Below are 50,447 nucleotides of genomic sequence, written 5' to 3' on the forward strand. Positions count from 1 at the left end.
GTTCGGTCTCGGGTAGCTGGGCCAGCGCCAGATCGACCGCCTCGATGTGGTCGCGGGCGTTCCAGGGGGAGGCGTTGCCCGGCCGCAACTGGGCGAGCAGGGTCTCCCCGGTGCCGTGCTCGCCGTGATCGACGAACGCGCACATCGGCGCGAACCCGAAACCCCGTTTGTGGGTGCCGGTGGCGTGTTGTTTGTCCGAGTGCGCGGTCACCAGTGTCGCGTCGATGTCCACGATCACCAGTCCGCCGTCACGGGTCCCAGCTCGCCCGGCCAGTGGCCGCCGCCGCGCCCATACCGCCGCCCGTGCCTGGGCACGAGCGGCGCGGATCGCCGCCAGCGACGCGCCGATGTCGGCGGCGAGTGTGCTGACCAGCCGTGACACCGTCGGGTCGCTGGCCACAGGGCCGAACAGCCCCGGCTGGGCGCGCACGAGGGCGAGATCGGCCAGGCAGTCTCCGCCCAGCGCGACCGCGATCGCGACATCGCAGAGGATCTTGCCCGGATCATGCGTGGCACGCCGGCCCCGCCACGGCGTCAGCGCGCCCGATAACGCCCGCTGCGCCCCGGACAGCCGCAGGGTCTGCCGCAGCAACACCGCGCCCGCCGACGACACCAACGACTCACGAGCCGGATCAAGAACCAGACACGGACCTGCGCTACGCTTCACCTGCGGAGTGCCTTCCTGTTCGGTGTATCTGATGTCTTCGCAAACACCAGTTTTCCTTACAGGACAGGCACTTCCGCGCATTCAGAGGCGTGTCACCTCAGATCAGGTGAAATCCCGAGGCTAGGCCACGGTGCGGGTGGCCGTCCAGTACTCATCGCTGGGGAAGGTGTCCTCGGGCGTCCCCGCGATCCACGGCACCCCGGTCGCGATGCCGCCGCGGCGCTCCGACGCGATGTGGGACACCAGGTGCCGGGCGTCGTCCGCGACGCCACAGAACCGGCCAGAGCCCCAGGTGTGCTGCCAGGGCAGTCCGATGAAGTAGAGCCCAGGGCAGCTGGTGACACCGCGCTCGTGCGTGGGGTAACCGCGCCCGTCGAAGACGGGGACGTCGATCCAGCGGTGGTCGCGGCCGAAACCCGTGCTCCACACCACCGAGGTGATCCCGGACAGGTCCAGTTCGGACGGTTGGGTGTCCGGCGTCCACACCGGCTCGTACCTGGCCTCGGCGGGCGCGTCGACACCGCGGGCGAGGACGTGGGCGTCGATCGAGTCCTTGATCCCCTCCGACACCGCGTCGGCGTGGTCGAGGTTCTTGATCAGGTCTGGCGCGAACCTCGCGAGGCCGTCGCGGATGTCGGTGAGCCTGCCGTAGAGCCGCATCCCGTCACGGGCGAACGCCCGCAGATCGATGTCGCGGCCACCATCGCGACCGGTGACGTAGTGGTTCGCCCGCAACCGCACCGCGTCGGCGTCCTCGAACTCGTCGATGCCACGCCGGTAGTACCCCATGTCCTCCAGCCACGCCACCACGTCGCGCCCCCGGTAGGACCGCGCGACCCGCGGTGCGCTGCCCACCGCCAGATGCACCTGCCGGCCGGCCAGGTGCAGGTCCTCGGCGATCTGGCAGCCGGACTGCCCCGTACCGACGACGAGCACCTCACCCGGTGGCAACGCCTCGGGATTGCGGTACTCGGAGGAGTGCAGCTGCACCACGTCCGCGGGCACGCGCTCGGCGATCCTCGGCTTGAGCGGCACCTGGTACGGCCCGGTGGCCAGCACGACGTGATCAGCGGTGAGCTCGCCGTGCGTCGTGGACACCCGGAAGCCGCCGCCTTCACGGCGCCGGAGCCGGACCGCCGTCACGCCTTCGACGAGCGGGCAGTCGAAGGACGTCACGTAGTCCTCGAGGTAGCGCACGATCTCGTCGCGGACCATGAACCCGTCGGGATCGCTTCCCCGGTAAGGAAAACCGGGCAACTGGCACTGCCAGTTCGGGGTCACCAGGCAGAAGGAGTCCCACCGCCGGTTCCGCCACTCGCCACCGGGACGATCGCGCTCCAGCACGACGTGGTCGATACCCGCGAGGTTCAGGCAGTAGCTGGTGGACAGCCCGGCCTGCCCTCCGCCCACGACGACCACCGTGCGGTGAACCCCGTCCAGGTCGGTGCTCATCGCTCGAACCCCTCGACCACGATCCTGGCCTGCTGGTCGGCGAACTCGGCCGCCTTCAGCTCGATGTCGACCAGCTGCGCCTCCGCCTGGGCACACCCGAACCCGTGGATCTCGCGCACCCGTTCCGATGCCTCCGTCAGCGCTTTCCTGCTCAACGCGACGAATTCCACCAAAGGATAGGAGCCGCCCGCACGGAAGTACTCCTCGACAACGGTCGAAGGCGAATAGCATCTGTTAACCGAGTCGTCCGGCCAGCGCACGCGGAACAGAACTTCAGGCACGGTTGCCTCCCCGCAGTCCGTTGATGACACGGACAAGTTCAACCGTGAATCATTTCCGTTCCGTTTCATCCGGAACATCGCCGGGTTACGCGTCCTGGGCTTTGTTACAGATGCCTATGTGCGTTGGGCGCAGCTCGATCGTGAGGTTCCGCGATTTTTCCCTGACTCAACAAAGAGGCAAGTCGTTGACACAACCGATACAGGAACATGACGCCGACGACACAGAAGATGGTTAACTGAAATCTGTTTCCCCGATGGTCAGATCTTTTCGAAAACGCCCGCCAGGGCCTGTCCGCCACCGATGCACATGGTCTCCAGCCCGTAGCGGACGTCGCGGCGCACCACCTCCCTGGCGAGCGTGGCCGGCACGCGCGCACCGGCCGGCGGTCGATCTGGATGCCGGACGCGGTGGCGGGAAGTCCGGTGTCCAGCGCGGCCACCCGGCCGATCGCGGGTGCGCGTCTCACCCGCGCGAAACCCGGCGCCGGTTCCCACCTCTGACGATCATCGCTACGGCCTTGTGCGTGCCGAAAGCGCATCCATGCAGGTCAAGCGACACAGCGATACTCGGGGACGACTCCGCCGGGACGGCGACGCCATCGGACACACGAACCGCCCACAATGGACTTTTGGGGCAGTCCGCCCCGCCGGCGCCGAAAGTTTGGGCGCCTCTGAAGCGGTCCACATCGAACCGATCTCATGGGCGTCCCGTAATCCCGGGGGTGAGCAGAACAGTGGCGGCCGCAACTCTTGTCGTGGTCGCGTGTTTGTCTGCGTGTTCCGAATCGGCGGCGCCTCAGGACTCGTTCGGCGACTCCGAGGAGATCCGGACGGTCACGCCGACCTGGATCAGCGATCTGCGGATCGTCGGCGACAGCAGCGACGACGAGTCCTGCTCGTGGTCCGCGAGCTATCCCGCGGTTCCGGGCGCCGACGCCCTCACGGCCACCCTGCGCTCAGCCGTGGAAACCCGCCTGCCCGTCTTCGGGCGCAGTGAGAACAGAGGCTGTTCGGGCGAGACCGCGAATCTGGACGTCGACATCGACTTCGAGTTCCTCGCCGCCGCGGGCGACGTCATCGGGGTCCAGCTCACCACCTTCGACTACAGCGGCGCGGGTGACGGCATCAGCTCCGCCTCGTACTGGTTCGACGGCCGCACTCGCCAGTCGGTCCCCTCGACCGCGCTCATCGCCGAGGACGCGACCGACCGGTTGGTCACGGCGTTCGCGAAGGCGTTGTCCGGCAAGGCAGGCGTGCAGGGCGACGGCCTGAAGGACGCTCTCGGGTCTGAGTTCCGCGCTGGGAAACTGAACGACCTGTCCTTCACCACGGGCGGCGCGCTGGTGGCCGACCTCGACCGAGGCACCGCCGCCGTGCCACCCGCGGGCCGGGTGCGGGCGGTGATCCCCGCGGCGGAGGCGACGGCGTTGCTCTCCGACCTCGGCCGCCGCGCCCAGGAGCAGGCCGTCAGGCCGACGAACCGGCTGACCATCGGGGACACGCCCGCGCCACCACCACCTCCTGCGCCTACCAGCCCGGTCACCCCTCCGCCCGCGGCCGAGGTGAACTGCCAGGAGGTCAAGTGCGTCGCGCTGACGTTCGACGACGGCCCAGGCCCGTTCACCGCGCAACTCCTCGACACGCTGGCCCAGCACGACGCTCGCGCCACGTTCTTCGTCGTCGGGCAGAACGCCACCTACAACGCCGCCCTGGTGCGCAGAGTGGCCGAAGCCGGGCACGAGATCGGCAACCACAGCTGGTCGCACCCCGACCTGACCAAGCAGACCGAGGAGCAGATCCGCGAGCAGCTGTCGCGCACCGAACAGGCCGTGAAGACCGCGACCGGCCACGCCCCGACGCTCGTCCGGCCGCCCTACGGAGCCATGAACGACAAGGTGCGTGCCAACGCCGGCAAGCCGCTCGTCCTGTGGAGTGTGGACACCGAGGACTGGAAGTTCCACGACAGCGCCAAAGTCGCCCAGACCGTCATCAGCACCGTCAAGCCCGGCGACATCGTCCTGATCCACGACATCCACCAGACGTCAGTGGCCGCCGTGCCCGCGATCCTCAACGCCCTGAAGGAACGCGACTACCACTTCGTGACGACCAGCCAGCTCTTCGGCACGACGCCGCTGGCCGCGGGCACCACCTACAGCTCGAACCCGGCCGCGGCCGACCGCTCCTGAAAGGTCGTCATTCGCGCCCTCGGACGATCGTCGGTTCGCCATCGGCGTCGAGGTCCGGCACCACCGGATCGCCGGGGCAGGCTCCGCGACCGGTTGGCGACCCTCGACACGTCCGCGCGGGCGCTGCTGCTCAGCCGGCGAGTTCCGCTCGCGATCCACGCTCGGCGGACACACCGCTCATCGAGCTCACGTGCTTCGGACGCGCAAGCCGTCGAACGCCACGGTGGCCACGGTTTCGGCGAGGTCGGCACTGGTGAGGCCGCCCTGGGGCCGGTACCACTCGATGATCGAGTTGACCATGCCGAACAGGAGGCGGGTGATCATGGCCGGGTGGACGTCGGCCCGCAGGTCGCCTTCCGCCGCGGCCTGCGCGACGAGGTCGGTGACGACGTGGTCGAACTCGCGGCGGCGGGCGAGGGCGTTGCGCTCGGTTTCGGTGTTGCCGCGGACCCGCAGGAGGAGCGTGACGAAGGGCAGTTCGTCGATCAGGACGGTGATGCTGCCGCGGACCAGGTGTTCGAGGCGGTCGATGGCGCGGCCGCCTACCGGTTCGAGTTTGGTCACCTCGGCGAACAGGCCGTCGAGTGCGCGGTCGACAGCAAGGCTGAGCAGGGCTTCCTTGCTGGGCACGTGGTGGTAGATCGCGGACTTGGCGACGCCCAGGCGGGTGGCGAGGTCCTGGATGCTGGTGCCGTCGTAGCCGCGCTCGTAGAACAGCTCGGCGGCCGCCTTCAGCAGGGTTTCCAGGTCGTAGCCCGGTCGTCCGCGGCGGCGCGCCTTGCCGTTCTCCGTGGTGGTCATGCCGTGCAGTGTCCCAAACGGCGTCAGCCCCGCCCGCGTGCTGTCACCATTGGTAGAAGCCCTTCCCCGACTTGCGGCCCAGCTGCCCGGCTCTGACCTTGTCCCGCAGCAACCGCGGTGGGGCGAAGCGGGGCCCGAGCTCACGTTCGAGGTGCTCCGCGATGGCGAGCCGCACGTCCAGGCCGACGAGGTCGGTGGTGCGCAGCGGTCCGATCGGGTGCCGGTAGCCGAGGGTCATCGCGCGGTCGATGTCCTCGGCGGACGCGACGCCCTCCTCCAGCATGCGCATCGCTTCCAGGGCGATCGCGACGCCGAGGCGGCTGCTGGCGAAGCCCGGCGAGTCCCGCACGGTGATCGCGCGCTTGCCGAGGCAGCGCACCCACTCCCGGGCCTGCCCGACCAGTCCCGGCGCGGTGCGAGCGCCGACCACTACCTCGACCAGGTCGCTCGCCGGGACCGGGTTGAAGAAGTGAAGGCCGACGAGAACGGACGGGTTCGGGAGCGCGGAGGCGAGGTCGTCGATCGACAACGAGCTGGTGTTGGTGCCGATGACGGCCGCGGGGGCGAACCGGGCGATCGTGGCGAGCACCCGGTACTTCAGGTCGGCGAGCTCGGGCACGGCCTCGACCACGAGCGACGCCGAGGCGAGCGAGGACGGGTCCGTGGTGACCGAGATGCCACCGGCGACCTCGATGCCCTTCTCGGCTGCCTTGGCCAGGGTCTTCTCGACGCGCACACGCGCGTCGGAAGCGGCCGCTCGGGTCTCGACGATGGTGACGGTGCTACCGGCCACGGCGAACGCGTGCGCGATGCCGGCACCCATGCGGCCGCCACCGTAAACACCGACGGAAACGGGGAAGGTCGTCACGGGCGCTCCAGCAGCAATGCCGAGCCCTGGCCGACGCCGACGCACATCGTGGCCAGGCCACGCCGGTCACCTGCCCGCTCCAGCCTGCCCAGCAGCGTGATGACGATCCGCGTGCCCGAGCAGCCGAGCGGGTGACCCAGCGCGATCGCACCACCGTCGGAGTTCACGATCCCGGGGTCCAGGCCGAGGTCGCGGATGCAGGCGAGCGACTGGGAGGCGAAGGCCTCGTTCAGCTCGACGGCGTCCACATCGGACAACGACCACCCCGCCCGGTCGAGCACCTTCCGCGTCGCGGGAACAGGTCCGATGCCCATGATCTCGGGAGCGACGCCGACACTCGCCCCCGCGACGATCCGGGCTCGCGGCTGCAGTCCGTGTGCCGCCGCATACCGTTCACTCACCACGATGACAGCGGCCGCGCCGTCGTTGAGCGGGCTGGAGTTGCCCGCGGTGATCACGCCACCGGGGCCGTGGACCGGCCGCAGACCGGCGAGCTTGGCCAGGCTGGTGTCGGCGCGCGGTCCCTCGTCCTCCGCCACCTCGCCGACCGGCACGATCTCGGCGGCGAACCGGCCGTTCTTCTGCGCGTCGACGGCGCGCTGGTGCGACAGCAGCGCGAACTCGTCGAGCTCCTCACGGGTCAGCTTCCACTGCTGGGCGACGCGTTCGCCGGTCTGCGGCATCGACGCCGTGGTGTCCGCGTCGAACGCCGGGTTGGTGAAGCGCCAGCCGATCGAGGTGTCGAAGGACGCGCCGGGACGGGCGAACGCCTTGCTCGGCTTCTCGGTCACCCACGGCGCGCGCGTCATCGACTCGACGCCGCCGGCGATCACCACGTCCGCGTCACCGGCGGCGATCATCTGCCTGGCGGTCGCGAGCGCGGTCATCCCGGAGGCGCACAGGCGGTTGACGGTGAAGCCCGGCACGGTGTCCGGCAGCCCGGCGAGCAGGCCCGCCATGCGGGCCACGTTGCGGTTATCCTCCCCCGCCTGGTTCGCCGCGCCGAAGACGATCTCGTCCACGTCCGCCGGGTCGATGCCCGTGCGTTCGACGGCCGTGCGCACGACGAGCGCGGCGAGGTCGTCCGGACGGGACTTGGCGAGGGCGCCGCCGTAGCGGCCGATCGGCGTGCGCACGCCGTCGAGGACGAATGCCTCGTGCATGGAACTCCTCAAGTCTCAGGCGTCGAAGTCGACGATCACGGTGTCGCTGATGGGGAAGGTCTGGCAGGTCAGCACGAAGTCGCGAGCGACCTCGTCGGGTTCGAGCGCGTAGTTGCGGACCATGTCGGCCTTGCCGTCGCGGATCCGCGCCCGGCAGGTGCCGCACACACCGCCCTTGCAGGCGAACGGCACATCGCCGCGCACCTGCTGGGCGGAGTCGAGGATCGTGCGGTCGCGACGCATCGACGTGGTGGTCGTCCGGCCGTCCAGCACGACGGTGACCTCGCTGGTGTCGCCCTCGACGGCGTTCTCGACGTGCCGCAACCGAGGCGGCGGCAGGTCCACGTAGAAGAGTTCGAAGTGGACTTTCTCCGGCGGAACTCCCAGCGAGGCAAGCACTTCGCGGGCTCCGGTGAGCATCTCGAACGGCCCGCACAGCCACACGTGGTCCATCTCCGCGACGGGCACGAGCCGGGTGAGCAGTTGCCGCAACCGGTCGGCGTCGAGCCTGCCGGAGAACAGCTCGACGTCCCGTGGCTCGCGCGACAACACGTGCACGAGGTCGAACCGGGTGTTGTGCGCGTTCTTCAGGTCTGCGAGCTCTTCCGCGAACATCACCGTGTTCGTGGTCCGGTTGCCGTAGAGCAACGTCACGCGCGCGTCCGGGTTGTCCAGAACGGTCGAAGCGATCGAGAGCATCGGCGTGATGCCCGAGCCCGCCGCGATGCACAGGTGACGACCGCCCTCGGCCGGGTCGGCGCGGAAGCTGCCGGACGGCGCCTGCACCTCCACGGAGTCTCCTGGCCGGACGTCGCGCACCAGCCAGCTGGAGAACAGACCGCCGGGGATCTCCCGCACGCCGATCCGCGGCGGCGAGCCGACCGGCGCGCAGATCGAGTAGGTCCTGCGGTGCTCGACGCCGTCCACGACCCGGCGCACCGTGAGCGACTGCCCGGCCGCGAACGAGAACACCTCGCGGAGGTCGTCCGGCACGGCGAAGGTGATCGCCGCGGCGTCGTCGGTGACCCGGTCGACCGCCGACACGGCCAGCGGGCGGAAAGCCATGTCAGATCTCCTTCACGTGGTCGAAGGGCTCGAGGCACGCGCGGCACCGGTACAGGGCCTTGCACGCGGTCGAACCGAACTCCGAGGTGAGCTCGACGTCCTCGGAATCGCAACGGGGACAACGATTCGCGCGCCTGACCGGCCCCAGCGAGAGCAGCACCGGACCATCGCGCCGCGGTGCGGGCCCTGGCGGTGAGATGCCGGCGTCGGCGAGGGCCGTCCTCCCCGCGGGGGTGATCCAGTCGGTCGTCCAGGCAGGCTGCAGCGCGATCTTGACCTCGACGTCCGCGAAGCCCTCGGAGCGCAACGTCCGCACGAGGTCGTCGCGCATCGTCGCCATCGCCGGGCAGCCGGAGTAGGTGGGCGTGATCGACACGACGACCCCGCCCAGCGCTGACACTTCGACGTCGCGCAGCACACCGAGATCCGCCAGCGTCAGCATCGGCAGTTCCGGATCGACCACCGTGGCGGCCACGGCACGGGCACGTTCCAGCACGGTCACCACAGCCCCCTCGGGTGTGCCCTGGCGACGCTCTGCATCTCCGCCAGGAGGTCCGTCAACGCCTCGGTGTGCACGCACTCGCGACCGAGACCACGAGCCGGTGCGACTTCGGGCCTGGACACGTCAGCGGCCGCGAACACCTGGTCCAGCACGACTTCCACGCCGGCGGGCGCATCGAGCTCCGGCCAGAACGCCCACAGCCCGTCGAGGGCGTCGAGCACCCGCCGGCGGGACTCGGCGGTGCCGCGGGCGAGCGTGACGAACCAGCGGGCCGCGAAGTCGCGGTGGTACGCGAGTTCCTTGCGGCCCTTCGCGGCGACGGCGGCGAGCACCGCGTCCGGGTGCGCCGCCATCGACTCGAACTCCGCCAGCCGACAGGTGCTCAGCAGCAGCAACCGGGTGATCGCCTCCGCGAAGTCGCCGTTGGGCAGCTCGGCCATGGTCACGTTGCGGAACTCCGCCGGAGAGCGGAAGAAGGCCAGTGCGTCCTCCGCGGGCACCGGCGAGTCGTCCGGCAACGCCGGTACCACGGACGGGTCAGCGGCCGCGGCCCGCGCCAGGAGCAGCCGCGCCTGGCCGAGCAGGTCCAGCGCGACGTTCGCGAGCGCGATGTCCTCCTCGAGGTCTGGTGCGCGGCTGCACCACTCTGAAAGTCGTTGGGAGAGCACGAGAGCGTCGTCACCGAGCATCAGGCAGTACCGCGCGAGTGAAGCCGGGTCGACACCGTCCGGGACGGTCGTGTCCACGCCGGCCAGCGGGTCCTCGAAGTCGGTGCCGAACGCCCAGTGCGCGTCGTTCCCGAGCAGGTCGTCGCTGATCATCAGGCCTCACAGGTGGGGAACGTGCGCGGGGATGTCGTAGAACGTGGGGTGCCGGTAGACCTTGTCCCCGCTCGGCGCGAACATCGGGTCCTTCTCGTCGGGACTGGACGCGGTGATCTCGCACGCGCGCACGACCCAGATGGACACTCCTTCGTTGCGCCGGGTGTAAACGTCCCGTGCGTGCATCAGGGCGAACCTGTCGTCGGGTGCGTGCAGCGATCCGACGTGCACGTGGTTGAGGCCGCGCTTGCCGCGCAAGAACACCTCGTAGAGCGGCCATTCGCTCATCGCGCACCCTCCTCGGCGAACGCCACCGCCGCGTCCCGCACCCAGGCGCCGTCCTCGTGGGCCCTGCGCCGGCGATCGAGCCGCTCGGCGTTGCACGGGCCGTTCCCCTCGACCACGGCCCAGAACTCGTCCCAATCCGGCTCGCCGAAGTCGTGCGCCCGCCGCTCGGAGTTCCACCTCAGTTCCGGGTCGGGCAGCGTCACCCCGAGCGCACGGGCCTGCGGGACGGTCATGTCGACGAACTTCTGCCGCAGCTCGTCGTTGGTGTTGCGCTTGATGCCCCAGGCCATGGACTGCCCGGTGTGCGGCGAGGCGTCGTCGGGCGGGCCGAACATCATCAGCGCGGGCCACCAGAACCGGTCGACGGACTCCTGCACCATCGCCCGCTGCTCCTCCGTGCCGCGCATCATCGTCATCAGCAGCTCGTAACCCTGCCGCTGGTGGAACGACTCCTCCTTGCAGATGCGGATCATCGCCCGGCCGTAGGGACCGAAGGAGGTGCGGCACAACGGCACCTGGTTGCAGATCGCGGCACCGTCGACGAGCCAGCCGATCGTGCCGACGTCGGCGTAGGACGGCGTCGGGTAGTTGAAGATCGACGAGTACTTCTGCTTGCCGCTCAACAGCTTCTCGGTCAACTCGCGCCGCGCCGTGCCGAGCGTCTCGCACGCCGAGTACAGGTAGAGCCCGTGTCCCGCCTCGTCCTGCACCTTGGCGAGCAGGATCGCCTTGCGCCGCAACGAGGGCGCCCGCGAGATCCAGTTGCCCTCCGGTTGCATGCCGATGATCTCGGAATGCGCGTGCTGGGCGATCTGTCTGATCAGCGTCTTGCGGTAGGCCTCTGGCATCCAGTCTCGCGGCTCGATCCGGTCGCCCCGCGCGACGGTCGCCTCGAAGTGCTCCGCGAGCTCCGTTTCCGTGACGGTCATCGCGCCTCTCTCGATTTACTGACCGAACGTTCTGTATTACCGTGACACACGGAGCACGGCCTTCGCAAGGGAGAGGAATCTGTGACAGTGACTGCACTTCTGGAGAGTTACGCCTCGGGCCGATGGTTCCGCGCACACGCCGACGGTGAACCACTGCTCGACGCGGCGACCGGCGAGGAGGTCGCCCGCGTGTCCAGTCAAGGCCTGGACCTGAGCGCCATGGTCGAGCACGCCAAACGCGTTGGCGGCCCGGCGATCCGCGAGCTGACGTTCCACCAGCGCGCCGCGCTGATCAAGGAACTGGCCAAGCACCTCAGCGCGCACAAGGACGCCCTGTACGAACTGTCGTTCCGCACCGGCGCCACCAAACGCGACTCGCTCGTCGACGTCGACGGCGGGATCGGCACGCTGTTCAGCTTCGCGAGCAAGGGAGTGCGCGAGCTGCCGAACGACACCGTCGTGCTGGACGGCGGTCTCGAACGCCTCGGCCGCGAGGGCACGTTCCTCGGCCAGCACCTCTACACCTCGCGCCCCGGTGTCGCGGTGCAGATCAACGCCTTCAACTTCCCGGTGTGGGGCATGCTCGAGAAGCTCGCGCCGGCGTTCCTCGCCGGGTTGCCGAGCATCGTCAAGCCCGCCAGCCAGGGCGCCTACCTCGCCGAGGCCGTCGTGCGGCAGATCATCGAGTCCGGGATCCTGCCGGAAGGATCGCTGCAGTTGTTGTGCGGCAGCCCGCGCGGCCTGCTCGACGTGCTGGACGAGCAGGATTCCGTTGCCTTCACCGGATCCGCGCACACCGCGGGCATCCTGCGCAGCCACCCGAACGTGCAGCACGGCGGCGTTCGTCTTGGCGTGGAGGCCGACTCGCTCAACTGCTCGATCCTCGGGCCCGACGTGCGGGCAGGCGATCCCGAGTTCGACCTGTTCGTCAAGGGCGTCGTCACCGAGATGACGGTGAAGGCCGGTCAGAAGTGCACCGCGATCCGGCGGACGATCGTGCCGGAGTCCATTGCGGACAGTGTGGTGGACGCGATCTCCGCGCGCCTGGCCAGGATCACGGTGGGAAACCCGGCCGACGAGACCGTGCGGATGGGCGCGTTGGCGTCGCTCGACCAACGGCAGGAGGTGCGCAAGGCGATCGCGTCCCTGCGCAACTCCGCCGAGATCGTGTTCGGTGACCCGGACGACGTGCAGCTGGTGGACGCCGACGCCGACCGCGGCGCCTTCCTCTCCCCCGTGCTGCTGCGCGCCCGCGCCGGTGCCGCCGAACCGCACGACGTCGAGCCCTTCGGCCCGGTCAGCACCGTGCTCACCTATCGCACCACGACCGAGGCGATCGAGCTGGCGGCACGGGGCAAGGGCAGCCTCGTCGGCTCGCTCGTGACGCACGATCCCGGCGTCGCACGACAGGTGGTGCTGGGAGTGGCACCGTGGCACGGCCGGATCCTGGTGCTCGACCGCGACGACGCCGCCGAGTCGACCGGCCACGGGTCGCCGTTGCCGATGCTGGTGCACGGTGGACCCGGCCGCGCCGGTGGCGGCGAGGAGCTCGGCGGTGTGCGGGGCGTGCTGCACCACATGCAGCGCACCGCGGTGCAGGCGTCGCCGGACATGCTGACCGCGATCACCGGACGCTGGACCCCGGGGTCTCGTCGCGTGGTCGACGAGGTGCACCCGTTCCGCAAGTCGTTGGCGGAACTGAAGATCGGTGACACCGTCGAGTCGGCGAGCCGGCAGGTGACCCTCGCGGACATCGACCACTTCGCCGAGTTCACCGGTGACACGTTCTACGCGCACACCGATCCCGAAGCGGCGGCGGCGAATCCGTTGTTCGGCGGGATCGTGGCGCACGGCTATCTGGTGGTGTCGCTGGCGGCCGGGCTGTTCGTCGAGCCGAACCCCGGACCGGTGCTCGCCAACTTCGGCGTGGACCATCTGCGGTTCCTCACTCCGGTGAAGGCCGGCGACACGATCGCCGTGCGGCTGACGGTCAAGCAGATCACTCCGCGCACCAACGCCGAGTACGGCGAAGTGCGGTGGGACGCCGTGGTGACGAACCAGGACAACGACCCGGTCGCCACCTACGACGTGCTGACGCTGGTCGCCAAGCGATAGGGCACGGCCTGCTCGCCCGCCGGCTGATCACCCCCGTGGGACGATGAGCCGGTGAGCGAGCAGGCACCTCGGCGCGGGCGGTGGAAAGCGCCCTACAACCTCGAGCGGCTGCTGGAGGTCGCGGTGCGGGTGTTCACCGAACGCGGTTACGACGGCACCAGCCTCCAGCACCTCACGCAGGCGTCGGGGTTGTCGCGTTCCTCGATCTACCACCACGTCGAGAGCAAGGAACAACTCCTGCGGCTCGGCCTGGAACGCGCGCTGGAACCGTTGATGGCGAGCACGACCGAGGACGGTGCGACGTCAGGACGCGCGCTCGACCGGCTCACCTACCTGATCAAGCGCAACGTCGAGATTCTCGCGGCCGAACTGCCGTACGTCCGGTTGCTGCTGAGCGTGCACGGCAACACCGAGACCGAACGGTGGGCGCTGGAGCAGCGCCGCACGTTCGACAAGTTCGTCGCCGGTGTCGTGCAGGAGGCGATCGACGACGGCGACGTGCGCGGCGACCTCGACGCTCGCACCACCGCCCGGCTGATCTTCGGCACGATCAACTCGCTGGCCGAGTGGTACCGGCCGGCCCGCGGACGCGAGCCGGCCGGCCAGATCTGCTCGATGATCCTGCACGGCATCCAGACCTGAGCTACAGGTCCGCCATCGCCGACTTCGGCGCCTCGATGCAGTCGGCGACGAACCGGAGGAAGCCGCCCGCCGTGCCGCCGTCGCAGACGCGGTGGTCGAACACGAGCGAGAGCTGCACGATGTGCCGCACCGCGATCTCTCCTCCGACCACCCACGGCCGGGGCAGGATCCGCCCCATCCCGAGGATCGCGACCTCGGGGTGGTTGATGATCGCGGCACTGCCGTCGACCCCGAGCACCCCGTAGTTGTTCAGGGTGAACGAGCCCGAGCTGAGTTCGGCGGCGGTCGCGGTTCCTTCGCGCGCGGCGGCGGTGAGCCTGCGGATCTCGGCGTCGAGGCCGCGCATGCTCAGGCGGTGCGCGTCCTTGATCGCCGGGACCACGAGGCCGCGGTCGGTCTGCGCGGCGAGGCCGAGGTTGACGCCGTCGAGGTGGGTGATCTCGCCGCGTTCGGTGTCGACCCGGGAGTTCAGCTCCGGGAAGCGGGCGAGGCCCGCCACCACGAACCTGGCGACCATCGCGAGGATTCCCGGTGCCGCACCGGTTTCCTTCAGCTCGGCGCGGAGGTCGAGCAGTGCCGTCGCATCGACGTCCACCCACGTCGTCGCTTCCGGGATCTCGGTGCGGCTGCGGGTCAGGGTCGTCGTGACGGCCTTGCGCATGCCCGTCAGCGGCACTCGGGTGCGGATCGGCAGGCCGGTGCGCTGGTCCACGTCACTCACGACCGCCACTGGCTGCGGCACGGCGACAGGCTCGGGTGCGGCAGCTGCTTCGACGTCGCGGCGCATGATCAGACCGTCGGGCCCGGTGCCGGTCAGCGAGGTGAGGTCGACGCCCTTGTCACGGGCGAGGCGGCGCACGATCGGTGACTGCACGGCGGGTCGTTCCCCGTTCCGGGTCTGCCTCGTGGGCGCGGAACGGGGAACGGCCCTTCTCCGGCGGCGGCGAGACGCGTCCGCCCCCGAAGTTCCGTAGCCGATCAGGACGTTGCCCGAACCGGCACGTTCTTCCTCTACATAGGACTCCGCAGCGGAAGTCCCCGCCTCGACCGTGATCAACGGCGAGCCGACCTGGAGGGTGGCGCCTTCCTCGCCGTGCAGCTGTGCGATCACACCGCCGAACGGCGAGGGCACCTCGACCATCGCCTTGGCCGTCTCGACCTCGGCGACGGGCTCGTCCACCGCGACGGGGTCACCGGTCTTGACGAGCCACCGGATCAGCACGGCCTCGGTGAGGCCCTCGCCGAGGTCGGGCAGGTCGAACACCTGGGTGCTCATGCGACTTCGTCCTCCCACTGCAGCGTGTCGACGGCGTCGAGGATCCGGTCCACGCCGGGCAGGAAGTGGTGCTCCAGCTTCGGTGGCGGATAGGGCACGTCGAACCCGGTGACCCGGCGAACCGGCGCTTCGAGGTGGTGGAAGCAGCGTTCCCCCACCCGTGCCGCGATCTCCGAGGCGACCGAGGCGAATCCCGGTGCCTCGGCGACCACGACCGCCCTGCCGGTCCTGCGGACCTCGGCGCACACGGTCTCGTCGTCGAACGGGACGATGGAGCGCAGGTCGACCACGCCCAGGTCCCTGCCTTCGGTCGCGGCCTGCTCGGCGGCGGCCAGGGCGACCGGCACGGACGGGCCGTAGGCGATCAACGTGGCGTCCCTGCCCGGTCGCCGGACCACCGCCCGGCCGATCGGCGGCACGGGCACCGACACGTCGACTTCTTCCTTGGCGAAGTAGTGCTTCTTGGGTTCCAGGAAGACCACCGGGTCGGAGCCGGCGATCGCCGCGCGCAGCAGGCCGTAGGCGTCGGCGTTGGTGGCCGGTGCGACAACGGTCAGGCCCGGGGTGTGCGCGTAGTAGGCCTCGGACGAGTCGCAGTGGTGCTCCACGCCGCCGATCCCGCCGGCGTAGGGAATGCGGATCACGATCGGCAGCCGCACCTTGCCGCGCGTGCGGTTGCCCAGCTTCGCGACGTGGCTGACGATCTGCTCGAACGCGGGGTACGCGAAGGCGTCGAACTGCATCTCGACGACCGGGCGCATGCCGTTCATGGCCATGCCCACCGCCATGCCGACGATCCCGGACTCCGCGAGCGGGGTGTCGAACACCCGGCTCTCGCCGAACTCCTGGTGCAGCCCGTCGGTCACGCGGAACACCCCGCCGAGCTGGGCGACGTCCTCACCGAACACCACGACCGAGTCGTCCTCGGCGATGGCGTCGCGCAGTGCGGTGTTGATCGCCTGCGCCATGGTCATCTTCGGGGCGCTCATCAGGCTTCCTCGAGTTCGAGCTCGGCCCGCAGCGTCGCGCGCTGTTCCGCCAGCTGTGGGGTGGGTGTGGAGTACACGTGGGCGAACAGGTCCTCGGGATCGGCGACCGTCTCGGCGCCGACTCCGGCCCGGACCGCCGCCGCCATCTCCTCCGCGGCCGCGGCGATTTTCTTCTCGCGGTCGTCGTCGAGCGCACCGACCGCCGTCAGGTAGGTGCGAACGCGCAGCAGCGGATCACGCGGAAGCCACTCGGTGACCTCGTCGTCGGCCCGGTAGCGGGTGGCGTCGTCGGCGTTGGTGTGGGACTCGATGCGGTAGGTGTCCGCCTCGACCAACGTCGGCCCCTCCCCCGCGCGAGCCCGTGCGACGGCCTCGCCGAGCACCTTTTCCAACGCCGGCAGGTCGTTGCCGTCCACCCGGAAACCCGGCATGCCGTAGCCGATCGCCTTGACCGCGAGCGACGGCGCGACCGACTGACGGGCCAAAGGCACCGAGATCGCGTACTTGTTGTTCTGCACGAAGAACACCACCGGCGCACGGAACACGGCGGCGAAGTTGCAGGCCTCGTGGAAGTCGCCCTCGCTGGTCGCGCCGTCACCGCACAACGCCATGACCACCGTGTCCTCACCCTTGAGCCGAGCCGCGTGCGCGACGCCGACGGCGTGCAACAGCTGCGTGGCGAGCGGCGTGGCCTGAGGCGCGACCTTGTGCTCGTTCGGGTCGTATCCGCAGTGCCAGTCGCCGCGCAACAAGGTGAGCACCTCGACCGGGTCCACTCCCCGCGCGGCGATCGCGGCCGTGTCCCGGTAGGTCGGGAACAGCCAGTCGCCCTCCGCCAGCACTGACGCGCACGCGACCTGGCAGGCCTCCTGCCCGCGAGAGGACGGATACACGGCCAACCGGCCCTGACGGACCAGCGCCCCGCACTGCTCGTTCAGCCTGCGAGCGAACACGAGTTTGCGGTACCCCTCGGCCAGCGCCTCGGCGTCGGGCGCCGGCGCTCCCCTGACCAGGCGGCCGGTCTCGTCGAGCAACCGGGCCGGGGTGATGGCCGCCTTGAGCTGACCGGCACTCAATCCACACCTCCACGTGGCTTTACAGTTGTCACGAATATTGCCTAGATTGACGGTCATTCGGCCAGGTCCCAGAAGCGGTGCGAGACGATTGACTTGTCTGCACGATTCAGCAGATCCGATTGGCTCGATGCGCCGCACTTTTGACCCCGGGAGCGAGACACGTGGACACGGAACTGGACGAGATCGACCGCCGGATCCTGCGCGAACTGGAGTCGGACGGACGGTTGTCCGGCCGAGCCCTGGCCGAACGCGTGACGATCTCGCGCGCGAACGCCTACGCCCGGTTCGAGCGTCTCGTGGCGGACGGGGTGATCACCGGTTTCACCGCGCGGGTCGACCCGCTGAAGGTCGGGTTGACCACGTCGGCCTACGTGGCGATGACGGTGCGGCAGAACAACTGGCGCGATCTGCAGGCCGCGCTGCGGGCGATCCCGGAGGTGCGGCACATGGCGCTGGTGGGCGGCGAGTTCGACGTGATGCTGCTCGTCAGGTCGGAGGACAACAACGCGTTGCGCCGTGTCGTCCTCGAACAACTGCAGACCATTCCCGGAGTGCTGTCGACCAAGACGTTCCTGATCTTCGAAGACGCCGAGAACTGACCCTTGAACCCCCAACGATCGATCGGCTCCCCGAGCCGGACGGAGGATGTGGCGCATGACCGTGCGAACCCGTGCTGACCTGGCTTCCCTGCCCGCCTACGTGCCCGGCAGGACCATTCCCGGCGCCATCAAGCTCGCGAGCAACGAGGTGTCCGCCGGGCCGCTGCCCAGCGTCGTCAAGGCGATCGCCGAAGCAGCCACCGGTATCAACAGGTACCCCGACTCCGGCTGCGTCGAACTCACCGGCAGGCTCGCCGACAAGCTCGGCGTCCCCACAGACCACCTCGCGATCGGCTGCGGCTCGGTGACCCTGTGCCAGCAGCTCGTCCAGGCGACCTGCGCCGAGAACGACGAGGTGCTGTTCGCGTGGCGCTCGTTCGAGGCCTACCCGATCGTCGTGCACGTCGCGGGCGCCAAGCAGGTCCGCGTGCCACTGACGTCGGAGCACGGGCACGACCTGGACGCGATGGCCGCGGCGATCACGCCCAACACCCGCATGGTGTTCGTGTGCAACCCGAACAACCCCACGGGCACCGCGCTGCGCACCGAAGAGATCGAGGCGTTCATCGCCCGCGTGCCCTCCGACGTGCTCGTCGTGATCGACGAGGCCTACAAGGAATTCGTCGACGACACCCACATCCCCGACGGCGTCGAACTCGCCAAGCAGCAGTGGGCCGCCGGTCGGGACAACGTCGCGGTGCTGCGCACGTTCTCCAAGGCCTACGGCCTCGCCGGCCTGCGCATCGGCTACGCGGTCGCCCAGCCGCACGTCGCCGAGGCACTGCGCAAGGTCTACGTGCCGTTCTCCGTCAACGCCCTCGCCCAGGTCGCCGCCATGGCCTCACTGGACGCCGAGGACGAGCTGATGGTCCGCTGCCGCGCGATCGTCGCCGAACGCACCCGCGTCCGCGGTGAACTGCTCGCGATGGGCTACGACATCCCGCCGACCCAAGCCAACTTCGTGTGGCTGCCACTGGGCGAACGCACCACCGCGTTCAACGAACACTGCCTGGCACACAAGGTCGTCGTGCGCGCATTCGCAGGCGAAGGCGCCCGCGTGACCATCGGCGAGCCCGAGGAGAACGACGCCTTCCTCGCGGCAGCACGCGCGTTCACTTCATGAGCAGCTGAACGATGGCCGCGACCTACCGAGGTCGCGGCCTCTCCTTCGGATCAGCCGGCCGAGAGCGATCTCGAAGGGTGTGCGCCGGGTCAGCGGTAGCGCGGCGCCCTGGCGGCCTTGCGCCGGTCGAGCGTCTGCAGCAGCGGCATGGTGCGGAACGGGATGATCGCCGAGAGCACGACGATGCTGTCGGAACGGGAGACGAAGCGGGAGCGGCCGATCTCGATCAACGCCTCCTGCAACCCCTGGTGCGACTGGGCCGCGACCCGGCACAGGACGTCGCTGGTACCGGTGGTGGCGTACGCCTCGAGCACACCGGGGATCGCGGCCAGGTCCTCGGCCACCTTGTCGAGCTCGCCCTGGACGGTCTGCAGCTGGACGAAGCACTGCACCGCGAAGCCCGCGGCCGTCAGGTCGATGTGCGGCTGGTAGCCGGCGATCACGCCGGCCTCCTCGAGCTTGCGCAGCCTGGCCTGCACGGTCGCCCTCGCGACGTGGATGCGGCGTGCCGTCTCGAGCACACCGATCTGCGGATGCTCGGCGAGCGACTCCAGGAGGGCGAAGTCGATGTCGTCGAGCTGAGCGGCCTCGCTCATGGCGCCCCTTGCTAGACAATTTGCATAGTTGCGACGGGGTTCGTCTGTACGAGAGTAGCAGCATGAGCGTCGTTCTTTGACGATATTGCCCAGCTTCTCGCAGTCCCCGCATGCTCCGTGACCAGACCACACCGGCCCGCCGAGCACCTGCTGGAGGAAGCGACATGACCGTCGAAGACACCCTGACCGCGGAGGAGAAGCTCGCCGGCCTCGACGCCGAGCAGCTCAGGCAGCTGGTCGGCCTCGTCGACCACGACGAGACCCAGGACCAGTTCCCGGTCAGCGGCTGGGACTCCATCGTGTTCGTCGTCGGCAACGCCACTCAGGCCGCGAGCTACTACCAGGCGACCTGGGGCATGGAGCTGGTCGCCTACTCCGGCCCGGAGAACGGCAACCGCGACCACAAGGCGTTCGTGCTCAAGTCGGGCTCGATCCGCTTCGTTCTCAAGGGTGCTGTCCACCCGGACAGCCCGCTGGTCGCCCACCAGGCGAAGCACGGCGACGGCGTCGTCGACATCTCTCTCGAGGTGCCCGACGTGGACAAGTGCATCGCCCAGGCGAAGAAGGCCGGAGCCACTGTCCTCGAGGAGCCGCACGACCTGACCGACGAGCACGGCACCGTCCGCGTCGCCGCGATCGCGACGTACGGCGAGACTCGGCACACGCTCGTCCAGCGCGTCGTCGGCGGTGTCCGCTACGACGGCCCCCATCTCCCCGGCTACCAGCCGGCGTCGAGCACGTTCGTGAAGCGCGAGGGTGCGCCGAAGCGTCTCTTCCAGGCTCTCGACCACATCGTCGGCAACGTCGAGCTCGGGAAGATGGACGAGTGGGTGGGCTTCTACAACCGGGTCATGGGCTTCGTGAACATGGCGGAGTTCATCGGTGACGACATCGCCACCGACTACTCCGCACTGATGTCGAAGGTGGTCGCCAACGGCAACCACCGGGTGAAGTTCCCGCTCAACGAGCCGGCCGTCGCGAAGAAGAAGTCGCAGATCGACGAATACCTCGAGTTCCACCGCGGCCCCGGCGCCCAGCACCTGGCGCTCGCGACCAACGACATCCTGCGCACCGTCGACGAGCTGCGCAAAGCCGGCGTCGACTTCCTCGACACCCCCGACGCCTACTACGACGACCCCGAGCTGCGCGCCCGCATCGGTCACGTCCGGGTGCCGGTCGAGGAGCTGAAGAAGCGCGGCATCCTGGTCGACCGCGACGAGGACGGTTACCTGCTGCAGATCTTCACCAAGCCGCTCGGTGACCGGCCGACGGTCTTCTTCGAGCTGATCGAGCGCCACGGGTCGTTGGGCTTCGGCAAGGGCAACTTCAAGGCCCTCTTCGAGTCCATCGAGCGCGAGCAGGATCGCCGTGGCAACCTCTGACGAGCTGGTCCGCGCCCTGGTCGACGACGCAGGGCTGTTCCCGCCGGAGGAGCTCGGCATGGCCGCCGCCGTCGCCCGTCACCGGGCAGACCAGGCAACCGCGAGTCCGGTGCTGACGAACCGCTTCGTGTGCCCGGTCGTCCGGTTCGCCGAGCTGCGGGAGCACCTGACCGACCGGGACCGGATCGAGCTGATCGCCCTCGGACCGGCCACCTGGACGACCTGCCGGGAGATCGAGGCGGTGCTGGACGACCCGCGCCTGGTGCTGCGCGGGTTCGAGACCGCCCTGCCCGCCGGGGCGGCCGAACGCGAGGAGGCGCTCGCCGTGGCCGACGCGCTCGCCGCCGGGGTCCCGGGCCTCGAGGTCCACGTCGAGGTCGGCGTCCGCCCGGTGCACGGGGCCGACCTCGACCTGCTGGCCCTGCACGGCCACCGGGCGAAGGTCCGCTGTGGCGGCGTACGGCGTGAGATGTTCCCGTCCGCGGCCGAGCTGGCCGCGTTCCTCGTCGCCGCCGCCGAGCGGGGTCTTCCGTTCAAGGCCACCGCCGGGCTGCACCACGCGATCACCCACACCGACGGCACGACCGGTTTCGACCACTTCGGCTTTCTCGACCTGGTCGCGGGGACAGCCCTCGCGGTCACCGGCGCACCTGTCGCCGAGGTCGAGGCGACTCTGCTGGAGCGCGATCCCGCAGCGGTCGTCGAGGCCACCGCGGGCCTGCCCGCGGACACCGCCCGCGAGGTGCGGGACCTGTTCCGCTCCTTCGGCTCCTGCAGCACCAGCGAGCCCGTCGACGACCTGGCCGCGCTGGGTCTCGCCGTCACCGCCTTCCGGCACTGAACCTGAGGAACACGCGATGACTTCGTACCTGTCCGGCTTCGGCAACGGCTTCGAGACCGAGGCCCTTCCCGGTGCCCTCCCGGTCGGCCGCAACTCGCCGCAGCGATGCGCCTACGGGTTGTACGCCGAGCAGCTGAGCGGCTCGCCGTTCACCGCCCCTCGAGCCAGCAACGAGCGTTCCTGGCTCTACCGGATCCGTCCGAGCGTCGCCCACTGGGGTGAGTTCAGCCTCGTGCCGACCGAGGCGGGCAGCCCCACGGAGGCCGTGAAGCACTGGCGCTCGGCCCCGGACGACGCCCCCAAGGTGCCGATCGCGCAAATGCGCTGGGACCCGCACCCACTGCCGGACACCGTGCGGACCACGTTCATCACCGGCATCCGCACGATCACGACCGGCGGTGACGTCGAGGCGCAGACGGGCTTCGCGAACAGCGTCTACACGATCACCGACTCGATGGTCGACGAGTACTTCTACAACGGCGACGCCGAGATGCTCTTCGTCCTCGAGCACAACGCGGTCCGGTTCTGCACCGAGTTCGGCGTCATCGACGCGGAACCCGGAGAGATCGTGGTCGTCCCCCGCGGCGTGAAGCTGCGCGTCGAGGTGCCGGAAGGTCCCGCCCGCGGCTACCTCTGCGAGAACTACGGCGGCGCCTTCACGTTGCCCGAGCGCGGCCCGATCGGCGCGAACTGCCTGGCCAACCCGCGCGACTTCCTCACGCCCGTCGCGGCGTTCGAGGACCGCGAGGTGCCCTCGACGCTCTACGTGAAGTGGGGCGGTGACCTGTGGCGGACGACGCTCGGTCACTCACCGCTCGACGTGGTCGCCTGGCACGGCAACTACGCGCCGTACAAGTACGACGTGCGACGGTTCTCGCCGGTGGGCCCGCTGCTCTTCGACCACGCGGACCCCTCGATCTTCACCGTGCTCACCTCGCCGAGCGAGACGCCGGGCACCGCCAACATCGACTTCGTCTGCTTCCCCGAGCGCTGGATGGTGGCCGAGGACACCTTCCGCCCGCCGTGGTACCACATGAACATCATGAGCGAGTTCATGGGACTCGTGTACGGCGTCTACGACGCCAAGCCCGGCGGCGGGTTCGCACCGGGTGGCATCAGCCTCCACAACTGCATGATGCCGCACGGCCCGGATGCCAAGGCGTTCGAAGCCGGCAGCACGGAGGAGATGAAGCCGGTCAAGCAGGAGGGCACTCTCGCCTTCATGTTCGAGACCCGCTTCCCCCAGCGGGTCACGGCGTACGCGGCGGAGTCACCGCAGCGCCAGCACGACTACGCGAACTGCTGGAGCGGTCTGGTCAAGCGCTTCACCCCGGAGCAGCCGTGAGCGCCCCGGCCGACCTCGACGTGACGCACGACCCGAGCCTGCGCAGCTGGGTCGCGTCGGCGGGTGAGGAGAGCGACTTCCCGCTGCAGAACCTGCCGTTCGGTGTGGTCGCACCTCGCGCGGGCGGAGCACCGCGCGGTGTCGTGCGGATCGGCGACGACGTGCTCGACCTGTCCGGGCTCGCCGGCGCGGGCCTGCTCGAGGACGAGGCGCTGGCTGCCGCAGAGGCCGCGGGCGAGCAGTCCCTCAACGCTCTCTTCGCGCTGGGCGCCGGTCCGCGGCGAGCCCTGCGGACGGCACTGCACGCGCTGCTCGTCGAGGGGTCCCCGGCTCAGGAGCAGGTCGCGGCGCTGCTCACTCCGGTGGCCGACGTCGACGTCCTGCTGCCGAGCACGATCGGCGACTACACCGACTTCTACGTCGGCATCCAGCACGCGGTCAACGTCGGCTCGATCTTCCGGCCCGACAACCCGTTGCTGCCCAACTACAAGTGGGTGCCGATCGGCTACCACGGCCGGGCGTCCAGCATCGGCGTCAGCGGCGGCACCGTCGTGCGGCCGTTCGGCCAGACGAAGCGGCCCGACGCCGACGTGCCGGCGCTCGTCCCGACCCAGCGGCTCGACCTCGAGCTGGAGCTCGGGATCTGGATCGGCCGGGGCAACGAGCTCGGCGAGCCGGTCGCCCTCGACGACGCCGAGGACCACGTCGCCGGCTTCTGCCTGCTCAACGACTGGAGCGCGCGCGACGTCCAGGCCTGGGAGTACCAGCCGCTGGGCCCGTTCCTGGCGAAGAGCTTCGCCTCGACCGTCTCGGCCTGGGTGGTGACCCCCGAGGCACTGGCGCCGTACCGGACGGGGTGGGACCGTCCCGCCGCCGACCCCGCCCCACTGCCGCACCTCGACTCCGAGGCGCACCGCGCGAGCTGCGGCTTCGACATCGACCTCGAGGTCCACCTGGTCACCGCGCGGATGCGGGCGGCGGGCGAGGAGCCCGTGCTCGTCAGCTCCTCGTCGACACGGCACATGTACTGGTCGGTGGCGCAGATGATCACCCATCACACCAGCAACGGCTGCAACCTGCGGCCCGGCGACCTGTTCGGCAGCGGCACGATCTCCGGTCCGACGCCGGGGTCGGAGGGCAGCTTCCTCGAGCTCACCCGTGGCGGAACCGAGCCCTTCACCCTGCCCAACGGCGAGAAACGGACCTTCCTGCTCGACGGCGACGAGGTCGTCCTGCGCGCTCGCGCCCACCGCGAGGGCGCTGCCCCGATCGGCTTCGGCGAGTGCCGGGCCGCCATCTCTCCCGCTCCCGGAGGTGCGCGGTGATCGACAAGGTGCTCCACGACGCGGCCGCGGCGGTGGCGGACATCCCGTCCGGCGCGAGCATCGCGGTCGGCGGCTTCGGGCTGTGCGGCATCCCGTCCGCGCTCATCGAGGCCCTGCTGGACCACGGTGCCGCCGACCTCGAGGTGGTCTCCAACAACTGCGGCGTCGACGACTGGGGCCTCGGCCGGCTGCTGCAGGCCGGCCGGCTGCGGCGCGTGGTGTCGTCGTACGTCGGCGAGAACAAGGAGTTCGCCCGCCAGTACCTCGCCGGAGAACTCGAGGTGGAGCTCACGCCGCAGGGCACGCTCGCCGAACGGATGCGCGCGGGCGGCTCCGGCATCCCCGCGTTCTTCACCGCGACCGGCGCCGGCACGCAGGTGGCCGAGGGCGGCATCCCGTGGAAGTACGACGCCGAGGGCGAGGTGGCCGTGAGTTCCCCGGCCAAGGAGACCAGGCGGTTCACGGCCGACGGCCGCGAGCGCGAGTACGTCCTGGAACAGGCGATCATCGCCGACTTCGCCCTCGTCCGCGCCAGCAAGGGCGACCGTCACGGCAACCTCGTCTTCCGGCAGGCCGCGCGCAACTTCAACCCGCTCGCGGCGATGTGCGGACGCATCACGATCGCCGAGGTCGAGGAGCTCGTCGACCCCGGCGACCTCGACCCCGACCAGATTCACACCCCTGGCGTCTTCGTCCAGCGCGTCGTCGCGCTCTCGCCGGAGGCCGCCGCCGACAAGCGCATCGAGAAGAGGACGGTCCGTTGAGCTGGACCAGGGAGCAGATGGCCGCACGCGCCGCGGCCGAACTCGAGGACGGCGAGTACGTCAACCTCGGCATCGGGCTGCCGACCCTCGTGCCGAACCACGTACCGGAGGGCGTCGAGCTGGTCCTGCAGTCGGAGAACGGCATCCTCGGCGTCGGGCCCTACCCCGACGAGGAGCACGTCGACGCGGACCTCGTCAACGCCGGCAAGGAGACGGTCACGGTGCGTCCGGGCGCGAGCTTCTTCGACTCCGCCACGTCGTTCGGCATGATCCGCGGTGGCAAGATCGACAGCGCCGTCCTCGGCGCCATGCAGGTCTCGGCGACCGGCGACATCGCCAACTGGATGATCCCCGGCAAGATGGTCAAGGGCATGGGCGGCGCGATGGATCTGGTCCACGGCGCCCGCAAGATCATCGTCCTCATGGAGCACGTCGCCAGGGACGGGTCGTTCAAGATCGTGAACGAGTGCGGCCTCCCACTGACCGGCAGGGCCGTCGTCCAGCGGATCATCACCGACCTCTGCGTCCTGGACGTGACCGCCGACGGGCTGCGGCTGGTCGAGTTGGCACCAGGGGTCACCGAGGCCGAGGTCCACGCGAAGACGGAGCCCGCCCTGCGCTGACGGCCGCTGAACGACCGTGCCGTACCGCAGGGGGCCACGAAGCGGGCGCCTCAAGTCAGAACCGCGGTTCAGCGCATGAGCCAGGGTGGATCGCGCCCGCCCGCTCGCCACCAGAACCTCATCGGCGCGCTGGTGGGGGGAGTCAGCCCCAGCCGCACGGCGTGGCCGGCGGACCTGTCGTCAGGGCGACCCGAGGTAGAGCGGAGTGGGGCCGGCGAGCGCGTTCATCGCGGCGAGCGAGCGGGTGGCGCGTTCGACGACGATCTCCAGCGAGGCCCCGATGTGCTCGTGCAGCAGGCGGTGCGCGGTCTCCAGCTGGCCCTCTGCCACCCGTTCGGCGATCTCGATGTGCTCGTCGATCGAGGTTTCGATGCGGCCGGTGATCATGAAGTCGTACATGCGGACGCGCCGGATGCGGCGGGTCACGTCCGCCAGCACCGCGACGAGCTCGGCGTTGCCGGACGAGGCGAGCAGCGCGGTGTGGAAGCGTTCGTCCTCGAGCACGAACTCCGGTGACGGCTCGGGCGGGGCGGCCCTGAGCGCGTACCAGTGCTCCAGTTCGGCGCCCAGCGCGTCGACGTCGTGCCGCACCTGCGGGTTCTCGATGCTGCGGCTGATCCCGCGCAGCTCGACCGCGATGCGCACCTCGTAGATGTCGCGGACGCGGGCCATGCTCGGCACGACGACCGAGTAACCCCACTCCTCACGGGCGAGCAGGCCGTCGCCCACGAGCCGGGTCAGGGCGTCGCGCACCGGCGTGCGCGACACCCCGAACCGCTTGGACAGGCGTGGTTCGGTCAGCCGTTCGGTGGGACCGATCCGCCCAGCCAGCACCTCGTCGCGCAGCTCCAGGTACACGCGCTCGCGGAGCGAGGTCGGGGCATGGGCGTTGGTCTCGTTCATGGGCACTGTGTAGCTGTCTCAGATGGCCATCGCAGCGCGAACGTCGGTGAGCGCTGTCTCTCCACCGGAACCGGACGAGGTGACCCGGCCGGACGCGAGCACGTAGTACGAGTGCGCGGCCGACAACGCGAAGCCCACGTGCTGTTCCACCAGCAGCACGGACAGGTCTCCGCGCCTGGTCAGGCCGAGGATGATCTCCTCGATCTCGGCGACCACCGACGGCTGGATGCCCTCGGTGGGTTCGTCGAGGATCAGCACCCGCGGCTGGGCGACCAGCGCGCGGGCGATCGCGAGCTGCTGGCGTTGCCCGCCGGAGAGCAGGCCCGCGCGGCGGCCGAGCAGCCCCCGCAGCGCCGGGAAGAGGTCCAGGGCCTCGTCGATCAACGCCCCGCCGCGCGGGCGTCCGTCGGCGACCACGCGCAGGTTCTCCATCGCGGTCATCTGCCCGAACGACTGCTGTCCCTGCGGCACGTACCCCAGACCGCGCGCGACCCGCTTGTGCGGCGCGAGCGCGGTGACGTCCTCTCCGTCGAGGAGCACCCGCCCCGACCGTGCGGGCAGGGTGCCGACCGCCGCCCGCAACAGCGTGGTCTTGCCCGCGCCGTTGTGGCCCATGATCGCGGTGACACCACCGGCCGGTACCTCGACGGTGACGCCGTGCACCACGGAGGTCCGCCCGTAGGCGACCTCCACGTCGACGAGTTGCAGCATCTACGCCCCCTCCCCCAGCACGGCCTCGGCGACGGCCTTCGAGTGCTCGCCCGGACCGAGGTAGACCTCCTGCACCCGCGGATCGGCCTGCACCTGCGCGACCGACCCCTCCGCGAGCACCTTCCCGGCGTGCAGCACGGTCACGGACGTGGCGAAGGCCCGCATGAAGTCCATGTCGTGCTCGACCACGACGACGGTCAGATCGGCGGCGATGCGTTGCAGCAGCCGCCCCGTCTCATCCTTCTCCTCGGCGCTCATACCGGCCACCGGCTCGTCGAGCATGATCAGCCGGGCGTCCTGCACCAGCACCATGCCGATCTCCAGCCACTGCTTCTGACCGTGCGACAACGTGCCGGCGAGGGCGTCCGCGAGGTCGGTGAGCCCGATCGTGTCCATCGCCTTGACGACGACTTCCGGCAGACTCGTGCGGCGCCGGGCCAGCGTGAGCAGACCACGACGCGCGCCGGCCGCGATGTCGAGGTTCTGCGCCACCGTGAGTTCCTCGAACACGGTGGCGGTCTGGAACGTGCGGCCCACGCCGAGCCGGGCGATGCGGTGCACCTTGCGGCCGACGAGGTTCTCCCCCGCCCACCGCGCCGTGCCGGTGGCGGGCACCAGTCCGGACACCGCGTCGATCAGCGTGGTCTTGCCCGCACCGTTGGGACCGATGAGGAAGCGCAGGTCGCCCGGCAGCACCGACATGTTCACGCGGTCCACCGCCACGAACCCGTCGAAGCTCACGGTCAGGTCGGTCAGTTCCAGGTAGTCGACGTTCATCGCGAGCTCCCCGAGAGCGACGGGACTCCAGCCGAATCGGCGGTGCGGGAGGGCCGCTGCCGTTCCCGCCATCCGCGCACGATCGGCCGCAGCGACGCGAGCCCGCCCGGCAGGAACGCCACGACCAGCATGAACAGCAGGCCCTGCGCGTAGGTCCAGCCCGACGGGAAGCGTTCCGACAGCGACGTCTGGGCCCAGGCCACGGCGATCGCGCCGAGCACCGGCCCGAGCAACGTGGTGCGGCCGCCGATCGCGACACCGATGAGCAGCCCGATCGACGGGACGATGCCGACGTCGTTGGGCGACACGATGCCCACGATCGGCACGAACAACGCCCCGGCCACCCCCGCCATCACCGCGGCGACGGCGTAGGCGAACGTCTTGATCGCCGCCGGGTCGTACCCGAGGAACCGCACCCGTTCCTCCGCGTCACGGCACGCCACGAGCAGCTCGCCGTAGCGGCTCACCATCAGCTGGCGCGCCACCGCGACCATCGCGAGCAGGGCGACCACGGCGATGACGTAGAGGGTCATCCGGTTCGCCGGGTCGCGCAGCGAGAACCCGAAGAACCCCTTGAAGTTGTTGAGACCCGTCGATCCACCGGTGCTGCGCGGGTTGCCGATCAGCAGGATCGCGAACGCCGCCGCGAGCGCCTGCGACAGGATCGCGAAGTACGCGCCGCGCACCCTGCGCCGGAACGTCGCGAGTCCCAGGAGGACCGCCACCGCCGCCGGCACCACCACGATCGCGATGAGCGTGACCGCGCCGGACCGGAACGGCTCCCACCAGGCGGGGACGCCGTCCGAGGAGATCAGTGCCATGAAGTCGGGCACGCCGGTGCTCGGCGGGGCGTCGGCCAGTTTCAGGTGCATCGCCATGATGTAGGCGCCGAGCCCGAAGAACACGCCCTGCCCGAGCACGAGCATCCCGCCACGCCCCCACGCCAGGCCGATGCCGACCGCGACCATGGCGTAGCAGAGGTACTTGCCCAGCAACCCGAGCCGGAACGACGAGAGCAACGCCGGTGCCACGACGAGCAGCAGGACCGCTGCGACGGCGAACCCGGCTGCCACCGCCCACCTGCTGCTGAGGAACGACTTGAGGTTCATACGAGACTCCGGGTCCGCACGACGAAGATGCCCTGGGGGCGTGCCTGGAGGAACGCCACGATGAGCACCAGCACCACGACCTTGGCGATCGACGCGGTGGTGGAGTACTCGATCCACGACTGCGCCACGCCGAGCACGAACGCCGCGATCACCGCGCCCTTGATCTGGCCGACCCCGCCGACCACGACCACGAGGAAGGCGTCGACGATGTAGTTGGTGCCGAGGTTCGACGAGATCGAGCCCATCAACGTGAGCGCCACCCCGGCGACCCCCGCCAGCCCCGAACCGACGAAGAACGTGATGCGGTCGGTGCGCCGGGTGGAGATGCCCGAGCTCTCCGCGAGCGACCGGTTCTGCACCGTGGCACGGATCCGGCGGCCCAGCGGGGTGAACGCGAGCAACGCCGACAGCACGACCACCGCCACGATCGCGAGCGCCAGGATGAACAACCGGGTCTTCGGGAACGCGACCCCGAAGACCTGCACCGGACCGGACAGCCACCCCGGAGCGGCGACGTCGACCCCGGCGGTGCCGAACACGTCGCGGGCGAGTTGTTGCAGCACCAGAGAAACACCGAAGGTGACCAGCAACGTGTCAAGTGGACGGTGGTACATCCGTCGCAGCAGCAACGCTTCCAGGGCGAGACCGAGCAGGCCGCCCACCACGAAGGCCGCGGGCAGCGACACCAGCAGCGACGACCCGGCGTCGCCGAGCAGGTTCTGCACGACGAACGCGGTGTAGGCGCCGGCCATGATGAACTCGCCGTGCGCCATGTTGATGACGCCCATCTGCCCGAACGTCAAGGCGAGGCCCAGTGCGGCCAGCAGGAGGATCGACCCTCCCGACAGGCCGTTGAACAGCTGGCTCAGCAGGATTTCCACGACATGCCTCCGTGAGATCGGAGCGGCGGGTCACCGGCCGGGTGGTCCCCGGCCGGTGACGGAGTGCGGATGCTCAGCCGGACAGGCCGGTGGCCCAGGGGTAGGACTTGAGGTAGGGGTCCGGCTCGATCGGCTTGCCCGAGGTCCAGTCGGTGTAGATCAGGCCGTCCTGGCCGATCTTGCCGATCAGCGCGGTCTTGGCGATGTGGTGGTTCTCCCCGTTGACCGTCACCTTTCCTTCGGGAGCGTCGAAGCTGACCCCGCCCGCGGCCTTCTGGATGTCCGCCACCGCGAAGGACTTCGCCTTCTCGACCATGCCCTTCCACAGGTACAACGAGGTGTAGGCGGCCTCCATCGGGTCGGAGGTGACCTTCGCCGGCCCGTAGGCGGCCTTGAAGTCGGCGACGAACTTCTTGTTCTGCGCGCTGTCGATGGTCTGGTAGTAGTTCCACGCCACCGGCTGGCCGACGATGTTGCCGACGCCGATGCCGCCGACCTCCTCCTCGGCGATCGACACCGACAGCACCGGCATCGCCTCCGCCGTCAGGCCCGCGTTCTTGTACTCCTTGAAGAACGCCACGTTCGAGTCGCCGTTGAGGGTGTTGAACACCGCGTCCGCGTCGGCCGCCTTGACCTTCGAGACGATGGTGGAGAAGTCGGTGTGCCCGAGCGGCGCGTACTCCTCGCCCTTGACCTCGATGCCGTTCGCCTTCGCGTACGCCTTGATGATCTTGTTGGCGGTCTGCGGGAAGACGTAGTCGCTGCCCACCAGGAAGAGGCTCTTGGCGCCCTTCTCCTTGAGGTAGTCGAGCGCCGGCACGATCTGCTGGTTGGTGGTGGCGCCGGTGTAGAAGATGTTCTTCGACGACTCCAGGCCCTCGTACTGCACCGGGTAGAACAGCAGGGCGTTGTTGGACTCGAAGACCGGCAGCATCGCCTTGCGCGACGACGAGGTCCAGCCGCCGAACACCGCGGCCACGCAGTCACCGCGGATCAGCTTCTCGGCCTTCTCCGCGAACTTCGTCGGCTCGGACGCGCCGTCCTCGGCAACGATCGCGAGCTGCTTCCCCGCGACACCGCCGGAAGCGTTGATCTGGTCGGCCGCGAGCTTCAGCGAGTTGTAGACGGTGTTCTCGCTGATCGCCATCGTGCCTGAACGCGAGTTGAGGAAACCGATCTTGACCGACGACCCCGAGGTGTCGACGCAGGCCGCACCTGCCCCACCGGCCGCCGGGTCGTCGGACACACGAGCACCGCAGCCGACGAGCAGTCCCATCGCCGACACCGTTGCCACGGCGACCAAGCGCCGGGCTAGTGAGATGTTCATCCGCAATGCGCCTTTCACGAAGGCCGAGGCAGCGCGGAGCTCGTCGAAAGCCGCCTCTGAGCTGCTGGATACAGGCCTGTATCCAGGGCCGGAACGCTACGTACACGATGTTGCGGCGGTGGCTGCGCGCGGTTACGGCGTCGTAGCCGAACGGCCCGGCCAGGCCTGGGCGGCGTGATCCGCCGGAAACATCAGGTCGTGAGCACCGCACGAGTCGAGGCGAGCGCGATGTGTGTTGTGCTCCGGGGTCACTGACGACCCCAGCCGCACGCGAGGGTCCTGGCCGCATCGCGTTGCGCGCCGTCCTGCCGATGCCGTTGGCGCGGGTGCCTGGCGTGTCACCATTGCTCCCCGGTTGATCGAGAAGGAGTCACCGTGACGAACCTGCCAGGGCTGAACGCGTGGCGTTTCCTCGCCTTCGGTGTGGTCGTGGGGCTGCGGGCACTGGGCCTGCTGGTCCGGATGGCGCTGCCGCACCCGCCCCGCGTCCTGGAGGCCGTCGGCCAGCTCGCCGCGAACGAACGCGACCGCGTCGGCCGGTACCTGGCGACCCCGGTCCCGCTACCGTCCACAGAGGACAGTGCCACGACCGTTCGCCGGGACGTCCGGTGGCTCGTGCTGCAGGCCACCACCGGAATCCTGGCAGGGCTGCTGCCGGTGGGGTCGGTGACCGGCGTGGTGCAGAACGTGCTCATCGCCGCGTTCTGGCCGTTCGTCCCCGAGGTCACCTCCACGTTGGGCCTGCCGGTGCGGTCGTGGAGCGACGCGGCCCTCACGCTGGCCACGGCCGCCGCGTACGGCCTGATGGGCGCCCTGTTGGTACCGCCTCTGGGCCGGTGGTACGCGAAAGTCAGCGCCGCCCGGCTGGCGCCGCCGGTGCAGTCGCTCGCCGAACGCCTCGCCGAGGTCACGGCGACACGGGCGGCCGCGTTGGACGCGCACGGCATCGAGCTGCAGCGCATCGAACGCAGCCTGCACGACGGCACCCAGAACCGCCTTGTCGCGGTGGTGATGCAGCTGGGACTGGTGGAACGAGCCCTCATGCGCGATCCCGCCGCGGCGTTGCCCTCGGTGCTCGCCGCCCAGAACGCGGCCACCGACGCGCTCGCCGAACTGCGCCAGGTGGTGCGCAGCATCTATCCGGCGGTGCTGGCCGAACGGGGTCTTTCGGAGGCGGTGGCCTCGCTGGCGGCGCAGTGCGCGATCCCGTGCACACTCGACGAACATCCGCTGCCACGGGCACCTGCGGCGGTGGAGGCGGCGGCCTACTTCGTCGTGGCCGAGGCGTTGACCAACGCCGTGAAGCACAGCGGAGCCGACCGGATCATCGTGAGCCTGCGCGGCGAGGACGGCGCACTCGTCGTGGAGGTCACCGACAACGGCCACGGCGGCGCCGATGACGGCCAGGGCACCGGCCTGCGCGGAATCCACCACCGGATCGCCGCGTTCGACGGCACGACCAAGATCGACAGCCCTTCGGGTGGCCCCACCGTCGTGCGGGTGGCGATTCCCGCGGGACCATGAGCGTGGGCATTTCGGGAAGGCCTCACCCACCCACTCCGTGCCGACCTGCGAGCCGCGGTCGAGGCCCGCGCGCAGTGGCCAGGCCTCACCGCCTCGCTGCTGGTCCACCTCGGGCCTGATGGGTCAGCGCCTGCGGTAGTGGGCGATCAAGCCGGCACCGCACAGGAGGGTGAGCACACCGAAGGTGATGCTGACGAAGCTGCCGGGACCTGCGATCGACGTCCCCGCGTTGCAGATCGCGCTCACCACGAGGGCGGTCCACAGCAGAAAACGTTGGCGTTGCTTGCTTGCGTTCGTCGCGATGTTCGTCATGCCGCAAACGCTAGTGAACAGGTGCTGTCCCGAAGATCCCCTCAGCTGCCGTGTGCGAGGTGGAGCAGGCTCCACCTTCGTGGCGCGGATGTTCAAGCTTGGCCCGTTGTCGGCCGTGCACCGGCGCTCATCTCCAGGCGTCTGGAGTTCCTGTCTTCTGAGTCTCAGGTCGCAGACTGTCTTCCCGTGCCTGCGAAAGGCCGATGCGCACGCTCACTAATGAGTAACCCACGGAGCCGAAACGATCAAGGGACTCATCCCTCCAGTAGGCGCCTTCACGTCGCCCACAGACTGTGTTAGCGTTCACATAACAGCGTGTGCCGACTCGTGTGCGGATCGGATCGGTCGCCGTTGCGCTGTTCGTGCTCGCCGTCAACGATGATGGGGTCCGCATGCGCAGTCCAGCACGCTTTCGACGTCGACAGAAAGCCTCTTCTCGGCGTAGTCGACTGATTCGCGCCATCGGCCTGGCGGTGACAGCCCCGCTACACGGCCATGCGCGACGCGCTGGCCAACACCCCCTACAGCGTCTGCAACTGACGCCAGGACAGCGTGCGGACCTGGGGCGCTGGTGTCGGCAACAGCTGGCGCACCACCGGTGACAGCGCGGATACCAAGGTGATCATCTGGTCCTGCGACGGCCAGACCAACCAGCAGAGGCCGCGCAACCCCGACGGCTCGATCACCGGTGTCCAGTCAGGACTCTGCCTCGACGTCACCGGGGGCCGGCTGTGGACGTGCAACGGCGGCAGCAACCAGCGATGGACGCTCGGACAGGAGTTGCGTGATGGACCTGCCCATCGACCGCAGGCGTTTCCTCACCGCCGCCGCGCTGACCGGGGCCGCGGCCCTGCCCGGTGGACGGCGTTCCGGTACCGCGGCGGCGGCCGTGCCGTCGCAGATCGCCCTGCCCGAGCGGGGTGTCCACGACACCAGTCCGGCCACGTCCTGGACGGACGGTTTCCTCACCGGCAACGGTGAGTACGGCGCCACGCTGTACGGAGCGCCGACGCTGGAGAAGGTGATCTTCAACTACCACCGCCTCGTGCTGCCGAACGGGTCCCGATCGCTGGTGCCGCCGGTGATTTCGGGACGTCTGCAGAGTGTCCGGGACAAGGCGCTCGCCGGTGACTACGCCGGCGCGAACCGGGACTTCGCGGCAGGCTGGTCGCTGCGCTGGACCCAGACCTACCACCCGGCGTACGAGCTGCGGATCGCCACTCCGGACATGACCACGGCCAACGACTACGGCCGCGTGACCGACTTCCGCACCGGCGAGGTCAGCACCAGCTGGACCGACGGCAACGGCACGTGGACCCGCCGAGCGTTCGTCTCCCGCACTGACCGGGTGATCGTCCACGAACTGACGCCGGCGCCCGGCCGGACGATCGACGCGACCCTGAGCGTGTACACCGCGTTGGACGGAGTGCCCGGCAACGTGGGCTTCGCGACCCGGGCCGCGGTCAGCAACGGTTCCGGCTACCTGAACCTGCGCGGCACGTATCCCGCCGGGCAGGGCGCGTTCGGCTACGAGGGCGTCACGCGCGTTGTCGCGACCGGAGGCACGGTCTCCGCCAGCGGGGCCACGATCGTCGTGTCCAGGGCGACGCGGCTGCTGCTGCTCACCAAGCTCGACCGGTACGAGACGCCGAACGCGTGGGACTCCCAGCCGCTGCACGCGGCGCTGGCCGCGGTCGACACCGACTACACCGCGCTGCGTGCACGGCACACCGCGGTCCACACCGCCTGGTACGACCGCTCGCGGCTGGACCTCAACGTCCCCGCCGCCGACCGGGGCCTGTCGGTCAGCCAGCTGATCGCCAGGCAGAACAACAACAAGAGCGTCATCGACATCGCGCTGCTGGAGCGTCTCTACGACTCGGGGCGGTACCTGTTCATCAGCTCCAGCGGGATCCTGCCGCCGCGGCTGACGGGGATCTGGACCGGCACGTGGACCGGCGCCTGGGCCGACGACTTCACCACCGACGCCAACATCAACCTCCAGGTCGCCGGCGGCAACATCCTGGACACCCCCGAAGCCATGCAGGGCTACTTCACCCTCGTCCTCGGTCAACTCGCCCAGTGGCGCACCAACGCGCGGAACCTCTACGGCGCCCGTGGTTTCCTCGCCCCGTCCCGCACCGACGGCGAGTACGGGCACATGCTGCACTTCGATGCCGGCTTCCCCGGCCAGACCTGGACCGGCGGCGCCGACTGGCTGCTCTACCCGCTCGTCGAGTACTGGGAGGTCACCGGCGACCAGGCGTTCCTGCGGGACAAGCTGGGGCCCGCGCTCATGGAACTGGCGCTCTTCTACGAGGACTTCCTGACCCGGACCGACGCGAGCGGCAAAGTCGTGTTCGTACCGTCGTTCTCGATGGAGAACGCGCCCGGCAACACCCGCGTGTTGTTCGCCGTCAACGCGACCGGCGACATCATGGCCGGCAAGCACGCGCTCCAGGCCGCCATCGCCGCGGCCAACGCGCTCGGCGTGGAGCAGGGCAGCGGCCAGGGCGTGCAGCGCTGGACGGCGTTGCTCGGGAAACTGCCCGCGTACCGGATCAACGGGGACAACGCCCTGGCGGAGTGGTCCTGGCCGAGCCTGAACGACAACTACAACCACCGGCACGTCCACCACCTGTACGGGGCCTGGCCACTGCACGAGATCACTCCCGAGACCCGGCCCGACCTGGTCGCACCCGCGTTGCGGGCACTGGAGCTGCGCGGCGACGAGAACCTCTCCGCCCACGGGAGCCTGCACCGGGCGCTGGCCGCCACCCGGCTCAAGGACGGCGGGAAGGTCTACGCCAACCTCCGCAAGATCATCGGCAACAACATGGTCTTCCGGTCGCTGATGACCTCGCACAACCCGAACCTGGAGACCTACAACGCCGACGCCGCCCACGCGATCCCCGGTGTGCTGGCCGAGGCGTTGCTCTACTCCCGGCCCGGCGTGCTGGAGATCCTCCCGGCCCTGCCCGGCCAACTGGCCAAGGGCTCCATCACCGGTGTGCGGGCGCGTGGCCAGATCCGGGTCCACCACCTCGGCTGGGACCTGTCCGCCCGCACGGCCACGCTGTCCGTGACGTCGGCGATCGACCAGGACGTCACGCTGATCAGCCGCCGCGGCATGACGTCCGTGACCACCTCCGCGCCCGTCACCGCGTCGCCGCTCGGGCCGCACGCCAGGGTCCTGTCCCTGACGGCAGGCCGGCTGGTCGATGTCACCGTCGCGCTGCAGGCCGGGTACGTGCGACTGGTCAACCGGCGCAGCGGCAAGGTTCTCGACGTCACCGGAAGCGGAACGGCCGACGGTGTCAAGGTCGTCCAGTGGACCTCGTCCGGCGGTGCCAACCAGCAGTGGCAGCTCCTGTCCAATCCGGACGGTTCAGTCCGCCTGGTGAACCGCAACAGCGGCCGGCTGCTCGAGAGCCCGAGCGGAGCCGCCCAGGGCACCCAGCTGGACCAGTGGCAGGACACCAACAGCGACAACCAGTGGTGGAAGCTCACCGGCACCGGTGACGGCTACTACCGGCTCGTCAACGTGCGCACGGGTCTGTGCGCGGACGTGGACGGCGGCTCGGCGAGCGACGGCGCCCGCGTGATCGGGTGGCCCACCAACACGGGCACCAACCAGCAGTGGCAGGTCGTCGAAGGATGACCCGACATCGCCCTGGTTTCTCCCTGCTTCTCGAAACAGCCGCGGAGCTCGATGCCGTGAACTGAGCACGCTTGTCCGCGTGCTGAAACGACATTCGAACGCCGGCTTGTCCGGCTTTCCTTCCTCGTTCGATGGATCGTCCTGCTCGTCCGGGGCGTCGGTACCCTCGTTGCCAGAAGCAAAGTCGTGCTCAGGACGAGGAGTCTCTCGGTGGATGCTGATGCCGCTCACGCACCGCCCGCCGCCTACCGGCCGGGCTACGAGCTGGTGGCGGAGCGGATCCTGCAGCTCATCGCGGAGCTGGAGTTGCGTCCCGGCGATCGCATGCCGACCGAGAACGAGCTCGCCCGGCGGATGGGGACCAGCCGGACCGTGGTCCGGGAGGCGGTGAAGATTCTTTCGGCGCTCGGCAGGGTGCACGCGCACAAGGGGCGCGGGCTCTACGTGGCCGACGACGACGGCATGCTGGGATCGTCTCGGTGGGGTGGCTTCTTCCTGCCGACCAACCTCGACCACGTCTACATGCTCTTCGAGTTCCGCCGGGTCCAGGAGACAGCGGCCGCGAGGATCGCGGCCACCCGCGCGACGCCTGCCGAGCTGCGCGCCATCGAGATCGCCGCCGAGCTGTGCCGGGAAGGGCACGTCACCGGGCAGGCGGCGTTGTTCGAGCGCGGCGACGACGACTTCCACCTGGGCATCGCGGCCGCGTCACACAACCAGTTCCTCCTCGCGGCGGTGCGCCAGGCGCGCCGCTTGCAGCGCCAGTCCAACGTCATCGGGCGGAACGGCGCGGTCGGCAGTCACACCGCGGAGGCGGTGGAGGAGCACGCCGCGATCTACCGGGCCATCCGCGAGGGGAACGAGGACGCTGCCGCCGCGGCCGCCGCCGTGCACGTCGACAGGACCCTCGAGGAGTACCGGCGGGAGATTCAGCGCCGCGTGTTCGGGTGACCGCCTGCTCAGGACCGACGTCTCGGTCAGCCCGGACGGAGCCACCCGAGCTCGGCGGCGAGCACGCCGAGCTGGAACCGCGACTGCACGCCGAGCAACGCCTGCAGGCGGGCGATGCGCCGGTACAGGGTGCGCAGGCTGACACCGAGTTCGCGGGCGATCGCGGGATCGGTCGCACCCGTTCGCATGAGCCTCAGCAGGCGCTGGGTCGCCGCCGTGGGCTCCTCGGCCACCACCACGGCGTAATCCCGGTTCGGGTGCGCCTCGGTCGGGGAGCTGATCATCGGCTGAGCTCCTCCACTGGAATCCCCTGCAGTTCGAGCAGGAGAGCACGGACTTCGGTCGCGGTGATCCTGCCGGTGTGCTCGACCGCTCGCGGTGCCACCGGATCCGAGCACAACAGCACCGGCCCGTCCGCCGCCCGGTCGGGCAGCCTGCCGTGCGTACCGCGCACGCACGAAGGGTTCAGCGGCACGACGTTCATCGTGTATCTCAGCCCGAGCTTCTTGCGGGCCAGGTTCATCCCGGCTCTGGCCTTGGCGAGCGGGTCGGCCGGGTCGAAGAACAGTTCCGCGGGGTCGTAGCCGGGTTTGCGGTGGATGTCCACGCCACGGGCGAAGTCCGGCGCGCGCTGGTCGTCGGTCCAGTAGTAGTAGGTGAACCAGGCGTCCGGCTCGGCCACCGCCACCAGTTCACCGGACCGCTCGTGGTCCAGCCCGACGGACGCCTGCGCGGCCCGGTCGTACAGCACGTCGACACCGGGAAGGTCCGCGAGGACCGCCCTCGTCCTCGGGACGTCGGCGGGATCGGCGACGTACACGTGCGCGATCTGGTGGTCGGCCACCGCGAAGGCCCGTGACGTCCACGGATCCAGGTACTCCATGCCCGCCTGGGCGTAGACCTCGAGCAGGCCCGCGGCTCGCAACGCCCGGTTGATGTCGACCGGGCGGCGCGCGTCGGTGATGCCGTACTCCGACAACGCCACGACGGTGGCGTCCGACGCGTCGGCCAGCAGAGGCGCCAGCGCCCGGTCGACGTCTGCCGCCGCCTTGACCGCCTGCGGTGAGGACGGTCCGAACCGCTGCAGGTCGTAGTCCAGGTGTGGCACGTAGACCAGCAACAGGTCGGGCCGCTTCTCGGCGAGGACCTTCCGCGCGGCGCCGATGATCCACTCGCTCGACGCCAGTGCCGCCGTGGGCCCCCAGTACTGGAAGAGCGGGAACTCGCCCAGGGCTGCGGTGAGTTCGTCGTGCAGGCCGGGTGGGCGGACGTAGCAGTCCGGCGACTTGCGCCCGTCCGCGTGGTAGATCGGCCGAGGGGTCACGGTGATGTCGGTCGAGGCTCCCATCGCGTACCACCAGCAGATGTTGGCGGCGGTGTAGCCGGGACGGGCGCGCCGCGCGGTCTCCCAGAGCTTCTCACCGCCGACGAGGCGGTTGTGCTGACGCCACAGGTGAATCTCGCCCAGGTCGCGGAAGTACCAGCCGTTGCCGACGATCCCGTGCTGTGCCGGGGTGAGGCCGGTGAGCAGCGTGGCCTGCGCGCTGCACGTCACGGCGGGCAGCACCGTGCCGAGTTCCGCCTGCCAGCCCAGCCGGGACAGATTGGGCATGTGTTTCAGGAGCGCCGGGGTCATGCCGACGACGTTGAGGACCACCAACGGTTTCACGCCGCCACCCCCGTCCGCAGGTGCCGCGCCGCCCAGCGCAGTTCCGCCGCGATGCCGTCGGCGAGATCGCCCGCACCCGGCAGCACGGTCCAGGTGTAGGTCTCCACTTCGACGTGGGTGCCGGGATCCACCGCCGCCACCGCGGCCACGAGCACGTCGGTGGTCGACGTGAGCGGTGCGGGCGGAACAGCGTGCAGCGGCACGTGGAAGTGCACGCGCCACGGGTGCTCGGCGGGCAGGGTCTCGAACGCGTCCGGAAGGTCGTCCGCCGCCAGGACACCGTCTGGGGTGTTCTCCCGGACCTGGTGCAGGTAGCGGGGTTCGCTGTACGCGGCGACCGCCCTCCTGCCCGCCGCGGTACCCGGTTCCGCCACCTCCAGCGCCGCCGACGCCTGCACCTTCACCACGTCCAGCCCCGCCGCGCGGATCGACGCGACGGTCTCGGCCGGATCGGCGAACGACACCGCGAGGTGACAGGTGTCCAGGCAGATCCCGATGTGGCCGGGATCGACGCGGCCGGCCAGCCAGCCGACCGCGTCGGCGACGGTGTCCAGCACGCAGCCCGGTTCCGGCTCGACGGCCAGCATGATCGGCCTGCCGTGCCGGTGGGTCTCGGCGCGCAGGGACAGCGTGAGCTCGGCGAGAGCCTCAGCGGCACGGTCGTCGTCGCGGCCCGTCCACGGCTCCCGCCAGGCCAGCGGCAGGGTGGAGATGCTGCCGTAGGAAGCGGAATCGGGGAGCAGCTCGGCCAGCACGGCCGCGCAGTCCACTGTGTACTGAAGGCGGCGGGGATCGGTCCACGTCGGGAAGTACACCGCGTGCTTGACCACCTCGTCGTGGAAGTCGCCGTACGGGAACGCGTTGAGCGTCGAGACCGTCAGTCCTCTGCTCGCCAGCTCGGCACGGAACTGCCGCCGTGCGGTGCCGTCCTCCGCGAGTCCTCGTGCGACCGGCGCGGGCAGCCACAGCCCCAACGGGAGCGTGTCCGCCTCCAGCGCCTCCCGCACCCGGACCGCGTACCGGTCGAGCTGGGTCAGGATGCCCGCGAGGTCGGGAGCCGGGTGGACGTTGGTGCAGTAGGCGATCACCGTTCACCCCGCAGCACCGAGCTGCCGGTGGCCGCGTCGACCGCGCCCGCCGCCACCGCTTCGAGCGCCAGCCTGCCGCTCTGGCCGTAGAACTCGACCGGGTTGCGCCACAACACGGTGTCCACATCGGACTCTTCGAAACCGGCGTCCAGCATCGCCAGCCCGGTCTTGCGGGTCTTCAGCGGATCGGACCGGCCCCAGTCGGCGGCGGAGTTGACCAGCATCCGCTCGGTGCCATACTCGGCGAGCAGCGCCACCATCCGCTCCTCGTCCATCTTGGTGTCCGGGTAGACGGAGAACCCCATCCAGCAGCCCGCGTCCGCCACCATCTTCACGGTGGTCTCGTTGAGGTGGTCGACCAGGACGCGGTGCGGTGCCAGGCCGGACTCGCGGACCACGTCCAGCGTCCGCTGCGTGCCCGCCTGCTTGTCGCGGTGCGGGGTGTGCACGAGGACCGGCAGGTCGTGCCGCAGCGCGAGCTCCAGCTGGCGCGCGAACGCGTCGTCCTCCTCCGGCGTCATCGAGTCGTATCCGACCTCGCCGACCGCGACCACGCCGTCCTTGGCCAAGTAGCGCGGCAGGACGTCCAGCACCTCGGCACACCGGGGGTCGTTGGCCTCCTTGGGGTTCAGGGCGAGCGCGCAGTGGTGTGCGATGCCGAACTGGGCGGCGCGGAACCGCTCCCACCCGAGCAGGCTGTCGAAGTAGTCGACGAACGACCCGACGTTCGTCCGCGGCTGGCCGAGCCAGAACGCGGGCTCGACCAGCGCTCGCACGCCGGCGTCGCGCATGGCCTCGTAGTCGTCGGTGGTGCGGGACGTCATGTGGATGTGCGGGTCGAAGATGCGCATCACGATGCCTTTCCGAGCAGGGCGAGAGCGTCGGCGGGCACCGGACGGCCGGCCGCGCGGCGTTCGTCGGCGAACGCGGCCACCATGCGCAGCAGCTCCGCGTCCGAGTGCCGGTCGAGACCGTCGACCACGGTCAGCGGGATGCCCATGAACAGGCACTTGAGCACACCGTGCCGCCACGCGTGCCGGCCGAGGTGCCGGGTGGCGAACGGGCCGAGCGCCGCCGCGACCAGGTCGGTCTCGTTGCTGCGCAAGGCGTCCTCGACCAACGCGACCCCGGCTGCCGGAGCACGGTCGCCCATCTCGGCCAGTCCGCGCAGGACACCTCGCCGTTCCGCGGAGGTGCCGTACCGGTAGAGCCTCGTGACGCCGTCGACCGGATCGTCGGACACGTCGGCGAACGCGGTCAGCAGGCGGACCCGTGCGGCGTCCTGTCCCGCTCCCACCGCCCTTCCCGCCGCGGGGAAGAGGGTGTCGATCACGCCGGGGTCGGCGCGGACCGCCCGTTCCGCGTCGGCCAGCCACCGCGCCGCGCGCAACGCTCGCAGTGCCCGCGCCGCCACGTCCGGTGCGGCGTGGCTGTGCCGTGGCAGCTCCACCGCGGCGACGCCGGTGTAGCCGATGTCCGTCAGCGCGGCGAGCGTGGCGGGCAGGTCCAGTTGTCCCTCACCGAACTCCAGGTGCTCGTGCACTCGCGGCAGCATGTCGTCGAGCTGCACGTTGACGAGAAGGTCGCCCGCCTGCCTGATGCACGCCGCCGCGTCCTGCGGCTCGACCGCGACGCAGTGCCCGACGTCGAGGGTGATCCGCAGCAGGTCCGGGTTCCCGAGCTCGGCTCGCAGCCGCAGTGCCTGGTCGAGCCGTTCCACGACCATGCCCGGCTCCGGCTCCAGTCCTATCGGGACGGACGGCCCGCTCTCCAGCACCGCGGCGACGCCCGACTTCAGGTGATCCCAGGCGTCCGCCGATCCCACTCCGGACCAGAACGACACGCAGTCCGCGCCGAGGGCCACCGCGATCTGCTTGGCACGCATCAGGAAATCGATCCGCACCTCCTGGTCCGAGCTGACCAGGGTCGGGTGGTGCTTGCGGCGCGGGTCGAGCAGGTACCGCGCGCCGGTCTCCACGACGACGCGCAGCCCCAGTTCGTGCAGGCGAGCGGCCAGCCGGTCGGTCTGCTTGACGACGTCGGCGGCGAACGGGTCCAGGTGGTGGTGGTCGAGGGTGAGCGCCACCGCGGTGTAGCCGAGATCGGCGATCACGGCGAGCGCGTCGTCGAGCCGGTGGTTGGCGAACCCGTTGGTGCCGTAGCCGAGGTCGAACGTCATGTCGGACTCACCTTCCTGCTCAACGCACGAGCCAGCGGCAGCACGAGCGGCAGCGCGGCGCCGTGCTCGGCCAGCGCGGACTGGAGCAGCACCATGCCGTGGATGCCCTCCTTCGTCGCGGCGCGGACGGACTCGGCCGACGGCTGCCGGACCACCTGCCACTGCGCGCGCCCCACCGTGACCGCGTAGCCCAGCGCCCCCACGATCCCGGTGAACCGCCGGGTGGACGCGCCGGCCGCGACCGCCGTCAGCACCGTGCCCGCCAGCACCGCTTTCGCCGTGCGGGGCGACGTGCCGTGCACCTCGCCTCGCGACAACACCGTCACACCGAGGGTGTGCGCGGCCATCAGTCCTGCGGGCAGGACGGCCCGGCCGCCCAGCAGGACGTCGAACGCCCGGCAGGCGGCCATGGCGAACGGCCCGGCGGGCGTGGCCTTCAGCACGGTGTCGTAGGCCCACACCGCCGAAGCGAGCGGCAGTGCGTTGCGCCCGGCCGCCGCGGCGAGACCGACACCGAGCGCGGTGAGTCCGGCCGCGGTGGCCAGGGCCGCCTCCGGGCTGATCCGGCCGGACGGGATCGGCCGTTCCGGCCGTTCGGCCGCGTCCAGGTCGCGGTCGGCCCAGTCGTTGAGCGCCATTCCCGCCCAGTACAACGACACGGACGCCAGCGGTAGCAACAAGCGCTTGCCCCGCAACGGTTTTCCTGCCCCGACCAGCGTGTCGCCCAGCACCGTGAGCGCCGCCGGCGCCCGCACCAGGTCCACGTACGCCTTCAACATCCCGGGCTACTTCCAGGGCGCCGGGTAGCCGGGCATGCCCTCACAGCCGCACATGGCGTAGTGCAGCGGTGGCATGTCCTGCTTGATGAAGTCCTTCAACGTGTCCTGGGTGACCTTCGGCTGCGGCAGCACCCATTCCCGCGGCACCTGCTTGCCGCCGAGCACGCGCAGGGCGGCGATGACCGGCGTGCGCCACTGGTAGGTCGGATAGGTCGGGGCGACCGCGGTCATCTTCTCGTCGGCCCACATCCGCAGGAAGTCCTGCTGGTCCTCCCCCACGAACGGCGGGATCGCCGCGCCGGCGTCCTGGAAGGCCTCCACGGCCGCGACCGCAGTGGCGCCCGCGTCCATCCAGACGCCGTCGATCTTGCCTTCGCGCTGGATGTACTCGTTGACGATGCTCTTGGTCTTGGCCGCGTCACCGTTGGTGAACTCGACCCCCACCACCTTCACCTGGCTGCCGGAGAAGATCTGGTCCGCCGCCGCCCAGCGCTGCTCCAGGACGTCCACGCCGGGCAGGATGCGCAAGGCGAGGACCTTGCCACCCGGCTTCACCTTGTCCTTGAGGAACTCGGCCCCGTCCGCACCGAACGCGAACCCGCCGATCGGGTGGATGAACGTCACCGGGCAACTGGTCTTGACACCTCGGTCGAAGACGATCACGGGCACGCCCGTCGCGCAGGCGGCCTCGACGGCCGGGGTGAGCGTGGCGGTCGTGTTCGGCGAGACGACCAGCGCGCTGCACCCCTGCGACGCGAGCGACTGGATGTCACTGATCTGCTTGTCGTCCTTGGCCTCCGCGTCGAGCACGGTGAACTTGGTGATCTCCGGGTGCAGCTTCACCTCCTCCTTCATGGTCTTGAAGCCGACCTGCCGCCACGGGTTGTCCACCGAGGCGTTGGAGAAGCAGAGGTGGTAGCCGCCGCCCGGCTTGGCGTACTTGGCCGTGTCGGCCAGTTGCGGTTCGAGCGCCTGTTCCCAGGGCTTCGCGGCACCGTCCTGCGAGTCCAGTCCGACCGCCTTCGCCGTGCGGAACCGGAGCTGGCGCTCGAACTCGGACTGGTCGAAGAACTCCGACTTCGCCTTGGCGGACTCGGAAGTGCCGCCGGGGGCCTGCGTGGCGGGAAGGTCGCTGGAACAGCCGGCCAGCGTGAGAGCGCCCGCCAGGGCCGCGGCGGACCATTTCCTGTTCATTGAGCTGCTCCTCGGCTTCTTCGACGGGGTACAGGCAGGGGTCAGACGGTGTCGAGAACGGGCCGGCGCAGCATCCGCCGCAGACCGGCTCCGTGAGCGGCGTAGGCCACGGCCGCGATGATGATCACGCCCTGCACGGCGGACTCGAGCGCGCCGGAGACACCGAGCAGGTTCAACAGGGAGAAGAGCGCTTCGAGCGACAGCGCGCCCGCGGCCGCGGCGACCACCGAACCGCGGCCACCGCCGAGCAGGACACCGCCGAGCACCACCGCGGTGATCGCACGGAACTCCAGGCCGTCACCGACCTGCGCCGACACTCCCGCGAACCCGGCGAGCAGGATCGCGGCGACCGACGCGAGCAGCGCGGACAGCACGAACGCGAGCAGGCGCAGCCGATCCACCCCGCCGCCCGCGAGCCGGACCACGTTCTCGTTGTCCCCCAACGCGAGCAGCAGGCGTCCGGTACCGCCGCGCATGAACCACACCGCCGCGACGACCACGACCAGCAGAACGATCACCGACCACGGCAGCTGGCCGAGGACCGGAACCTCGGCGCTGCCCCGGCCGAGGACGCGGAACGACGGGGACAGCGCGCCGCGCGGTGCTCCGCCCGACCACAGGAACACCGCGCCGTCGAGCACCAGCAGCATTCCCAGGGTCACGATGAACGACGGCACCAGCAGTTTCGTCGTGATCAGCCCGTTGACCAGGCCGACGAGGATTCCGCAGCCCAGCAGCAACGCGATCACCCACCAGGTGTTCGCGTCGTCACCGTCGACCAGCCGGGCGGCGACGACCACCTCGGCCGTGACCAGCGAGCCGACGGAGAGGTCGAAACCACCGGACACGATCACGAAGTACTGCCCGACGGCCAGCACCACGAGCGGTGCCGCACGTTTGAGCAGCGCGAGGTAGCCGCTGGGCTCGGCGTACGCGGGACCTGCGAACGCCAGTGCCACCAGCAGTACCAGCAGCACGACCAGCACGGGCCCGGTGCCGCCGGTCAGGCGTGGCCGCGCCCTCATGCCGACCGCCCGGCAGTCCGGCGGCGGGCGTACAGCGCCACCGCCGCGATGAGCACGACGCCGCGCACGACGTCCTTGAAGAAGGAGTCCAGCTCGAGGTCGTCGAAGATCGTGTCCAATGTGGACAGTATTAGCACTCCTCCGATGGTGCCGGCCACACCACCGCGCCCGCCCGCCAGGGCCGTGCCGCCGAGCACTACGGCGGCGATCGACTCCAGGTCGTACCCGGCGTCGGTGCCGACGTACGGGGCGCCCGAACCCAGCCGCCCGGCCAGGAACACCCCGGCGAGCCCGGCCATGACCGCGCACAGCACGTGCGCGGTGACGATCGTCCGCCCGGTGCGCACGCCGGACAGCCGGGCCACGTCGACATCCCCGCCGACCGCGTACATGTGGTAGCCGGTGCGGGTGCGCCGCAGGTACCACCACGCCGCCGCCGCGAGCAGCAACATCAGCAGCGCCGCCACCGGAACCGGCCCGATCCGGTCGTAGCCGATGTGCTGGAACGCGCGCGGCACGGTGCCCGCCGGGCCGGTGTAGTTGTGCTCCAGGTAGCCGCGCAGCACCAGCGCGACGCCCAGGGTGGCGATGAACGCGTTGGCCTTCAGCACGGTGATCACCAGTCCGTTGACCAGTCCCACCACCGCCGCGACCGCCAGCGCCGCCAGCACACCCGGCACGATCATCGCCGTGCTGCCCGCCATCGTCTCGGCGGCCACCAGCGAACACAGGCCGACCAGGTAGGCCACCGACAGGTCGAGGGAACCGGTGACGATCACCAGGGTCTGTCCGATCGCGACCAGTCCGAGCACCGTGCCGCGCGTCAGGATGTTGAGAACGCCGCCGTGATCGAGGAGGACACCTCCGTGAAGGCCCACCAGCACACTGCCGATCACCAGGAGCACGGCCAGCGCGAGGTACACGACCACGACCGGGGTGATCACGAACGTTCTCGCCCGCGCCGGTGCCCCGCTGCGCCGGCGGACCTGCTCGCGCACGGCGCTCACGCCGCCGCCCCGTGCCCGGTGGCCAGTGCCATCACGGTTTCCTCGTCGGCACCGGCGGGCAGTTCACCGGCCAGAGCTCCTTCGCGCATGACGAGGATCCGGTCGCTCATGCCGATCAACTCGGGCAGCTCCGAGGAGATCATGAGGATCGCCATCCCGTCGTCCGCCAGTTCGCGCAGCAACCGGTACAGGGCCTGCTTCGCGCCGACGTCGACGCCCCGGGTCGGCTCGTCCACGATCAGCACGCGCGGCCGCACGGCGAGCCACTTGCCCAGCACCACCTTCTGCTGGTTGCCGCCGGAGAGGTAGCGCACCTCCTGGTGCGGCGAGCGCGCGACGACGGCGACCGACCCCAGCAGCCGCGCCAGGTCGGCCTTGTGCCGTGCCTCCGCGCCGCGGCAAGCCGCACGCCGGACGAGCAAGGTGTTGTCCCGCACCGACTGCCGCAGCGCCAGGCCCTCGCCCTTGCGGTCCTCGGTGACGTACCCGATGCCCTTGCGGACGGCCGTCCGCGGACCGGTGAGGCGGGTCGGCACGCCGTCGAGTTCCACGGTGCCGGTCGTGAACGGCTCGACGCCCCAGATCGCCCGCGCGATCGCGGAACGACCGGAGCCCTGCAACCCGGCGACGCCCACGATCTCGCCGGTTCGCACGTCGAACGTCAGGTTCCGCACCCGCTCGTTTCCCGCTCCCCGCAACGCGATCCGCACCGCACCGGGGACGCCCGTGCGTTCGGGGTACAGCGCTTCCAGCGGACGGCCGACCATGTGCCGCACGACCTGATCGGTGTCCAGATCGGCGGTCGGCGCACAGGTGACGAACGCGCCGTCCTTCAGCACCGTGATCCGTTCGCTGAGGTCGAACACTTCACGCATCCGGTGCGACACGTAGAGAATCGCGATCCCGCGATCCCGAAGTCTGCGCACCAGGCCGTACAGCAGCTCGACCTCGTTGTCCGCCAACGCTGCGGTGGGTTCGTCCATCGCGAGGACCGTGGCGTCCGCCGACAGCGCCTTGACGATCTCCACCACCTGCTTGCGGGCCACGGACAACCGGGCCACCTCGGTGCCGGGCTCGATGCCGTCCTCTCCCAGCCAGTCGAGCAGTCGCCGGGTCTCCGTCTCCATCGCGCGCCGGTCCACCTGACCGCGCCGCACCGGTTCCCGGCCCAGGAAGACGTTCTCGGCCACCGTGCGGTGCTCGAGCAGGGTGAACTCCTGGTGGATGATCGCGATGCCCGCCGCCTGCGCGTCGCGCGGCGCGGCGAACGAGACCTCCTCGTCGCGCACCACGATCCGTCCGGCGTCCGGCCGGTGGACGCCGGCCAGCACCTTCAGCAGCGTCGACTTGCCCGCGCCGTTCTCCCCCACCAGCGCATGCACCTCTCCCGCGCGCAACGAGAGATCGACGCCGCGCAGCACCGGTACGCCGAAGAAGCTCTTCTCGATGCCTTCCAGCCGCACGACGGCCACGGGGTGTTCCGCCCCCGGTGTTGCGTGGGTCACAGCCATGAGGCGAACGTAGGGCGGCTATTGGCGACTGTCAATCAAAAGTTGGCGCTTCTCTGCCAGATAACACATGTCTTACGGATGAACGTCACCATTACTCGGTGTTCCCTGGTTCACTGGGGCCCGTGCCGGACGTACCTTGGGCTCCTGCGGCGTCTCCTGGGCAGCTGCTGCGGCTGCTGCTCGACGGAGTGCCGCGCACACGTGCCGAACTGGCGAACCAGACAGGCCTGACCCGCGCCGCGGTCCGAACCAGGCTGGACGCACTGCAGAACGCGGGGTTCCTCACCGATCGCGGCATCAGGGTGTCGACCGGCGGCAGACCCGCGGGCCGGCTGGCGTTCAACGCGGCCGCCCGCTCCGTCCTGGCCGCCGACGTCGGCGCCACGCACGCGACCGTCGCCGTGACCGACCTCGCCGGAGGCCCGCTGGCCGTGCGCCGGCTCGGCCTCGACATCGCCGACGGGCCGGAGCCCGTGCTGGCGCGCCTGACCGAGACCTGGAGGGAACTGGTCGCCGACGCCGGCGTGTCCTCCGTGTCGCCGGCCGGTGTCGGCATCGGCCTGCCCGGCCCGGTCGAACACTCGTCGGGCAAGCCCAACCACCCGCCGATCATGCCCGCCTGGGACGGCTTCGACGTGCCGGCGCACGTCCGCGCCGAGTTCGACGTGCCCGTGCTGGTGGACAACGAGGTCAACCTGATGGCGCTGGGCGAGCACGCGCACTCGTTCCCCGGCACCGACAACATGATCGTCGTGAAGGTGGCGACCGGGATCGGCTCGGGTTTCATCAGCAACGGCGTCCTGCACCGCGGTGCGGTCGGCGCGGCGGGCGACCTCGGCCACATCCAGGCACCGGGCAGCGACGACGCCGCGTGCAGCTGCGGCAACACCGGATGTCTGGAGGCCGTCGCCAGCGGCTCCGCGATCGCGGCCCGGTTGCGCGCCAAGGGGGTGGAGGCCCACACCAGCGCCGACGTCGTCGCGCTGGTCCGCGCGGGCAACGTCGAAGCCGGCCAGGCGATCCGGCAGGCCGGCCGCACCATCGGCGAGGTGCTCGCCGCCTGCGTCAGCATGGTCAACCCCTCGCTGATCGTCGTCGGCGGCGACCTCGCCGCGGCGGGTGAGATGCTGCTGGCCGGAGTGCGGGAGGCGGTCTACCGCCGTTCGCTGCCACTGGCCACGGAGAACCTGCGCATCGTGCCGTCCCGCGCGGGCGAGGTGGCAGGCGTGCTCGGGGCGGCCGCCATGGTGGTCCACCACGTCCTTTCACCCGGCATCGTGGACCAGCAACTGGGCTAAGGGATGAAGGGCGCCTTCACCCACGTGAGGTCGATGTGAACCGCTCCCCGGAAGTTGGACTGGGAATCCAGTTCCGGCTCTCCGGGGAGTGGTGGGGTGCATCCAGGTAGTTCGTTGTCTGAGCGGGAGCGGGCATCCGCTGTCGTGTTGTTCGAGAACGGGTATGGCGCGAAGGCTGTGGCGACCCGGTTGGGTGTGTCGCCGACGGCGGTGCGACGCTTGCGTGATCGTTGGATGCTGCGGAGCGCGGGAGCGCTGATGAGGAAGCCGGGCAAGCCGTCGTTCACGTTCGAGTTCAAGCTCGAGGTCGTGCGCCGGTATGTCAGTGGTGAGGCGACGGCGCTCGAGCTGGCGCGCGAGCACGGTCTGTCCTCGCCCAAGCTGGTCGAGACCTGGGGTCGGGCGTATCGCAGTGAGGGCGAGGAAGCGTTGCGGCCCAAGCGGAAGGGCCGTCCTGCCGGTGGTGCGTCCGCGCCTGCCGACAGTGAGCTGGAACGGTTGCGGGCGGAGAACCTGCTGCTGTCCGCGGAAGTCGCCTACCTGAAAAAATTGCGGGCCTTGAGGGAGCAGGGGCGAGGGTGAAAACCCAGATCATCGCCGCCCTCAAGGCTGAGTTTCCGCTGTCGGTGCTGCTGGCGGTCGCCGGCCTGACCCGCTCGACGTTCTTCTATCACCAGGCCCGCCTGGACCGGCCCGATCCGCATGCCGAGCTCAAGGCGGCGATCACGGAGGCGTTCGAGCAGGCCAAGGGCCGCTACGGGCACCGGCGGATCCACACGGTGCTGACCCGCCAAGGCTGGCAGGTGGCCAAGAAGACCGTGC

Annotated in this window: 49 protein-coding genes and 3 pseudogenes; 19 read left to right on the plus strand and 33 right to left on the minus strand. The window is 70.0% G+C overall.

Annotation, left to right across the window (positions count from 1 at the left end):
• The 4 genes and pseudogenes from AOM45_RS47145 to AOM45_RS53360 form a co-directional block, all read right to left on the minus strand.
• Nucleotides 1–667 (minus strand): transposase (locus AOM45_RS47145; protein ID WP_174517983.1); only part of this gene is annotated, 667 nt, incomplete at its 3' end.
• Nucleotides 668–787: 120 nt separating this feature from the next.
• Nucleotides 788–2,119, minus strand: a complete 1,332-nt coding sequence (locus AOM45_RS47150; protein WP_030474180.1) for an MSMEG_0569 family flavin-dependent oxidoreductase — start codon at nt 2,117–2,119, stop codon at nt 788–790.
• Nucleotides 2,116–2,400 carry an MSMEG_0570 family nitrogen starvation response protein gene (locus tag AOM45_RS47155; protein ID WP_030474181.1) on the minus strand — a complete coding sequence of 95 codons (285 nt, stop codon included), beginning with the start codon at nt 2,398–2,400 and terminating at the stop codon, nt 2,116–2,118. The genes AOM45_RS47150 and AOM45_RS47155 overlap by 4 nt, the downstream gene beginning before the upstream one ends.
• Nucleotides 2,401–2,658: 258 nt before the next feature.
• A pseudogene (locus AOM45_RS53360) lies at nt 2,659–2,778 on the minus strand (acetyl-CoA C-acyltransferase); the annotation flags it as partial.
• Between the two features lie 344 nt (nt 2,779–3,122).
• On the opposite strand from AOM45_RS53360, the gene AOM45_RS49005 reads away from it, so the two are divergent.
• Nucleotides 3,123–4,586, plus strand: a complete 1,464-nt coding sequence (locus AOM45_RS49005) for a polysaccharide deacetylase family protein (RefSeq protein ID WP_162185781.1) — start codon at nt 3,123–3,125, stop codon at nt 4,584–4,586.
• 186 nt (nt 4,587–4,772) lie between these two features.
• On the opposite strand, the gene AOM45_RS47165 is transcribed toward AOM45_RS49005, so the two are convergent.
• Genes AOM45_RS47165 through paaA form a run of 8 tightly spaced genes read right to left on the minus strand, consistent with a single transcriptional unit; the run spans nt 4,773 to nt 11,023 of the window.
• A complete protein-coding gene (locus tag AOM45_RS47165; protein WP_030474183.1) occupies nt 4,773–5,387 on the minus strand; it encodes a TetR/AcrR family transcriptional regulator in 615 nt (204 codons plus the stop codon).
• Nucleotides 5,388–5,430: 43 nt separating this feature from the next.
• Nucleotides 5,431–6,255: a 3-hydroxyacyl-CoA dehydrogenase family protein gene (locus tag AOM45_RS47170; RefSeq protein WP_030474184.1), complete on the minus strand. Its 825-nt coding sequence runs from the start codon at nt 6,253–6,255 to the stop codon at nt 5,431–5,433.
• Nucleotides 6,252–7,418, minus strand: a complete 1,167-nt coding sequence (locus AOM45_RS47175) for a thiolase family protein (RefSeq protein WP_030474185.1) — start codon at nt 7,416–7,418, stop codon at nt 6,252–6,254. The genes AOM45_RS47170 and AOM45_RS47175 overlap by 4 nt, the downstream gene beginning before the upstream one ends.
• A 15-nt stretch (nt 7,419–7,433) precedes the next feature.
• Nucleotides 7,434–8,483, minus strand: coding sequence for a 1,2-phenylacetyl-CoA epoxidase subunit PaaE (gene paaE / locus AOM45_RS47180; RefSeq protein ID WP_030474186.1), 1,050 nt, complete (start codon nt 8,481–8,483; stop codon nt 7,434–7,436).
• Nucleotide 8,484: 1 nt separating this feature from the next.
• Complete coding sequence (gene paaD / locus AOM45_RS47185; RefSeq protein ID WP_156094494.1) at nt 8,485–8,976, minus strand: 1,2-phenylacetyl-CoA epoxidase subunit PaaD; 492 nt, start codon at nt 8,974–8,976, stop codon at nt 8,485–8,487.
• 5 nt (nt 8,977–8,981) lie between these two features.
• Entirely contained in the window at nt 8,982–9,806 is an 825-nt protein-coding gene (paaC, locus tag AOM45_RS47190; RefSeq protein ID WP_030474188.1) for a 1,2-phenylacetyl-CoA epoxidase subunit PaaC, read from the minus strand.
• Between the two features lie 6 nt (nt 9,807–9,812).
• A complete protein-coding gene (gene paaB / locus AOM45_RS47195; RefSeq protein WP_030474189.1) occupies nt 9,813–10,094 on the minus strand; it encodes a 1,2-phenylacetyl-CoA epoxidase subunit PaaB in 282 nt (93 codons plus the stop codon).
• The gene (gene paaA / locus AOM45_RS47200; protein ID WP_030474190.1) at nt 10,091–11,023 is read right to left on the minus strand and encodes a 1,2-phenylacetyl-CoA epoxidase subunit PaaA; all 933 of its coding nucleotides are present in this window, start codon (nt 11,021–11,023) and stop codon (nt 10,091–10,093) included. The genes paaB and paaA overlap by 4 nt, the downstream gene beginning before the upstream one ends.
• Nucleotides 11,024–11,110: 87 nt before the next feature.
• On the opposite strand from paaA, the gene paaZ reads away from it, so the two are divergent.
• Complete coding sequence (gene paaZ / locus AOM45_RS47205; RefSeq protein WP_030474191.1) at nt 11,111–13,138, plus strand: phenylacetic acid degradation bifunctional protein PaaZ; 2,028 nt, start codon at nt 11,111–11,113, stop codon at nt 13,136–13,138.
• A gap of 51 nt (nt 13,139–13,189) precedes the next feature.
• Complete coding sequence (locus tag AOM45_RS47210; RefSeq protein ID WP_051784862.1) at nt 13,190–13,780, plus strand: TetR/AcrR family transcriptional regulator; 591 nt, start codon at nt 13,190–13,192, stop codon at nt 13,778–13,780.
• A gap of 1 nt (nt 13,781) precedes the next feature.
• Here the strand turns inward: AOM45_RS47210 and AOM45_RS47215 are convergent, their stop codons facing one another.
• The 3 genes from AOM45_RS47215 to pdhA are packed head-to-tail and all read right to left on the minus strand — an operon-like array spanning nt 13,782 to nt 17,121.
• On the minus strand, nt 13,782–15,056 hold the full coding sequence (locus tag AOM45_RS47215) for a dihydrolipoamide acetyltransferase family protein (RefSeq protein ID WP_030474193.1): 1,275 nt from the start codon (nt 15,054–15,056) through the stop codon (nt 13,782–13,784).
• Nucleotides 15,053–16,045 carry an alpha-ketoacid dehydrogenase subunit beta gene (locus AOM45_RS47220; RefSeq protein WP_030474194.1) on the minus strand — a complete coding sequence of 331 codons (993 nt, stop codon included), beginning with the start codon at nt 16,043–16,045 and terminating at the stop codon, nt 15,053–15,055. Before AOM45_RS47220 ends, AOM45_RS47215 begins: the two co-directional genes overlap by 4 nt.
• Complete coding sequence (gene pdhA / locus AOM45_RS47225) at nt 16,045–17,121, minus strand: pyruvate dehydrogenase (acetyl-transferring) E1 component subunit alpha (protein WP_030474195.1); 1,077 nt, start codon at nt 17,119–17,121, stop codon at nt 16,045–16,047. The genes AOM45_RS47220 and pdhA overlap by 1 nt, the downstream gene beginning before the upstream one ends.
• A 161-nt stretch (nt 17,122–17,282) precedes the next feature.
• On the opposite strand from pdhA, the gene AOM45_RS47230 reads away from it, so the two are divergent.
• Both AOM45_RS47230 and hisC read left to right on the plus strand, forming a co-directional pair.
• Entirely contained in the window at nt 17,283–17,720 is a 438-nt protein-coding gene (locus AOM45_RS47230) for an Lrp/AsnC family transcriptional regulator (RefSeq protein ID WP_030474196.1), read from the plus strand.
• A 55-nt stretch (nt 17,721–17,775) separates the two neighbouring features.
• The gene (gene hisC, locus AOM45_RS47235; RefSeq protein ID WP_059363072.1) at nt 17,776–18,843 is read left to right on the plus strand and encodes a histidinol-phosphate transaminase; all 1,068 of its coding nucleotides are present in this window, start codon (nt 17,776–17,778) and stop codon (nt 18,841–18,843) included.
• Between the two features lie 89 nt (nt 18,844–18,932).
• Here hisC and AOM45_RS47240 read toward each other — a convergent pair whose 3' ends face one another.
• Nucleotides 18,933–19,439 carry an Lrp/AsnC family transcriptional regulator gene (locus AOM45_RS47240; protein WP_030473995.1) on the minus strand — a complete coding sequence of 169 codons (507 nt, stop codon included), beginning with the start codon at nt 19,437–19,439 and terminating at the stop codon, nt 18,933–18,935.
• Nucleotides 19,440–19,603: 164 nt separating this feature from the next.
• On the opposite strand from AOM45_RS47240, the gene hppD reads away from it, so the two are divergent.
• The 6 genes from hppD to AOM45_RS47270 are packed head-to-tail and all read left to right on the plus strand — an operon-like array spanning nt 19,604 to nt 25,719.
• Entirely contained in the window at nt 19,604–20,821 is a 1,218-nt protein-coding gene (gene hppD / locus AOM45_RS47245; protein WP_030473994.1) for a 4-hydroxyphenylpyruvate dioxygenase, read from the plus strand.
• Nucleotides 20,808–21,662, plus strand: coding sequence for a hypothetical protein (locus AOM45_RS47250; RefSeq protein WP_051784821.1), 855 nt, complete (start codon nt 20,808–20,810; stop codon nt 21,660–21,662). Before hppD ends, AOM45_RS47250 begins: the two co-directional genes overlap by 14 nt.
• Before the next feature lie 16 nt (nt 21,663–21,678).
• Nucleotides 21,679–23,007, plus strand: coding sequence for a homogentisate 1,2-dioxygenase (gene hmgA / locus AOM45_RS47255; RefSeq protein ID WP_030473992.1), 1,329 nt, complete (start codon nt 21,679–21,681; stop codon nt 23,005–23,007).
• Complete coding sequence (gene fahA, locus AOM45_RS47260) at nt 23,004–24,332, plus strand: fumarylacetoacetase (protein ID WP_030473991.1); 1,329 nt, start codon at nt 23,004–23,006, stop codon at nt 24,330–24,332. Before hmgA ends, fahA begins: the two co-directional genes overlap by 4 nt.
• Nucleotides 24,329–25,096: a CoA transferase subunit A gene (locus tag AOM45_RS47265; RefSeq protein WP_201780202.1), complete on the plus strand. Its 768-nt coding sequence runs from the start codon at nt 24,329–24,331 to the stop codon at nt 25,094–25,096. The genes fahA and AOM45_RS47265 overlap by 4 nt, the downstream gene beginning before the upstream one ends.
• Nucleotides 25,093–25,719: a CoA transferase subunit B gene (locus AOM45_RS47270; RefSeq protein WP_030473989.1), complete on the plus strand. Its 627-nt coding sequence runs from the start codon at nt 25,093–25,095 to the stop codon at nt 25,717–25,719. Before AOM45_RS47265 ends, AOM45_RS47270 begins: the two co-directional genes overlap by 4 nt.
• A 180-nt stretch (nt 25,720–25,899) precedes the next feature.
• Here AOM45_RS47270 and AOM45_RS47275 read toward each other — a convergent pair whose 3' ends face one another.
• From AOM45_RS47275 to urtA, 6 genes are all read right to left on the minus strand, one after another.
• Nucleotides 25,900–26,622, minus strand: coding sequence for a GntR family transcriptional regulator (locus tag AOM45_RS47275; protein WP_030473988.1), 723 nt, complete (start codon nt 26,620–26,622; stop codon nt 25,900–25,902).
• Between the two features lie 18 nt (nt 26,623–26,640).
• The gene (gene urtE, locus AOM45_RS47280; protein ID WP_030473987.1) at nt 26,641–27,333 is read right to left on the minus strand and encodes an urea ABC transporter ATP-binding subunit UrtE; all 693 of its coding nucleotides are present in this window, start codon (nt 27,331–27,333) and stop codon (nt 26,641–26,643) included.
• Entirely contained in the window at nt 27,334–28,110 is a 777-nt protein-coding gene (gene urtD / locus AOM45_RS47285) for an urea ABC transporter ATP-binding protein UrtD (protein ID WP_051784820.1), read from the minus strand.
• Nucleotides 28,107–29,219, minus strand: coding sequence for an urea ABC transporter permease subunit UrtC (gene urtC, locus AOM45_RS47290; protein ID WP_030473985.1), 1,113 nt, complete (start codon nt 29,217–29,219; stop codon nt 28,107–28,109). The genes urtD and urtC overlap by 4 nt, the downstream gene beginning before the upstream one ends.
• Nucleotides 29,216–30,100 carry an urea ABC transporter permease subunit UrtB gene (urtB, locus tag AOM45_RS47295; protein ID WP_030473984.1) on the minus strand — a complete coding sequence of 295 codons (885 nt, stop codon included), beginning with the start codon at nt 30,098–30,100 and terminating at the stop codon, nt 29,216–29,218. The genes urtC and urtB overlap by 4 nt, the downstream gene beginning before the upstream one ends.
• A gap of 73 nt (nt 30,101–30,173) precedes the next feature.
• Complete coding sequence (gene urtA, locus AOM45_RS47300; protein WP_030473983.1) at nt 30,174–31,427, minus strand: urea ABC transporter substrate-binding protein; 1,254 nt, start codon at nt 31,425–31,427, stop codon at nt 30,174–30,176.
• Between the two features lie 375 nt (nt 31,428–31,802).
• Here urtA and AOM45_RS47305 point away from each other — a divergent pair, with 375 nt between their 5' ends.
• The gene (locus AOM45_RS47305; protein WP_030473982.1) at nt 31,803–32,951 is read left to right on the plus strand and encodes a sensor histidine kinase; all 1,149 of its coding nucleotides are present in this window, start codon (nt 31,803–31,805) and stop codon (nt 32,949–32,951) included.
• A gap of 123 nt (nt 32,952–33,074) precedes the next feature.
• Here AOM45_RS47305 and AOM45_RS47310 read toward each other — a convergent pair whose 3' ends face one another.
• Complete coding sequence (locus AOM45_RS47310; RefSeq protein WP_030473981.1) at nt 33,075–33,263, minus strand: hypothetical protein; 189 nt, start codon at nt 33,261–33,263, stop codon at nt 33,075–33,077.
• A 618-nt stretch (nt 33,264–33,881) separates the two neighbouring features.
• Between AOM45_RS47310 and AOM45_RS53365 the strand changes: the two are divergent.
• From AOM45_RS53365 to AOM45_RS47320, 3 genes and pseudogenes are all read left to right on the plus strand, one after another.
• Nucleotides 33,882–33,977 (plus strand): annotated as a pseudogene (locus AOM45_RS53365) (hypothetical protein); the annotation flags it as partial.
• Between the two features lie 73 nt (nt 33,978–34,050).
• Complete coding sequence (locus tag AOM45_RS47315; protein ID WP_030473980.1) at nt 34,051–36,924, plus strand: glycosyl hydrolase family 95 catalytic domain-containing protein; 2,874 nt, start codon at nt 34,051–34,053, stop codon at nt 36,922–36,924.
• A gap of 210 nt (nt 36,925–37,134) precedes the next feature.
• Entirely contained in the window at nt 37,135–37,875 is a 741-nt protein-coding gene (locus AOM45_RS47320) for a FadR/GntR family transcriptional regulator (protein WP_236704093.1), read from the plus strand.
• A gap of 26 nt (nt 37,876–37,901) precedes the next feature.
• Here the strand turns inward: AOM45_RS47320 and AOM45_RS47325 are convergent, their stop codons facing one another.
• Genes AOM45_RS47325 through AOM45_RS47370 form a run of 10 tightly spaced genes read right to left on the minus strand, consistent with a single transcriptional unit; the run spans nt 37,902 to nt 48,327 of the window.
• Nucleotides 37,902–38,159, minus strand: coding sequence for a helix-turn-helix domain-containing protein (locus AOM45_RS47325; RefSeq protein WP_030473978.1), 258 nt, complete (start codon nt 38,157–38,159; stop codon nt 37,902–37,904).
• On the minus strand, nt 38,156–39,544 hold the full coding sequence (locus tag AOM45_RS47330) for an alkaline phosphatase family protein (RefSeq protein ID WP_030473977.1): 1,389 nt from the start codon (nt 39,542–39,544) through the stop codon (nt 38,156–38,158). The genes AOM45_RS47325 and AOM45_RS47330 overlap by 4 nt, the downstream gene beginning before the upstream one ends.
• Nucleotides 39,541–40,632, minus strand: coding sequence for a metabolite traffic protein EboE (eboE, locus tag AOM45_RS47335; protein ID WP_030473976.1), 1,092 nt, complete (start codon nt 40,630–40,632; stop codon nt 39,541–39,543). The genes AOM45_RS47330 and eboE overlap by 4 nt, the downstream gene beginning before the upstream one ends.
• Nucleotides 40,629–41,483, minus strand: a complete 855-nt coding sequence (locus AOM45_RS47340; protein ID WP_030473975.1) for a TatD family hydrolase — start codon at nt 41,481–41,483, stop codon at nt 40,629–40,631. The genes eboE and AOM45_RS47340 overlap by 4 nt, the downstream gene beginning before the upstream one ends.
• Entirely contained in the window at nt 41,483–42,811 is a 1,329-nt protein-coding gene (locus tag AOM45_RS47345; protein WP_030473974.1) for an EboA domain-containing protein, read from the minus strand. The genes AOM45_RS47340 and AOM45_RS47345 overlap by 1 nt, the downstream gene beginning before the upstream one ends.
• Nucleotides 42,808–43,587, minus strand: coding sequence for an SCO3242 family prenyltransferase (locus AOM45_RS47350; protein WP_030473973.1), 780 nt, complete (start codon nt 43,585–43,587; stop codon nt 42,808–42,810). Before AOM45_RS47350 ends, AOM45_RS47345 begins: the two co-directional genes overlap by 4 nt.
• Before the next feature lie 9 nt (nt 43,588–43,596).
• Nucleotides 43,597–44,784 (minus strand): substrate-binding domain-containing protein, encoded by a 1,188-nt coding sequence (locus AOM45_RS47355; RefSeq protein ID WP_030473972.1) that lies wholly within the window; start codon nt 44,782–44,784, stop codon nt 43,597–43,599.
• 41 nt (nt 44,785–44,825) lie between these two features.
• A complete protein-coding gene (locus AOM45_RS47360) occupies nt 44,826–45,809 on the minus strand; it encodes an ABC transporter permease (protein WP_051784819.1) in 984 nt (327 codons plus the stop codon).
• Nucleotides 45,806–46,816: an ABC transporter permease gene (locus AOM45_RS47365; RefSeq protein ID WP_030473970.1), complete on the minus strand. Its 1,011-nt coding sequence runs from the start codon at nt 46,814–46,816 to the stop codon at nt 45,806–45,808. The genes AOM45_RS47360 and AOM45_RS47365 overlap by 4 nt, the downstream gene beginning before the upstream one ends.
• Entirely contained in the window at nt 46,813–48,327 is a 1,515-nt protein-coding gene (locus AOM45_RS47370; protein WP_030473969.1) for a sugar ABC transporter ATP-binding protein, read from the minus strand. The genes AOM45_RS47365 and AOM45_RS47370 overlap by 4 nt, the downstream gene beginning before the upstream one ends.
• A gap of 122 nt (nt 48,328–48,449) precedes the next feature.
• On the opposite strand from AOM45_RS47370, the gene AOM45_RS47375 reads away from it, so the two are divergent.
• From AOM45_RS47375 to AOM45_RS47385, 4 genes and pseudogenes are all read left to right on the plus strand, one after another.
• Nucleotides 48,450–49,625 (plus strand): ROK family transcriptional regulator, encoded by a 1,176-nt coding sequence (locus AOM45_RS47375; RefSeq protein ID WP_051784818.1) that lies wholly within the window; start codon nt 48,450–48,452, stop codon nt 49,623–49,625.
• Between the two features lie 96 nt (nt 49,626–49,721).
• Nucleotides 49,722–49,850: pseudogene (locus tag AOM45_RS54085) on the plus strand (helix-turn-helix domain-containing protein); the annotation flags it as partial.
• A 33-nt stretch (nt 49,851–49,883) separates the two neighbouring features.
• A complete protein-coding gene (locus AOM45_RS47380) occupies nt 49,884–50,207 on the plus strand; it encodes a helix-turn-helix domain-containing protein (RefSeq protein ID WP_236703849.1) in 324 nt (107 codons plus the stop codon).
• A partial coding sequence (locus AOM45_RS47385; protein ID WP_156249782.1) for an IS3 family transposase occupies nt 50,204–50,447 on the plus strand: 244 nt, incomplete at its 3' end. The genes AOM45_RS47380 and AOM45_RS47385, both read left to right, overlap by 4 nt.

It is taken from the genome of Lentzea aerocolonigenes (genome assembly GCF_000974445.1).
Classification (GTDB): domain Bacteria; phylum Actinomycetota; class Actinomycetes; order Mycobacteriales; family Pseudonocardiaceae; genus Lentzea; species Lentzea aerocolonigenes.

What these genes read in the sequence shown, in the direction of transcription:
- AOM45_RS47360 (WP_051784819.1), bottom strand. Translation starts at nt 45,809, where the DNA reads ATGAGGGCGCGGCCACGCCTGACCGGCGGCACCGGGCCCGTGCTGGTC.
- AOM45_RS47345 (WP_030473974.1), bottom strand. Translation starts at nt 42,811, where the DNA reads ATGACGTTCGACCTCGGCTACGGCACCAACGGGTTCGCCAACCACCGG.
- paaB (WP_030474189.1), bottom strand. Translation starts at nt 10,094, where the DNA reads ATGAGCGAATGGCCGCTCTACGAGGTGTTCTTGCGCGGCAAGCGCGGC.
- paaC (WP_030474188.1), bottom strand. Translation starts at nt 9,806, where the DNA reads ATGATCAGCGACGACCTGCTCGGGAACGACGCGCACTGGGCGTTCGGC.
- AOM45_RS47220 (WP_030474194.1), bottom strand. Translation starts at nt 16,045, where the DNA reads ATGAGCGCCCCGAAGATGACCATGGCGCAGGCGATCAACACCGCACTG.
- AOM45_RS47315 (WP_030473980.1), top strand. Translation starts at nt 34,051, where the DNA reads ATGGACCTGCCCATCGACCGCAGGCGTTTCCTCACCGCCGCCGCGCTG.
- AOM45_RS47340 (WP_030473975.1), bottom strand. Translation starts at nt 41,483, where the DNA reads ATGCGCATCTTCGACCCGCACATCCACATGACGTCCCGCACCACCGAC.
- urtD (WP_051784820.1), bottom strand. Translation starts at nt 28,110, where the DNA reads ATGAACGTCGACTACCTGGAACTGACCGACCTGACCGTGAGCTTCGAC.
- AOM45_RS47370 (WP_030473969.1), bottom strand. Translation starts at nt 48,327, where the DNA reads ATGGCTGTGACCCACGCAACACCGGGGGCGGAACACCCCGTGGCCGTC.
- AOM45_RS47310 (WP_030473981.1), bottom strand. Translation starts at nt 33,263, where the DNA reads ATGACGAACATCGCGACGAACGCAAGCAAGCAACGCCAACGTTTTCTG.
- urtA (WP_030473983.1), bottom strand. Translation starts at nt 31,427, where the DNA reads ATGAACATCTCACTAGCCCGGCGCTTGGTCGCCGTGGCAACGGTGTCG.
- paaA (WP_030474190.1), bottom strand. Translation starts at nt 11,023, where the DNA reads ATGACCGTCACGGAAACGGAGCTCGCGGAGCACTTCGAGGCGACCGTC.
- AOM45_RS47380 (WP_236703849.1), top strand. Translation starts at nt 49,884, where the DNA reads ATGAGGAAGCCGGGCAAGCCGTCGTTCACGTTCGAGTTCAAGCTCGAG.
- AOM45_RS47325 (WP_030473978.1), bottom strand. Translation starts at nt 38,159, where the DNA reads ATGATCAGCTCCCCGACCGAGGCGCACCCGAACCGGGATTACGCCGTG.
- AOM45_RS47175 (WP_030474185.1), bottom strand. Translation starts at nt 7,418, where the DNA reads ATGCACGAGGCATTCGTCCTCGACGGCGTGCGCACGCCGATCGGCCGC.
- AOM45_RS47165 (WP_030474183.1), bottom strand. Translation starts at nt 5,387, where the DNA reads ATGACCACCACGGAGAACGGCAAGGCGCGCCGCCGCGGACGACCGGGC.
- urtC (WP_030473985.1), bottom strand. Translation starts at nt 29,219, where the DNA reads ATGAACCTCAAGTCGTTCCTCAGCAGCAGGTGGGCGGTGGCAGCCGGG.
- hmgA (WP_030473992.1), top strand. Translation starts at nt 21,679, where the DNA reads ATGACTTCGTACCTGTCCGGCTTCGGCAACGGCTTCGAGACCGAGGCC.
- urtE (WP_030473987.1), bottom strand. Translation starts at nt 27,333, where the DNA reads ATGCTGCAACTCGTCGACGTGGAGGTCGCCTACGGGCGGACCTCCGTG.
- AOM45_RS47215 (WP_030474193.1), bottom strand. Translation starts at nt 15,056, where the DNA reads ATGAGCACCCAGGTGTTCGACCTGCCCGACCTCGGCGAGGGCCTCACC.
- paaE (WP_030474186.1), bottom strand. Translation starts at nt 8,483, where the DNA reads ATGGCTTTCCGCCCGCTGGCCGTGTCGGCGGTCGACCGGGTCACCGAC.
- AOM45_RS47355 (WP_030473972.1), bottom strand. Translation starts at nt 44,784, where the DNA reads ATGAACAGGAAATGGTCCGCCGCGGCCCTGGCGGGCGCTCTCACGCTG.
- AOM45_RS47150 (WP_030474180.1), bottom strand. Translation starts at nt 2,119, where the DNA reads ATGAGCACCGACCTGGACGGGGTTCACCGCACGGTGGTCGTCGTGGGC.
- AOM45_RS47275 (WP_030473988.1), bottom strand. Translation starts at nt 26,622, where the DNA reads ATGAACGAGACCAACGCCCATGCCCCGACCTCGCTCCGCGAGCGCGTG.
- hisC (WP_059363072.1), top strand. Translation starts at nt 17,776, where the DNA reads ATGACCGTGCGAACCCGTGCTGACCTGGCTTCCCTGCCCGCCTACGTG.
- hppD (WP_030473994.1), top strand. Translation starts at nt 19,604, where the DNA reads ATGACCGTCGAAGACACCCTGACCGCGGAGGAGAAGCTCGCCGGCCTC.
- AOM45_RS47240 (WP_030473995.1), bottom strand. Translation starts at nt 19,439, where the DNA reads ATGAGCGAGGCCGCTCAGCTCGACGACATCGACTTCGCCCTCCTGGAG.